This window comes from Rhodomicrobium sp. (assembly GCF_047605405.1).
GTDB lineage: Bacteria > Pseudomonadota > Alphaproteobacteria > Rhizobiales > Rhodomicrobiaceae > Rhodomicrobium > Rhodomicrobium lacus.
Map to the genome: position 1 here is coordinate 1 of NZ_JASGFR010000004.1, position 57,495 is coordinate 57,495.

Annotated in this window: 50 protein-coding genes (1 of these 50 only partly in view); 33 read left to right on the forward strand and 17 right to left on the reverse strand. The window is 64.3% G+C overall.

Features of this window, described 5'->3' with window-relative positions:
* A partial coding sequence (eno, locus tag QM659_RS02515) for a phosphopyruvate hydratase (protein WP_415187258.1) occupies positions 1–1,274 on the reverse strand: 1,274 nt, incomplete at its 3' end.
* Positions 1,275–1,381: 107 nt separating this feature from the next.
* Here eno and queC point away from each other — a divergent pair.
* A complete protein-coding gene (gene queC / locus QM659_RS02520) occupies positions 1,382–2,110 on the forward strand; it encodes a 7-cyano-7-deazaguanine synthase QueC (RefSeq protein ID WP_415187259.1) in 729 nt (242 codons plus the stop codon).
* Positions 2,111–2,116: 6 nt separating this feature from the next.
* Positions 2,117–2,758, forward strand: coding sequence for a 7-carboxy-7-deazaguanine synthase (queE, locus tag QM659_RS02525; protein ID WP_127076450.1), 642 nt, complete (start codon positions 2,117–2,119; stop codon positions 2,756–2,758).
* Between the two features lie 33 nt (positions 2,759–2,791).
* Here the strand turns inward: queE and QM659_RS02530 are convergent, their stop codons facing one another.
* On the reverse strand, positions 2,792–3,175 hold the full coding sequence (locus QM659_RS02530; protein WP_127076451.1) for an ArsR/SmtB family transcription factor: 384 nt from the start codon (positions 3,173–3,175) through the stop codon (positions 2,792–2,794).
* Positions 3,176–3,205: 30 nt separating this feature from the next.
* Complete coding sequence (locus QM659_RS02535) at positions 3,206–4,180, reverse strand: DUF817 domain-containing protein (protein ID WP_415187260.1); 975 nt, start codon at positions 4,178–4,180, stop codon at positions 3,206–3,208.
* Positions 4,181–4,383: 203 nt separating this feature from the next.
* Here QM659_RS02535 and QM659_RS02540 point away from each other — a divergent pair, with 203 nt between their 5' ends.
* From QM659_RS02540 to QM659_RS02555, 4 genes are all read left to right on the forward strand, one after another.
* On the forward strand, positions 4,384–5,973 hold the full coding sequence (locus QM659_RS02540) for a lysine--tRNA ligase (RefSeq protein ID WP_415187261.1): 1,590 nt from the start codon (positions 4,384–4,386) through the stop codon (positions 5,971–5,973).
* Between the two features lie 13 nt (positions 5,974–5,986).
* Positions 5,987–6,400, forward strand: coding sequence for a DUF952 domain-containing protein (locus QM659_RS02545; RefSeq protein ID WP_415187262.1), 414 nt, complete (start codon positions 5,987–5,989; stop codon positions 6,398–6,400).
* A complete protein-coding gene (locus QM659_RS02550; protein WP_415187263.1) occupies positions 6,397–7,452 on the forward strand; it encodes a quinone-dependent dihydroorotate dehydrogenase in 1,056 nt (351 codons plus the stop codon). Before QM659_RS02545 ends, QM659_RS02550 begins: the two co-directional genes overlap by 4 nt.
* A 557-nt stretch (positions 7,453–8,009) precedes the next feature.
* Positions 8,010–8,567 (forward strand): hypothetical protein, encoded by a 558-nt coding sequence (locus QM659_RS02555; RefSeq protein ID WP_245433946.1) that lies wholly within the window; start codon positions 8,010–8,012, stop codon positions 8,565–8,567.
* 43 nt (positions 8,568–8,610) lie between these two features.
* On the opposite strand, the gene QM659_RS02560 is transcribed toward QM659_RS02555, so the two are convergent.
* The 12 genes from QM659_RS02560 to QM659_RS02615 form a co-directional block, all read right to left on the reverse strand.
* Complete coding sequence (locus tag QM659_RS02560) at positions 8,611–9,147, reverse strand: bifunctional adenosylcobinamide kinase/adenosylcobinamide-phosphate guanylyltransferase (protein ID WP_415187264.1); 537 nt, start codon at positions 9,145–9,147, stop codon at positions 8,611–8,613.
* A 7-nt stretch (positions 9,148–9,154) separates the two neighbouring features.
* Complete coding sequence (bioD, locus tag QM659_RS02565) at positions 9,155–9,781, reverse strand: dethiobiotin synthase (protein ID WP_415187265.1); 627 nt, start codon at positions 9,779–9,781, stop codon at positions 9,155–9,157.
* A 156-nt stretch (positions 9,782–9,937) separates the two neighbouring features.
* Complete coding sequence (locus QM659_RS02570) at positions 9,938–10,351, reverse strand: Rieske (2Fe-2S) protein (protein WP_415187266.1); 414 nt, start codon at positions 10,349–10,351, stop codon at positions 9,938–9,940.
* Between the two features lie 19 nt (positions 10,352–10,370).
* Positions 10,371–12,188 carry a nif-specific transcriptional activator NifA gene (gene nifA, locus QM659_RS02575; RefSeq protein WP_415187267.1) on the reverse strand — a complete coding sequence of 606 codons (1,818 nt, stop codon included), beginning with the start codon at positions 12,186–12,188 and terminating at the stop codon, positions 10,371–10,373.
* Positions 12,189–12,528: 340 nt separating this feature from the next.
* Positions 12,529–13,026 carry a ferritin-like domain-containing protein gene (locus QM659_RS02580; RefSeq protein WP_415187268.1) on the reverse strand — a complete coding sequence of 166 codons (498 nt, stop codon included), beginning with the start codon at positions 13,024–13,026 and terminating at the stop codon, positions 12,529–12,531.
* Between the two features lie 200 nt (positions 13,027–13,226).
* A complete protein-coding gene (locus QM659_RS02585; protein ID WP_303481608.1) occupies positions 13,227–13,523 on the reverse strand; it encodes a ferredoxin family protein in 297 nt (98 codons plus the stop codon).
* 30 nt (positions 13,524–13,553) lie between these two features.
* Entirely contained in the window at positions 13,554–14,858 is a 1,305-nt protein-coding gene (locus QM659_RS02590) for an FAD-dependent oxidoreductase (protein ID WP_127076463.1), read from the reverse strand.
* A 30-nt stretch (positions 14,859–14,888) separates the two neighbouring features.
* Entirely contained in the window at positions 14,889–15,998 is a 1,110-nt protein-coding gene (locus QM659_RS02595; protein ID WP_127076464.1) for an electron transfer flavoprotein subunit alpha/FixB family protein, read from the reverse strand.
* Positions 15,999–16,025: 27 nt separating this feature from the next.
* Positions 16,026–16,877 carry an electron transfer flavoprotein subunit beta/FixA family protein gene (locus QM659_RS02600; RefSeq protein WP_127076465.1) on the reverse strand — a complete coding sequence of 284 codons (852 nt, stop codon included), beginning with the start codon at positions 16,875–16,877 and terminating at the stop codon, positions 16,026–16,028.
* Between the two features lie 24 nt (positions 16,878–16,901).
* Positions 16,902–17,243 (reverse strand): nitrogenase stabilizing/protective protein NifW, encoded by a 342-nt coding sequence (nifW, locus tag QM659_RS02605; RefSeq protein WP_127076466.1) that lies wholly within the window; start codon positions 17,241–17,243, stop codon positions 16,902–16,904.
* Between the two features lie 29 nt (positions 17,244–17,272).
* Positions 17,273–18,556 carry a homocitrate synthase gene (gene nifV, locus QM659_RS02610; RefSeq protein ID WP_415187269.1) on the reverse strand — a complete coding sequence of 428 codons (1,284 nt, stop codon included), beginning with the start codon at positions 18,554–18,556 and terminating at the stop codon, positions 17,273–17,275.
* A gap of 232 nt (positions 18,557–18,788) precedes the next feature.
* The gene (locus QM659_RS02615; protein WP_303481623.1) at positions 18,789–19,481 is read right to left on the reverse strand and encodes a site-2 protease family protein; all 693 of its coding nucleotides are present in this window, start codon (positions 19,479–19,481) and stop codon (positions 18,789–18,791) included.
* A 239-nt stretch (positions 19,482–19,720) separates the two neighbouring features.
* Between QM659_RS02615 and QM659_RS02620 the strand changes: the two genes are divergently transcribed.
* The 19 genes from QM659_RS02620 (at position 19,721) to QM659_RS02710 (ending at position 47,992) form a co-directional block, all read left to right on the forward strand.
* Positions 19,721–22,222 (forward strand): glycogen/starch/alpha-glucan phosphorylase, encoded by a 2,502-nt coding sequence (locus QM659_RS02620; RefSeq protein WP_415187270.1) that lies wholly within the window; start codon positions 19,721–19,723, stop codon positions 22,220–22,222.
* Between the two features lie 122 nt (positions 22,223–22,344).
* Complete coding sequence (gene glgB / locus QM659_RS02625; protein ID WP_415187271.1) at positions 22,345–24,540, forward strand: 1,4-alpha-glucan branching protein GlgB; 2,196 nt, start codon at positions 22,345–22,347, stop codon at positions 24,538–24,540.
* A gap of 200 nt (positions 24,541–24,740) precedes the next feature.
* Positions 24,741–26,003, forward strand: a complete 1,263-nt coding sequence (gene glgC / locus QM659_RS02630) for a glucose-1-phosphate adenylyltransferase (RefSeq protein WP_415187272.1) — start codon at positions 24,741–24,743, stop codon at positions 26,001–26,003.
* On the forward strand, positions 26,000–27,475 hold the full coding sequence (gene glgA, locus QM659_RS02635) for a glycogen synthase GlgA (RefSeq protein WP_415187273.1): 1,476 nt from the start codon (positions 26,000–26,002) through the stop codon (positions 27,473–27,475). Before glgC ends, glgA begins: the two co-directional genes overlap by 4 nt.
* Entirely contained in the window at positions 27,472–31,620 is a 4,149-nt protein-coding gene (gene glgX / locus QM659_RS02640; protein ID WP_415187274.1) for a glycogen debranching protein GlgX, read from the forward strand. Before glgA ends, glgX begins: the two co-directional genes overlap by 4 nt.
* Before the next feature lie 165 nt (positions 31,621–31,785).
* A complete protein-coding gene (locus tag QM659_RS02645; protein WP_415187275.1) occupies positions 31,786–33,396 on the forward strand; it encodes an oleate hydratase in 1,611 nt (536 codons plus the stop codon).
* A gap of 275 nt (positions 33,397–33,671) precedes the next feature.
* Complete coding sequence (locus QM659_RS02650; protein WP_415187276.1) at positions 33,672–34,226, forward strand: GNAT family N-acetyltransferase; 555 nt, start codon at positions 33,672–33,674, stop codon at positions 34,224–34,226.
* A 614-nt stretch (positions 34,227–34,840) separates the two neighbouring features.
* Positions 34,841–36,940: an NADH-quinone oxidoreductase subunit NuoG gene (nuoG, locus tag QM659_RS02655; protein ID WP_415187277.1), complete on the forward strand. Its 2,100-nt coding sequence runs from the start codon at positions 34,841–34,843 to the stop codon at positions 36,938–36,940.
* Positions 36,933–37,964 (forward strand): NADH-quinone oxidoreductase subunit NuoH, encoded by a 1,032-nt coding sequence (nuoH, locus tag QM659_RS02660; protein ID WP_127076476.1) that lies wholly within the window; start codon positions 36,933–36,935, stop codon positions 37,962–37,964. The genes nuoG and nuoH overlap by 8 nt, the downstream gene beginning before the upstream one ends.
* A 28-nt stretch (positions 37,965–37,992) precedes the next feature.
* On the forward strand, positions 37,993–38,484 hold the full coding sequence (nuoI, locus tag QM659_RS02665; RefSeq protein ID WP_127076477.1) for an NADH-quinone oxidoreductase subunit NuoI: 492 nt from the start codon (positions 37,993–37,995) through the stop codon (positions 38,482–38,484).
* A 450-nt stretch (positions 38,485–38,934) separates the two neighbouring features.
* Complete coding sequence (locus tag QM659_RS02670; RefSeq protein WP_303481652.1) at positions 38,935–39,537, forward strand: NADH-quinone oxidoreductase subunit J; 603 nt, start codon at positions 38,935–38,937, stop codon at positions 39,535–39,537.
* 4 nt (positions 39,538–39,541) lie between these two features.
* A complete protein-coding gene (gene nuoK, locus QM659_RS02675) occupies positions 39,542–39,883 on the forward strand; it encodes an NADH-quinone oxidoreductase subunit NuoK (protein ID WP_127076479.1) in 342 nt (113 codons plus the stop codon).
* A 7-nt stretch (positions 39,884–39,890) separates the two neighbouring features.
* Positions 39,891–41,825, forward strand: a complete 1,935-nt coding sequence (gene nuoL, locus QM659_RS02680; RefSeq protein WP_415187278.1) for an NADH-quinone oxidoreductase subunit L — start codon at positions 39,891–39,893, stop codon at positions 41,823–41,825.
* Positions 41,822–43,360: an NADH-quinone oxidoreductase subunit M gene (locus QM659_RS02685; protein WP_127076481.1), complete on the forward strand. Its 1,539-nt coding sequence runs from the start codon at positions 41,822–41,824 to the stop codon at positions 43,358–43,360. The genes nuoL and QM659_RS02685 overlap by 4 nt, the downstream gene beginning before the upstream one ends.
* 2 nt (positions 43,361–43,362) lie before the next feature.
* Positions 43,363–44,841: an NADH-quinone oxidoreductase subunit NuoN gene (gene nuoN / locus QM659_RS02690; protein ID WP_415187279.1), complete on the forward strand. Its 1,479-nt coding sequence runs from the start codon at positions 43,363–43,365 to the stop codon at positions 44,839–44,841.
* Between the two features lie 6 nt (positions 44,842–44,847).
* On the forward strand, positions 44,848–45,591 hold the full coding sequence (locus tag QM659_RS02695) for a biotin--[acetyl-CoA-carboxylase] ligase (protein ID WP_415187280.1): 744 nt from the start codon (positions 44,848–44,850) through the stop codon (positions 45,589–45,591).
* Positions 45,592–45,639: 48 nt separating this feature from the next.
* Entirely contained in the window at positions 45,640–47,328 is a 1,689-nt protein-coding gene (locus tag QM659_RS02700; protein WP_303481665.1) for a ribonuclease J, read from the forward strand.
* A gap of 25 nt (positions 47,329–47,353) precedes the next feature.
* Complete coding sequence (gene mce, locus QM659_RS02705) at positions 47,354–47,758, forward strand: methylmalonyl-CoA epimerase (RefSeq protein WP_415187281.1); 405 nt, start codon at positions 47,354–47,356, stop codon at positions 47,756–47,758.
* Positions 47,759–47,764: 6 nt separating this feature from the next.
* Entirely contained in the window at positions 47,765–47,992 is a 228-nt protein-coding gene (locus QM659_RS02710) for a hypothetical protein (protein WP_415187282.1), read from the forward strand.
* 390 nt (positions 47,993–48,382) lie between these two features.
* Here the strand turns inward: QM659_RS02710 and QM659_RS02715 are convergent, their stop codons facing one another.
* Positions 48,383–49,606, reverse strand: a complete 1,224-nt coding sequence (locus tag QM659_RS02715; RefSeq protein ID WP_415187283.1) for a threonine-phosphate decarboxylase — start codon at positions 49,604–49,606, stop codon at positions 48,383–48,385.
* Between the two features lie 29 nt (positions 49,607–49,635).
* On the opposite strand from QM659_RS02715, the gene cbiB reads away from it, so the two are divergent.
* From cbiB to cobJ, 4 genes are all read left to right on the forward strand, one after another.
* On the forward strand, positions 49,636–50,610 hold the full coding sequence (cbiB, locus tag QM659_RS02720; protein WP_415187284.1) for an adenosylcobinamide-phosphate synthase CbiB: 975 nt from the start codon (positions 49,636–49,638) through the stop codon (positions 50,608–50,610).
* Positions 50,611–50,828: 218 nt separating this feature from the next.
* Positions 50,829–51,494, forward strand: a complete 666-nt coding sequence (locus QM659_RS02725; protein ID WP_415187285.1) for a precorrin-8X methylmutase — start codon at positions 50,829–50,831, stop codon at positions 51,492–51,494.
* On the forward strand, positions 51,491–52,249 hold the full coding sequence (locus tag QM659_RS02730; protein ID WP_415187286.1) for a precorrin-2 C(20)-methyltransferase: 759 nt from the start codon (positions 51,491–51,493) through the stop codon (positions 52,247–52,249). The genes QM659_RS02725 and QM659_RS02730 overlap by 4 nt, the downstream gene beginning before the upstream one ends.
* Positions 52,246–53,010: a precorrin-3B C(17)-methyltransferase gene (gene cobJ, locus QM659_RS02735; RefSeq protein ID WP_415187287.1), complete on the forward strand. Its 765-nt coding sequence runs from the start codon at positions 52,246–52,248 to the stop codon at positions 53,008–53,010. Before QM659_RS02730 ends, cobJ begins: the two co-directional genes overlap by 4 nt.
* On the opposite strand, the gene QM659_RS02740 is transcribed toward cobJ, so the two are convergent.
* Complete coding sequence (locus QM659_RS02740; protein ID WP_415187288.1) at positions 52,977–53,756, reverse strand: cobalt-precorrin-6A reductase; 780 nt, start codon at positions 53,754–53,756, stop codon at positions 52,977–52,979. The two genes, cobJ and QM659_RS02740, sit on opposite strands and share 34 nt — an antisense overlap.
* A gap of 41 nt (positions 53,757–53,797) precedes the next feature.
* Between QM659_RS02740 and cbiE the strand changes: the two genes are divergently transcribed.
* The 4 genes in view from cbiE to QM659_RS02760 are tightly spaced (each overlapping or abutting the next) and all read left to right on the forward strand, a layout consistent with a single transcriptional unit that may run on beyond the window.
* Positions 53,798–55,033, forward strand: coding sequence for a precorrin-6y C5,15-methyltransferase (decarboxylating) subunit CbiE (gene cbiE, locus QM659_RS02745; RefSeq protein WP_415187289.1), 1,236 nt, complete (start codon positions 53,798–53,800; stop codon positions 55,031–55,033).
* Positions 55,030–55,449, forward strand: a complete 420-nt coding sequence (locus tag QM659_RS02750; RefSeq protein ID WP_415187290.1) for a cobalamin biosynthesis protein — start codon at positions 55,030–55,032, stop codon at positions 55,447–55,449. Before cbiE ends, QM659_RS02750 begins: the two co-directional genes overlap by 4 nt.
* Positions 55,446–56,210 (forward strand): precorrin-4 C(11)-methyltransferase, encoded by a 765-nt coding sequence (gene cobM / locus QM659_RS02755; RefSeq protein ID WP_415187291.1) that lies wholly within the window; start codon positions 55,446–55,448, stop codon positions 56,208–56,210. Before QM659_RS02750 ends, cobM begins: the two co-directional genes overlap by 4 nt.
* Positions 56,207–57,495 carry the 5' portion of a cobyrinate a,c-diamide synthase gene (locus QM659_RS02760; RefSeq protein ID WP_415187292.1) on the forward strand. It continues 52 nt past the right edge of the window, so only the first 1,289 of its 1,341 coding nucleotides appear in the window; its start codon is at positions 56,207–56,209; the stop codon falls past the right edge of the window. Before cobM ends, QM659_RS02760 begins: the two co-directional genes overlap by 4 nt.

Here is a 57,495-nt window from a genome sequence, read left to right on the forward strand (position 1 = left end):
GCGCCGCGCAGGATGCTCCGCCCCGCGAAAACAGCCGTATCGCCAAGCTCTTCCTCGATGCGGATGAGCTGGTTGTACTTCGCGATACGGTCCGAGCGCGACAGCGAGCCGGTCTTGATCTGGCCCGCGTTCGTGGCGACCGCGATGTCGGCGATGGTCGAATCTTCCGTCTCGCCCGAGCGATGCGAGATGACCGCCTTGAAGCCCGCGCGCTGAGCGATGTCGACGGCGTCGAGCGCCTCGGACAGCGTGCCGATCTGGTTCACTTTCACGAGAATCGCATTGCCCGCGCCCTTCGCGATCCCCTCGCGCAGACGCTTCGGGTTCGTCACGAACAGATCGTCGCCGACGAGGTTGACCTTGCCGCCGATCTCCGCCGTCAGCGCCTTCCAGCCCTCCCAGTCGTCCTCGGCCATGCCGTCCTCGATGGAGATGATCGGATAACGCGAAACGAGGTCGCGGTAGAGGGCGACGATCTGGCCCGAGTCGAGGCTCTTGCCTTCGCCCGCCAGCTCATACTTGCCGTTCTTGTAGAACTCGGTCGAGGCCGGATCGAGCGCGATGGCTATGTCGTCGCCCGGCTTGTAGCCCGCCTTCTCGATGGCGCGCACGACGAAGGTCAGCGCTTCATCCGCCGATTTGAGGTTCGGCGCGAAACCGCCTTCATCGCCGACGTTGGTGCTGTGACCGCCGTCCTTCAGCAGCTTCTTCAGCGTGTGGAAGACCTCGGCGCCCCAGCGCACGGCTTCGGCCAGCGTCGGCGCGCCGAGCGGCGAGATCATGAATTCCTGGAAGTCGATCGGGTTGTCGGCATGCGCGCCGCCATTGATGATGTTCATCATCGGCACCGGCAGCACGCGCGCGTTGACGCCGCCGAGATAGCGATACAAGGGCGCGTCCGCAGAGATGCTCGCCGCCTTTGCCGCCGCGAGCGACACGCCGAGGATGGCGTTTGCGCCGAGGCGGCTCTTGTTCTCGGTGCCGTCGAGGTCGATCAGCGTCTGATCGATACGGCGCTGGTCCTCGGCATCGAAGCCCTGAAGCGCGTCGAAAATCTCACCGTTCACGGCATCGACGGCCTGAAGCACGCCCTTGCCGAGATAACGGGCGCCTCCATCGCGCTTCTCGTTCGCCTCATGCGCGCCGGTCGACGCACCCGACGGCACGGCCGCGCGGCCGATGGCGCCGTCTTCGAGTATCACGTCCACCTCGACGGTCGGGTTGCCTCGGCTGTCGAGAATTTCGCGGCCGATGATGTCAGTAATGGCGGTCATGTGAACCTCGTGGAAACGGAAGCGTGAGCGGACTCGAGTCCGGCGGGACAAGTTGAGGGCTTCATAAAGGACTCGCGCGTGCTCTTAAAGCGGTTTAATCGGTTGGCATGGTTGCCACACAAGAAAGCGCGACGAAAAGTCTTGTTCTTCTCTCAGGCGGACAGGATTCCGCCGTTTGTCTTGCCTGGGCGTTGACGAATTACGCGCAAGTCGAAACGCTGGGCTTCTCCTACGGGCAGCGCCACAACGTCGAACTCGAATGCCGACCAAAGCTGCGCGAGACGATGGCAGCGCTCTCGCCGGAATGGGCGGCGCGGCTCGGTCCCGATCATGTGCTCGACCTTTCCGTGCTCGGTGCCGTCAGCGACACCGCGCTGACATCGGACGCTGAAATCGCGTTCGGCGCAAATGGCCTGCCCAACACCTTCGTGCCGGGCCGCAATCTCCTGTTTTTTACGCTTGCGGCGGCGCTCGGCTACCGGCGCGGCATCCGCGACCTCGTCGGCGGCATGTGCCAGACCGACTATTCCGGCTATCCGGATTGCCGCGACCAGACCTTGCAGACGCTCGCCAGCGCGATATGCCTCGGCACGGACGAGCAATTCCGCATCGTGACGCCCCTCATGTGGCGGACCAAGGCCGAGACCTGGACGATGGCGCACACGCTCGGCGGCAATCCACTAGTGGATATCGTTGCAGAATATTCACACACTTGTTACAAAGGCGATCGCGATCATCGGCACGAGTGGGGATATGGATGCGGGACGTGTCCAGCCTGTGATCTTCGCGCGAAGGGCTATTACGCTTGGCGCGACATGGTGGCTTCGCAACAATAAAAAGACATGTACACGGTCAAGGAAATCTTTCCCACGCTTCAGGGCGAAGGTGCGCAAGTGGGCCGCGCCGCCGTTTTCCTGCGCTTCGCGGGCTGTAATCTCTGGACGGGCCAGCACAAGGACAAGAGCAAGGCTTTCTGCCGGTTCTGCGACACGGATTTTGTCGGTTATGACGGGCCGAACGGCGGCAAGTTCGAGACGGCCGACGATCTCGCCGATGTCGTGTTCGGCATGTGGAATTCGCTGACGAAGGGCAAGACCGCGTCCCCCTATGTGGTCTGCACCGGGGGCGAACCCACCCTGCAGCTCGATACGCCGATGATCGACGCGCTGAAGAAGCGCGGGTTCACCGTGGCCATCGAGTCTAACGGCACGCGCCCCGCGCCGCGCGGTGTGGACTGGATCTGCATCAGCCCGAAGGCGGGCGTGCCGCTCGCCCAGCGCGAGGGCAATGAACTGAAGCTCGTCTATCCCCAGACCGGCGCTTTGCCGCAGCTTTTCGAGCGGCTGAAGTTCGACCACTTTTTCCTTCAGCCGATGGACGGCCCCCAGCATCGGAACAACATCGAGGCTGCGGTCCGGTACTGTTTGGCGAACCCGCCATGGCGGCTGTCCATGCAGATGCACAAGCTCGTCGGCATACGCTGAACGGAAAACGCATCTGGCGTCAGGCCATCCCCGTTAGCCGCAAGCGTCGCCTTCGGCCGGAGCGGAGCCGCATTGCTCCGCGTGAGACCTCGCGGCGGCGGAAGCGTCCATATTCCTCAGCACCGCGTCGAGAAGCCCCGGAAAGCGCGCGTCGAGTTCCCCGCGCCGCAGGGCCGTGATGAAGCACACGCCTTCCTTACGCTGAACGATGACGCCCGCCTCCCGCAGGACGCGGTAATGATGGGATTGCGTCGACTTCGCGATGTCGAGGCCCGTCACCGCCGCGTAACAGGCAAGTTCGCCGCGCTCCGCGAGGTTCCGCACGATGTGCAGCCGCACAGGATCGCTCAAGGCATAAAGCACCGCCTCAAGCCTCAGCGGCGCGCAGATTTCGCGGATGGGATCGTCCTCGGCCATGGCCTAGAGATGGCGCGCCGGCGGCCGAGTTCAACGCTTCGAAACCACACTTGCGCGATTGTCCGCACGACGCTTCCGAAGGGATGCCGCGACGTTCGGTGAGGTATTGGCGCGCTGCTCGGCTACGGCAGGGCGCACGCCCTGGACTCGCGCGACGAGCGCATAGGATATCAGCATCAGCAGAAACCAGGCGCCGAGTTTCTGCCACGAGACGAACGTCCACACTCCCGCCTGATGCGGGTAGATCCAGGCTCTGCTGAAGGTTCCTATGTTCTCGGCGATCCAGATGAATGTCGCCACGAGGGCGAGGCCCAAGAGCAGCGGCATCGACCTGTGACGCCGCCAAATGCGGTAATGAACCCATGTGCGTGCGAACAGGACCGCTGCCGCAGCAAACAGCAGCACTCGCACATCCTGCAAGTAATGATGCGCGAAGAAGTTGGCATAGATCGCCACAGCAAGGAGCGACACTGCCCAAACGGGCGGGTGCCGCGTGAAGCGGAAATCGAACAGCCGCCACACGCGAGCGAGATAGCTTCCAACGGCCGCATAGAGAAAGCCGGAGAACAAGGGCACGCCGCCGATGCGGAAGACGCTCGGCTCCGGGTAAATCCACGATCCAACCGAGGTCTTGAATATCTCCATCGCTGTCCCGACGACGTGAAACGCGAGAATGACTTTTGCCTCGTCCCATGTTTCGAGGCGAAAGGCGAGCATGCCCGCCTGAATTGCGAGCGCACCGAAAAACAGGAAGTCGTAGCGAGCGAGAGCCGCATCCTGCGGATAAAAAAGATGCGTGAGGAACAGCAGCGCGAGCATCAGGGCGCCGAAAAGACAGGCCCAGCCCTGCTTGATCACGAAGCGGGCGAACTCATAGACGGCAAGCGTCGCGCCGCCTTCGCGTGCGGCCCATGACGCCAGGCGCCGCTCGCCTGCCGCGAAACGCGCGAGTGGCGGCCAGAGAAGGATCGCGGACGGAAGGCGGCGGTGCGACGGCGAGGACATGCGCTTCTCCTTGGCGCAACGCTCCGGTCTTCTTCGGGCAAGAACGCGGCGAAAACGCGGGATAGCAGCAAACCGGTGCATGCAATTGCCTCGCGTTGTTGTGCGTTCGGCGCGATGGCGGTTGACGCAACAGGCGCGGCTTTCCATAGTCCGCCCGGCAAGAAATGCCTGAAATCATAACGTCACCACGAAATACGGACACCATGACCACCGCCGACACCCTCGCCGAACTTGCGCAAACCTCCAAGGCATGGCCCTTCGAAGAGGCGCGCAAGCTTCTGAAACGCCTCGAAAAGGCGGACCCGGCGCGCGAGGTGGTGTTCGAGACGGGTTACGGCCCGTCCGGCCTGCCGCATATCGGCACGTTCGGCGAGGTGGCGCGCACCTCCATGGTGCGGCACGCGCTCGAAGCGCTGAAGCCCGGCGTGAAAACGCGTCTCGTCTGCTTCTCCGACGACATGGACGGCCTGCGCAAGGTGCCGACCAACGTGCCCAATCAGGAGCTTCTGCAAGCCGCGCTCGAAAAGCCGCTGACCGCCGTGCCCGACCCGTTCGGCACGCATTCGAGCTTCGGCGCGCACAACAATGCGCGGCTGCGGAGCTTCCTCGACAGCTTCGGCTTCCAGTATGAATTCCTGTCGGCGACGGAGTGCTATCGCTCCGGCAGGTTCGACGAAACCCTGCTCAGGATGCTCGCCGTCTACGACGAGGTCATGGCCATCATCCTGCCGACGCTCGGCCCGGACCGCCGCGCGACCTATTCGCCGTTCCTGCCGATTTCGCCGACGAGCGGCAAGGTTCTGCAAGTACCGATCGAGGCGCGCGATGTTGAGGCGGGCACGATCGTCTACACCGATCCCGACACGGGCAAGCGCGTTGAAACGCTCGTCACGGGCGGACGCGTGAAGTGCCAGTGGAAGGCCGACTGGGCGATGCGCTGGGTCGCGCTCGGCGTCGATTACGAGATGGCGGGCAAGGATCTCATCGACAGCGTGACGCTCTCCTCCAAGGTCGCGCGCGCGCTCGGCGGACGCCCGCCCGAAGGCTTCAACTACGAACTGTTCCTCGACGATCAGGGCCAGAAGATTTCGAAGTCGAAGGGAAACGGCATCGCGGTGGAAGAATGGCTCGCCTACGCCACGCCCGAAAGCCTCGCGCTGTACATGTTCCAGAAGCCGAAGACGGCGAAGCGGCTTTACTTCGACGTCATTCCCAAGACGGTCGATGAATATTTCAGCCTGCTCGACGCCTTCCCGAAGGAAGAGCCGAAGAAGCAGATCGAGAACCCCGTGTGGCACATCCACGCCGGCGAGCCTCCCCGCCACGACGTGCCGCTGAGCTTCGGGCTGCTGCGCAACCTCGTAAGCGCCTCCAACGCCCACACGAAGGACATTCTCTGGCAGTTTGTGCGGAACTATGCGCCCGGCACAAGCGCGGAGAGCCACCCGGAACTCGACCGGCTCATCGGCTTCGCGATCCGCTATTTCGAGGAGCGGGAGAAGCCGTTCAAGGTTTATCGCGCGCCAAGCGATCTCGAACGCGCCGCGATGCTCGACCTTGACGAAAAACTCGGCCACGCCGACGCCTCTCTCGACGCGGAGGCCTTGCAGGGCATCGTCTACGAAGTCGGCAAGTCGCACCCGTTCGAAAATCTGCGCGACTGGTTCAAGGCGCTCTACGAGGTGCTGTTCGGCGAGAGCGCCGGGCCGCGCTTCGGCTCGTTCATCAAGGCTTACGGCATCGACAACACGCGCGCGCTGATCGCGGAACGGCTCGCAGCGGCACAGGCATAAGCGGGAGGCGGCGGTGAGCGACAGGCCGCGCATCATCTACAAGCTCGTGACGCGCGGCGAATGGGAAGCCGCGCGCTCGGTCGGCATTTTTGCGGGCTCGGAGGTGGATCGCCGCGACGGCTTCATCCATTTTTCAACCGCAGCGCAAGTGGCCGAAACGGCGCGGCGCTACTTCGTGGGCGTGCCGGACCTCGTGCTCGTCGCTGTGGACGCGAAAATGCTCGCCGCCCTGCCCTCGCTCGGTCTCGACGCGGCGAGCGCCAGGGATGCTGCTGTAACCGGCCAACTCCGCTTCGAGCCATCGCGCGGCGGCGCGTTGTTTCCCCATCTGTACGCGCCGCTGCCATTCGCGGCTGTCGTCGGCGAAACCGACATCGCGCCCGGGCCGGACGGCGCGCCGCTCATCCCCGAGGATCTCGCGTCGTGAGCCTCTGGCGGGCGGCGCAGGCGGGGCTTTTCCTCCTCGATCCCGAAACCGCGCACGAAGCGTCGCTGCGCGCTCTCGAAGCGGGCGTCCATCCGCGCCAGCAGCAGCCGGACGATCCGCGCCTTGCCGTCGAGCTTTTCGGACTTCGTTTTCCCAACCCCGTTGGCGTCGCGGCGGGGTACGACAAGGATGCGCGCGTTTACAATCCGCTGTTCGCCATGGGGTTCGGCTTCGTCGAGGCAGGCACGATCACGCCGAAGCCGCAGCCGGGCAATCCGCGCCCTCGCTCGTTTCGCCTCATCGCGGATCGCGGCGTCATCAACCGCTTCGGCTTCAACAGCGAGGGCCACGGCGCGGCGCTGAGGCGGCTCGCCTCGCATCCGCCGCGCGGCCTTCTCGGCGTGAACATCGGCGCGAACAAGACGAGTGACGACCGTATTGCGGACTATGTCGCGGGCGTCGCCGCCTTCGGGCCAATCGCCGCTTATCTCACGATCAACATATCCTCGCCGAACACACCCGGTTTGCGCGATTTGCAGGCACCGGACCAGCTTGCGGCGCTGCTCGATGCTGTGATGGGCGCGCGCGAGAAACTCGCCCGCGCGGTGCCCGTGCTCGTCAAGCTCGCGCCGGATCTCCACGAGGAGGACATCGCGCCAACGATGCGCTGCCTGCTCGACCACGCAGTCGACGGCGCGATCCTCACCAACACGACCCTGTCGCGCGACGGCCTGACCGACCGGCGGCGCGGCGAGGCGGGCGGACTGTCGGGACGGCCGCTGTTCGCGCGCTCCACGCGGTTTCTGGCGCGATGCTTCATCGAAACGGGCGGACGGCTGCCGCTGATCGGCGTCGGCGGCATCGATTCCGGCGAGACGGCAGTGGCGAAGATCCGCGCGGGCGCGTCGCTCGTGCAGCTCTACACCGGCCTCATCTATGAAGGAGCGGGCCTCTTGCCCGCCATCAAGGCCGCTCTCCTGACCGAAACAGGCGCCCTAGGCGGCTCGCTCGCCGCGCTCGTCGGGGCTGACTCGGAGAAATGGGCGGCTTAGTTCCTGCGTCATGTCGCTAATCGGACGCTGCTCGTCGCCGTAGATTTGTGCTGTCGATCAGACTGACTGCGTCAAATCGACGCTGTCTTGACGTGGGCGATCCAGCACGCGTTTCTCTCGATTGCGCCTCCTCACCATGGACATTTTGCGTCGAAAACGCCGCGCGCGCTTAGCTTCGCGCAAGCCTCGCGCGCAACTAATTACCTGCATGACAGCACGGGGAACAAAAACCGGGCGCGGCGCATAGTATGGTGCAATCAAAATCTCGACAGATTTCGGGTCATAAAATTGCGCAGCAGTATTGCGACGCCTCCGCATCGCACAGTGTAGATCAGGCTTTTGGACACCTCCCGTATACCTAGGATATACGGGTGATGACGGTGAATTTTAGCGCAAATTTGCAGCTAATATTCCATAGCCATATTCGAGGACTGTCTATGTACAATCTCAAACGCGGGTTTGCAATCGCGGTTCTTCTGGCTGCGCCTGCGTGCTATCTTGGCACCCATGACTCCGCTTACGCCTCTCATGATCCCCAAGCCGGGCAAGGCATCCCCATGAGCGATTTCAAGAAGACCATCACAACCGTCTTCTGGGTGGGTGAAGACGCGAATGACGACAACGGCCATATCCACAATCACGCCAGCTACTGGGATCCGGACTGGCTCAAGAGCTTCGGCGGAATCGACAGCCCGAAGCGCCGCAAGGGTTTCATGCCCGCCGGATTTACTCCGAAGGAAAATCCGTTCTACATCGCGCTGCCGTTTGCCGAGGTCGACCAGAACGGCAAGCTGAAGCCCGTCGCGAAGAAAATTCCGGGCTTTGGGGAGGGCAAGCCGCTCACGAGGAACCGCTGGGTCGAGGTGCGCTACAAGGGCAAGTCGGTCTATGCTCAATGGGCAGACGTTGGCCCCTTCGGCGAGGACGATTTCGACTGGGTGTTCGGAAACGCCAAGCAGCCGAAAAACCGCATGGGCGAGAAAGCAGGCCTCGATATCTCGCCCGCCGCCGCGTCCTATCTCGGCATGACCGAAAATGACAAGACCGAATGGCGTTTCGTGGAAGAAAGCGACGTGCCGGATGGTCCGTGGAAGGTCATCGTCACGCGCTCGTAAATCGCGCTTCGATCACGAGAAGGCGGCCAAGGGTCCGCCTTCTTCATTTCAGGCGCACGCCGCAGCCCGCCACCATGAGCCACGCCTCGCTCGCCGCAGCCGCCGTGCGCTGGCCGAGAAATCCCGCGAGGTCGCGGAAGCGGCGCAGATCGGCCTCCATCGGCACGAGGCTCCAGCCCACCTCGTCGCCGATGATCACCGTAGACCATGGCGCAGCGCGGAAGCCCTCAAGCTCGCGGGCCCAGGCCGCAAGGATCGCTTCGTCGCTCAGCCCCCCGCAACCGCCGAACCCGGTGCGGAAAGCGAGCCACGTCACGAGGCTGTCGATCAGCACGCAAGACGGGACCGGATCGAGCGCGGCGAGCGCCGCCGCAATGTCGTCCGGCGCTTCGAGCGTGCGCCATGTCGCGGGCCGCTCGGCCTGATGGCGACGCACGCGCTCGGCCATCTCCGCGTCGCCCGGATCGCGCGCATAGGTAGCGACGAACACCACGCGATCGCCGTAGCTTTCAGCGATGTCGACCGCGCGGCGGCTCTTGCCGCTCCGCACTGGCCCGGTCAGAAAAATGATGTCGCCCATGCCGTTTCTACCTGAACAACGCGAGATCGAAGCTTTCTCGGAATGCGCATGCCAGCACCGCCGCATCGAGAGGATCGACGCGCGGCAGGCGTCCGAGACGGCGCGCGCCGCTGAAGGCCGCCACCGCCGCCTCCTCTTCATCCGCCGGATCGCCGAGAAAGGCAACGCCGTGGATTGAGATGCCGCGCCGCGCCAGCGCTTCGAGCGAGAGCAGCGTGTGGTTTATGGTGCCGAGCGACGTCCTTGCGCAAAGGATAACGGGCAGTCCCATCCGCGCGAAAACGTCGATTGTCAGAAGCCCCGGCGCAAGCGGCACGAGCAGCCCGCCTGCGCCTTCCACGACGAGCGGCCCGTCGACATTCGGAAGGACGAGGCGCGCCGCTTCGATGGTAACGCCTTCGCGCGCCGCCGAGATATGCGGCGAAGCGGGAAGCGCCAGACGGTAGGCTTCCGATAGAATGCGCTCCGGCGGCAGGCCGGAAAGGCGGCGGACAGTGTCGCTGTCGGTTTCTTCCTCAAGGCCCGATTGCACCGGCTTCCAGTAAGACGCACCGAGCGCGCCCGCAAGCGCCGCGCTGAACACCGTCTTGCCGATGCCGGTGTCCGTACCCGTAACGATGAAGCCCGCGCGCATCTTTGCCTTTCAAGATTTCGCACTGGATGAAGGGGGGGAGGAAAGCGCTCTTCTGTAACGCCGACTCTTCAGGCGTTTGGAGCGCGGTGAAAATGACCCGCGCGAGGATAAGCCTCGCTCAAATCGGCGCAAGTCAATCCAGATCGATAGATCAGCTCAAGGCGACGCCGGCGCCCCGCGCGCGGGCTCGCTCTCGTCGTCGGGCAACTCGGCCAGCTCAACGCCGACGACACAGATGTCGCCGTCGAGCACGCACACCGGCACCGGTTCAAGGTCTTTTCCGAGACAGGGGCCGTCGATGCACCTGCCGGAGGCAAGCTCGAAAAGCGAGCCGTGCTTGCCGCAGACGATATTCTTGGTTCCCGGCTCGAAAAACTGGTTGGTCTCCCAGTCAAGATTGACGTTGTTGTGCGGGCAGCGGTTTACATAGGCGAAAACCTGCTTGTCCCATCGCACGACGAAAATGGGCCACGGCTTTTCCGCGCCATCGACGACGCGGACAAGCTCGAAGCCGCGTCCCCGCCGATTAGGAATGTCGGACACTGCGCAGATGGCATAGGCGACGGTCATCGAGTTTCCCTCCACTGCATCAGTAGCGTTTCATCTCGATGCCGTGCTTTTTGAGCGCATAGCCCACCTGACGCGGCGTAAGCCCCAGGATGCGAGCGGCTTTCGCCTGAACCCATCCCGTCTTTTCGAGTGCGTTGATCAGCGTGTCCCTGCTGAGTTGCGCATAGCCGCCGCCGTCGGCATCGTCATGCGCGGCGACGTCGCTGCCATTGGAGGCGCCATTGTGCGACGCGCCGTTTCCGTTTCCGTTGGCGGCTCCGTTCGCGTAACCGTTTCGGCCCTCCGTCGGCTCCGGCGCGGGCGGCGGGGTGTAAGGAGAGGATGCGGAGGCAGGCGGGTTTACGCGCGGCGGATTGGCGTTGTTCTCGGAAGCGCGATGGTGCTGAGGCTCGTTCGCCGACTCCCCGCTTGCCGGTCCCTTCCACAGCATCGACGACAGGCAATGCCCGTGCTGACAGGCGAAATCGGCCGCGTGGATCACGTCGCCGAGAGCCATTGCGGCGGTGCGGCGGATGCAGTTTTCCAGCTCGCGGATATTGCCGGGGAAGTAGCACTTGCAGAGCACTTCCATCGCGTCGGGGCCAAAGGAAAGCTGATAGCCGTTTTCTTCGGCGAAGCGGCTGAGGAAGTGCTGGGCGAGTTCGGGAATGTCGCCCTGGCGCTCGCGCAGCGGCGGCAGCATGAGCGGCACGACGTTGATGCGGTAGTAGAGGTCGGCTCGAAACTTGCCCTCGGCCACCATCTGTTCGAGAGCGCGGTTGGTGGCGCAGACGAGACGGAAATTGATCTTCAGCGTGTGCTGGCCGCCGACACGTTCAAACTCGCCCTCCTGCAGCACGCGCAAGAGCTTGGCCTGAAACGATGGGGAAATCTCGCCGATTTCGTCGAGAAAGATGGTGCCGCCGTCCGCAAGCTCGAACCGCCCCTTGCGAAGGCCGACCGCGCCGGTGAACGCGCCCTTCTCGTGCCCGAACAACTCCGACTCGATGACGCCTTCCGGCAGCGCCGCGCAATTCACCTTGACGAACGGCTTGCCCTTGCGGCGCGAAAGCTCGTGGATCGCTCGGGCGAAAAGCTCCTTGCCTGTGCCGGTTTCGCCGCGAATGAGAACCGGCGCGTTCGATTTCGCGACCTGTTCGATGCGTTCCGTAACCGCTCTGATGGCCCGGCTCTTGCCGAGAATGCCTGTAACTTTGGGCGGCGGAGCCTTCGCCTTGATGTTGGACAGTTCCTTGGCGAGACGATGCTGCTCGTGAATGAGGCGCTCGCGGTCCTCCGCGACGACGCGATGGAGTTTCAGCGCCTGGCCGACCAGGTTCGCAACCATGGTGAGGAAGCGGACGTCGTGATCGATGCGCACGTCCATGCTGCCCTGCCAGACACGTTCTATGGCGAGCGTTCCAACCACCTTTGCGTCGACGCGGATCGGCACGCCGATGAAGGTCTGCACGACATTGGGGCCGACGCGACCGAGGCGCTTCCACCCGGCGAACGAAGGATGAAGCGCACAATTCTGAACCACGAGCGGAGAGGCGGTTGCCACGATCTGATCGATGACGGCGAGCGGAAGATCCCCGTCCTCGCTCGGGTCGATGCTCGGCTCCGTCGAGGCCGACACCTTGATTTCGGGATCGCCCGCCTTGTCCAGCAGCATGAGTGTCGAAAGCCTCATGTCGAGGAACGAACTCATCACCGAGACGACATTATTCAGCATAACCCTGAGGCTTGAGGGCGAGGTCACGATCTTCGAGATCTCGTAGATGCCGCTCAGCGCTGTATCGCTGTATCTCACGCTTCCCGGAACCGTGACGGTGCCCGCCGGTGCGGAAGATGTCATAAATAACCTCATACGACAAACTCACGCCGGGCACGAAGGCCAACCGATGAGCTTGCTTGGTAGTTTCGCGTTTGAAGCTATTATAACAATGACGTGCGACAATGTCGCGTCCATAGAATAATCAATTCTCTGCCCGCCTTGTCGCTCGCAACGCGCAAAAACGCGAAAAAACGAAGCGAAAACAATGGCCAAGACGGAGATTGCCTGATAAGAAGGCAAAAATTTATTTTTTGATCAATTCCAGACTGCGCGGTCTGAGGGAAGGGCATCAGCCCTCCCGACATCGATGACACAAGTGCGCTTTCGCTTCATTGCCGTGGAGAGATTCGCCGGTGCGATCTCAATGCGGCGCCTTGAGATTGGTGTCCTGCGGGAGCGTTTCGCCCGCCTTGTGCAGCGCCATCCACCGCTTCAGTTCCGCGACGTGCTCTTCCTCTTCGGCGACGAACTCCTTGGCGAGAACCTTGATCTCGGGATCGGTCGTCGTGTCGTAGATATGCTTGTAGAACTGGTAGCCGCGAACCTCGGCGTCGAGGGCGATTTCAAGCGCCTGCTCGCGACCGATGAGCGGGTCGGTTCCCCAGATCGCCGCGGCTTCGGGGCTTTCGAGGTCCGGCCATTCGAAGTCGCCCGGTGCCTTCTTGGGAATCTCGCGATAACCGGCGCGCGCCATTGCATCGCCCATGTGAAGGCGCGAATATTCCGAAAGCTGGCGAAAAAGCTTTCCCACCTCACGATTGCCAGCACCGTCCATGGCGTCGGCGAGTTGCGCGAAACGAAGCGTGGCTTCCTGTTCGAGCTTGATGGAATAGGCGAGAAATTCCTCGACGGAATCCATGATCTGTCCCCTTGTGAGTCTGCAAAAAAGCGCCAATTCGACAGGCCTGAACTGCCGATGCGCTCAGCACGCGCCTATCATAATCTATTTTTCGGGCGCGTTCCCAAGTAATTCAACCGGTCGCGGACGAAAGCCGCCTCGAAAGCCAGCGGCCCGCCCCATCGGGGCGGCCCTCGAAGCAGCGTATTCGTGTCCCCGATTTAGCCGAACTTGAACAGGACGCCGTAGCCGCCGCGCGGATAGGTCCACGTCAGCGCGCCCGTGCCTTCTGCCAGCACGCGGCAGGTGCCGCATTCGAGACAGCCGTCCGGGCTCACTTCGACCTGCCCCTTGCCATTCACTTCATAGCAATGAGCGGGGCAGATCTTCGTGAGAAGGAGAAGCTCCTTCGACGGTTTCTCGTGCGGAGCGACGACGATATGCGGACGCCCGGCGTCCACGAGATAGCGATTCTGATAAAGCTTCTCTTCGACGCGCACCGTTGGTGTTTCAGCCATTCCAGTGTTCCTTTCCTGTTCCCGACCGACCTAGCGCCACGACCTTGCGAGCTTCCAAGCGTCGCTCGCGAGGCCTCTCACGCCGCGCGCCTTGACGAAGGAACGAACGATTTCCTTTTCCTTGCTCTTCTTGTCCTTCCCGTCCACGCGGAACCAGTTCTGCGCGGCCTTGGAAACGAGTTCGGGATAGCTGCCGAAGAGGCGATCGCGCGCGCCGTGCATGAAATCGGGCAGGCGCTTGTACTTCTTCAGATCCTTCATCACGAAGGACTGTTCGAGCATCTTCTGGTAGATGGACAGGTTCTCTGCCGAGAACTTATCCTTGCGGGACTTGATCTGGAAGATCGCTTCCGCCGCGATGCGGCCCGTCGTCATGGCGAGGTTCGAGCCTTCGCGGTGGACGGCGTTCACAAACTGGCCCGCGTCGCCGACGATCACCCAGCCTTCGCCGAAGAGCTGCGGCACGGCATTGTAGCCGCCCTCGGGAATGAGATGCGCCGCGTATTCCTTCACTTCCGCGCCCGCGATCAGCGGAGCCACCGCCGGGTGCTTCTTGAAGTCTTCCAGAAGCTCGTAGGGAGCCTTGCCGGTGTGCGCGAAGTCGGAGACGAGGCAGCCGATGCCGATCGAGATGCTTTCCTTGTTGGTGTAAAGGAAGCCCGTGCCGGTCATGCCCTTCGTGATCGTGCCCGCGGCTTCGATCACGACGCCTTCGTCGCCCGAGATGTTGAAGCGGCTCTCGATCACGTCCGAGGGGAGGAAGTGCATTTCCTTCACCGCGAGAGCAACCGTGTCCGGCTTCGGACGCGGACGAAGCCCCGCCTTGGTGCCGAGCACGCCGTTCACGCCTTCGGCCATCACGACCACGTCGGCGAGGATGGTGCCGCCCGCGCGGTCCGTCTTGACGCCGATCACCTTGCCGCCCGAGAAGCAGAGGTCGGTGACGGTCGTCTCAAGGATGAGAAGCGCGCCAGCCTGCTGGACCTTCTTCGAGAACCACTTGTCGAACTGCGCGCGGATGATGGTGTAGCGGTTCGGCGCTTCCTCGTTGAAGTCGTCGGAACGGTAATGGACGCCCGTATAGGAGGAGTCGTCCATATACCAAAGACGCTGCTCAATCAGGTGGCGCTCAAGCGGAGCGTCGTCCCGGAAATCCGGGATGATCTTCTCCAGCATGTTGGCGTACATGATCGCGCCCTGCACATTCTTCGAGCCCGGATATTCGCCGCGCTCGATCTGGAGCACTTTCAGGCCGCGCTTCGCCAGAGTGTAAGCACAGGAATTGCCGGCCGGTCCGGCCCCCACGACGATAACGTCGAATTTTTCTGCGGGCATGCGAGTTCTCCTTCGAAACCTTCCGCTCTATCAGCCGACAAGGCGCGAGCGCGTGTTGGGGGCGATCCGCTGACGGACTTCCTTCGCGAGCGCGGGGAGGAAGCGGACGGCGTCGGTAATGAGGCCGATATGGGCGAAGTCCATGATCGGCGCGTTCTTGTCCGTATTGATCGCAAGGATCAGGTCTGCGCCTTCGACGCCCACGCGATGCTGGATCGCGCCGGAGATGCCCGCGGCGATGTAGAGTTTCGGACGGATGGTCTTGCCCGTCTGGCCGATCTGGCGGTCGGCGGGGATCCAGCCGCGCTGCACGAGCGGACGCGAACCGCCCCATTCAGCGCCGAGAGCCTTCGCAAGGTCCTTCACGAGCTGATAGTTTTCAGCGCTGCCGAGACCGAGGCCGCCCGCGACCACGACGTCGGCGTAGGCGAGATTCGACTTGTTCGAGTCGCGGTCGGGAATGAACTGAAGAAGCTTCGTGACAATCTCGTCCTCGATCATCTTGAAGTCGTATTCGATGACCGGGCCGGACTTGCCGTCCTGGCGCTCGGGCAGCGAGAACACGCGCGGGCGAACCGTCGCCATCTGCGGGCGGAAGTTCAGCGTATAGATCGTGCAGAGGAGCGAACCGCCGAAGGTCGGGCGCGTCGCGGCGAGCGAGCCGTCGGCGTCGACCGCGAGTTCCGTGCAGTCCGCCGTGAGGCCGGTCGCCAGCGTCGTAGCAACCGAGCCCGCGAGGTCGCGGCCGAGCGTGGTTGCGCCGAGAAGCAGGATTTCCGGCTGGAACTTGTTAACCAGTTCCGTCATGCATCGGGTATAGGGCTCGTTGCGGTAGTCCGCCAGAACCGGGCTTTCCACGAGATAGGCCACGTCGGCGCCGTAGGCGTAGCATTCCTGAACGGCGTTGCGGGTGTCTTCGCCGGCACCGCCGAGAACCACGCCGGCGAGCTGCACGCCGAGCTTGTCAGCGAGCTTGCGGCCTTCGCCCATGAGTTCCCACGAGACGGGATGCACGTGACCGCGCTCAAGCTCGATGAAAACCCAGACGTGCTTGTAGGACTTGAACTTCTCGGGAAGCTCTTTCTTCATTCCGGCGCGGCCGCCGGCGGCGGCGGGCTTCGGGGCGGGTGTCGTCGTCATAACCAAATCTCCGTATTGCGCGCTGGCTTAGCTTTGGGCCATGGCCGTCAGTTCTTTTTCGATGGTCGGCAGACGCCCGAAGATCTCGTCCAGCGTCTTCGCCGCGACCGCGTCCGGCGTGAGCCCGCCGATGTCGATGATCTTGGCCTTCTCGGCGCGCGGCGACGGCGCGAACACGCGCTTCACCACGGTCGGCGAGCCCTTGAGGCCGCACTTGCCCATTTCGGCGACGCCAGCCGCTGCGGCGCTCCACGTCACGATCTCTGCGCGGGCGGCGGCCAGCGCCACATCGATGGAGCCGCGACGAATTTCGTTGGTGCCTTCGAGCATCGTGATGAGGCACGGCAGGTTCGACTTCAGCACCTGCACGCCGCCCTCGGCGCGACGCTCGACGGTGATCGTCTTGCCTTCGAGGTTCACTTCGTTGATGCCGGACACATAGGTAAGCTGGTGCAGGTCGAGGCGCTTGGCGATGCCGGGACCGACCTGCGCCGTGTCGCCGTCGATGGTCTGCTTGCCGGTGAACACGATGTCGACCGGCTCGTAGGTCTGGCCGATCTTGATGATGGCCTGGGAAAGGGCGTAGCTCGTCGCCAGCGTGTCGGAACCGGCGAAGGCACGATCGGTAAGAAGCACGGCGCGATCGACGCCGTAGGTCAGCGCGCGGCGCAGGCTGTCTTCCGCCATCGGCGGACCCATCGTGAGCACAGTCACCTTGCCGCCATGCTTGTCGCGCAGACGAAGCGCCGCCTCGATGGCGAACAGATCATACGGGTTGATGATGGTGGGCACGCCCTGCCGCATGATGGTGTTCGTCACCGGATGCACGCGAATTTGCGCGCTGTCCGGAACCTGTTTGATGCAAACGACGATATGCATGTATCAACCCTTCCTGCGTGCCGCTCAGCGGCCAATGATGGTTAGAGACTCGAGGGGCACGAAAGCCTTGGGCGCTTCTTCCTTCGGCTGATCGGGGTGGTGCTCCTGCAAAACCTTGAAGACGCGCTCCTGAAGGGGCGTTGACTTCAGAAAATCGTCATAGGCGTGAGCCAGCGTTTCGCGCGTGGCGACATAAACCTCTTCATCGGTCGCGCCCGTGAAATCCTTCTGCGCGAGATACTGCCCCATGCGTTTAAGGATATGCAGACGGGCCACACTCAGGCGCGCGGGATCATAGTCGACCTTAAGATACGCGAAGAAATCTTCCGCCGATGGAAGTTTTTCGAGATCCGACAAAACGCTCATTGATGCCACCCTTTCGTTTCCACCGCGCCTCACGATACCGCCTTCAGACGAGACGACGGGGCCGACCGCTTGATGGGACAAACGCCCGCGTTGCCGTCGGACCGCTCGTCCACAAGGGCGGCGGCGAGCCTCAGCAGGGTGAAAGACGGAATGCAGGCTTTGTGCTTTTCCGCATAGCCCCTGACAGCGGCAAGAAGACGGCGCTCCTCGTCTTCGGTGAGTTGCAGGCCGAGATAAGACAACTCGTGACGCAATCCCGCAAGCCCGGAATGCTTGCCGACGACGAAGCGGTGATTCCGGCCGAGACGCCGCGGCGACAGCGCCTCATAGCAATCCTTGCTCTTGAGGATGCCGTCAACGTGAATGCCGGACTCATGGGTAAACACGTCCTTGCCGACGATCGGCGCCGCGCGTGCGATTTCGCGTCCGCTGCACCGGGCCACGAGTTCGCTCAGGTGACCGAGAGCCGGCAGATGGATGCGCGTGGCCTGCCCGAAGAGCGAATCGAGCGCAACGGCGATCTGTTCGAGGGGGGCGTTGCCCGCCCGCTCGCCCAGACCGTTGACGGTCACGCTGGCCGCGCTCGCTCCTGCTTCCAACGCGGCCAGCGTGTTGGCTGTGGCCAGACCGAGGTCGTCATGGCCATGAAATTCGATGGGAAGATCCGTGAGGTGCCTGACGGCTCCGATGGCGGCACGGACGGAAATCGGGTCGAGCACGCCGAGCGTGTCGGCGAAGCGATAGCGAACCGCTCCGGCTTTGGCTGCCGCTTCTAGAATGGGTTCGAGCGTGTCTCGCGTTGCGCGCGACGAATCCTCGCCGCCGAAAGCGACTTCGAGGCCGTTCGCGCGGGCATAGCCGATGACATCGGTGACGGCTGCCAGGACGCGCGGCAGCGAACCGCCGAATTTTGCGGCAATCTGGAAGCGTGAAACGGGCGCCGAAAGGTTCACGATGGAGACGCCGGAAGCGATTGCGTCGTCCACGTCGCCGCGGCGCATGCGACACCAAGCGATGACGCGCACCGGCAGGCCGGCCTTCGCGATCCGGCGGATTGCCTCCTGCTCGTCGCGGCCCATGGCGGGCGTGCCTGCCTCGATCTCGTCGATGCCGACATCGGAAAGCGCGGCCGCGATCTGCAGCTTCTCGGCGGCCGTGAAGGCGACGCCCGGCGTCTGCTCGCCATCCCGAAGCGTCGTATCGTTGATTGCGACGCGCCCGGGAAGAGCGCGGCGGACGAACAGCGCGTTATCGCCGCCCGCAGGCCCTTCGCCGTCGTTCGTTCCGTTGAGACCGTTTGAAAGGTCGCGCATCCTGCATTCCGCCTGGTAAGATCGCCGCGTAGATCCGCAGCGCGAACGTCTTAAAGCAGGAGCCGTGCCAAACGGCTAAGCGGCTGAAATGTGCGGAATAGTTTTAAATCGAGGGCGGTGTCGAAAGTCCGACATGTGTCGACTTTACTACATAGCGGAAAATGGCGTGCGAAAGAGGTAAAATCCACGCGAGCGGTAAAGCCGAGCTTCCGGTTGCCAAAGCCTCGGCCGACTACCTGATGCCGGTTACGGAGAGGACCGCGCTAACCACGCCGCCCGATGCCCAGATCAGATATCGCGAGAAGAAATCGAGGTCGAGGCCCGCGCTGCGCCCTGCGTAAGGGAGCAGGAAAACCAGTGTCAGGATCAGCAGCAGCCCGTAAGGTTCGAGCCCCTCGAAACGATAGGCGAGACGGCGGGGCAGAAGCCCTGTCACCACGCGGCCGCCGTCCAGCGGCGGAATGGGCAGCATGTTGAACACGGCGAGGATCGCGTTGATCAGAATACTGTTCACGAGGTTTTGAGCGACCCACGCGTTCGCGGGCGAAGGCAACTCCCGCGCCACATAGAAAAGCAGGGCCGAGACGAGGGCGAGAAAGATGTTCGCTCCGGGACCCGCGAGCGCCACGAGGATCATGTCGCGGCGCGGATTGTTCAGATTGCGGAAATTCACGGGCACGGGCTTCGCCCAGCCGAACAGGAAGGGCGCACGCAGCAGAAGCAGCATGGCGGGTATAAGCACGGTGCCGACCGGATCGACATGCTTGAACGGATTTAGCGTGACACGACCGAGCATCCATGCGGTGTTGTCGCCGAGGCGGCGGGCAGCGAAGCCGTGCGCCGCCTCGTGAAATGTGATCGCGAGCAAAAGCGGAATGACCCAGGTGGAGACCGTATACAGGATCGCGTTCAAATCTCCGCCCATTCCGATGCCTCCCGCTGCGCTTTCGCCTGCCGCCACTCTCGGGTTAAAGTGTTTATACGGCGTGTCCGGCACAAGCCGTTCTTTTTATTGTTCGCGTCGGCGTCGCCTGCGCACTTTACGGGAGCGGTCGCGATGCCGGGCGTTCTTGTCTGTTATCCGGCCGCAGAAGTTCTCGGCTTCACAGCCGTGTCAAGACGGCGCCGCATCGTCAGCCGATGCGGACCGGGGGAAAAGGAACCATGACCGAAACGAAATCGCAGCCAGAGTTGAGAGTCCGCGCAGCCGAAAACGGCGGACGCGATAGCGAGGAAGACCGGATCGTGGAGCTTCGCGAACAGATCCTCGCCCATCTCATTTCAAAGACGGGCCGTGATCGCTCGTCTGCAAGTACGCGGGACTGGTTCCTCGCAACCGCCCTGACGGTGCGCGACCGCATCGTGGAGCGGTGGATCGCCTCGAAGCAGGAAAGCTTCGAGAAGGGACAGCGCCGGGTCTACTATCTTTCGCTCGAATTTCTCATCGGCCGCCTGCTGATGGATTCCCTCAACAATCTGGGGCTCACGGCCTCCGTTCGCGAGGCGCTGGCAGGGCTCGATGTCGACCTTGAAGAACTGCGCGTGATCGAGCCGGACGCGGCGCTCGGCAATGGCGGCCTCGGTCGCCTCGCCGCGTGCTTCATGGAAAGCATGGCGACGCTCTCGGTCGCGGCCTACGGCTACGGCATCCGCTACGATCACGGCCTGTTCCGGCAGGCGATCAAGGACGGCTGGCAGCATGAATATCCCGAAGACTGGCTCGCCTTCGGCAATCCATGGGAGTTTCCGCGGCCCGAAATCGAGTATGAGATCGGCTTCGGCGGATCGGTCGAAGCGCAGGCGGACGGCCGCGCCGCGCAGATCTGGAAGCCGAATGAAATCGTCGAGGCCGTCGCCTACGACACACCCGTCGTGGGATGGCGCGGCGCATCGGTCAACTCGCTTCGGCTGTGGCGTTCTCGCGCCCCCGATCCTTTGCGCCTCGACGTGTTCAACGCGGGCGACTACGTGGCCGCGCAGGCCGATCAGGTGCGCGCGGAAAGCATCTCGAAAGTGCTTTACCCGAGCGACTCGACCCCCGCCGGTCTGGAACTCAGGCTCCGGCAGGAATATTTCTTCGCGGCAGCCTCGCTGAAAGACCTGATCCGCCGCCATCTCGCCCAGCACGGCGACATCGCGACACTGGCCGAGAAAAACGCGATCCAGCTCAACGATACGCATCCGGCCATCGCGGTCGCCGAAATGATGCGCCTGCTCGTCGATGTCTACGCGCTCGAATGGGACGACGCGTGGCGCATCACGCAGGCAACCTTTTCCTACACCAATCACACGCTGCTGCCCGAAGCGCTCGAAAGCTGGCCCGTGCCGCTGATGGAGCGGCTGCTGCCGCGCCACATGCAGATCATCTACCTGATCAACGCGCTGCATCTCGACCGCCTGCGCGAGGAGGGCGAGCACGATCAGGGGCTGCTTTCAAGCGTGTCGCTGATCGACGAGCATTCCGGGCGGCGCGTCCGCATGGGACACCTCGCCTTTCTCGGATCGCACAAGATCAACGGCGTTTCGCAGCTCCACACCGACCTCATGAAGGAAACGGTGTTCCACGATCTGCACCGGCTCTATCCCGACCGCATCGTCAACAAGACGAACGGCATCACCTTCCGCCGCTGGCTGTTCGAGGCCAATCCCGGGCTGACGCGCCTCATCTCCGAAACCATAGGCACCGCTTTCCTCGACACTCCCGAAGCGCTGCGGAAGCTCGAAGCTGTCGCCGCCGACAAGGAGTTTCAGGCGCGCGCGCTCGGCGTGAAGCAGAAGAACAAGGAGGCGCTCGCCAAGCTCATCACCGACCGGCTCCTCATCAAGGTGGACCCGGACGCGCTGTTCGACGTGCACGTGAAGCGCATTCATGAATACAAGCGCCAGCTTCTGAACGTGCTTGAGACCATCGCCTGTTACAACGACATCCGCGCGCATCCCACCAAGGATTTCGTGCCGCGCGTGAAGATCTTCGCGGGCAAGGCGGCGGCGAGCTACCATCAGGCGAAACTCATCATCAAGCTGATCCACGATGTCGGCCGCGTCATCAACAACGACCCATCCGTGCGCGGATTGCTCAAGGTGGTGTTCCTGCCGAATTTCTGCGTGAGCCTCGCCGAGCGGATCATTCCGGCGGCCGACCTGTCGGAGCAGATCTCGACGGCCGGCATGGAGGCGTCCGGCACCGGCAACATGAAGTTCGCGCTGAACGGCGCGCTCACCATCGGCACGCTCGACGGCGCGAATGTCGAAATCCGCGAGCGCGTGGGCGAAGAAAACATCTTCATCTTCGGCCTGACGGCGGAAGAGGTGCAGGCCGGACGGTCGAAAGGCATTGACGCGCGCGAAACCATCGCCGCGTCGACGGTGCTGAAGGATGTGCTCGACGCCATCGCATCGGGTGTCTTCTCGCACGACGACAAGGACCGGTACAAACAACTGGTGGATATCCTCACCTACCACGATCATTTCATGGTGACCGCGGATTTCGACGCCTATTGTCAGGCCCAGCGCTTGGCGGATATCCGCTGGCGCGACAAGAAATCGTGGTGGCGCGGGAGCATTCTCAACACCGCGCGCGTGGGTTGGTTCTCCTCCGACCGGACCATCGCAGAATATGCGGAAGACATCTGGCGGGTTCCCGTCCGTACCGTCAATGCAAGCTAAAAGCCGTGTCCGATCGGGCTCAATCAGCCTGATCGGCGATTCCGTTCTGAACTTCAAAGAAGAGGGCAATAACCGGCCGGATTTGCGATGCAACCGGTCGGCGGGGCTCCAAGGGTGATATCGTGACCGAGGCCAACTGGCGAGCGCGGGAAGAGGACGTTTCGAGGATCGCGTCCGCCACGCATGGCGACCCTTTCGCTGTGCTCGGAATCCATCGCGTCGATGGCGGCACGGCGATCCGCGCATTCGTGCCGGGCGTCGCGTCGCTCAACGCCGTCAACGGCGGCGCCACGATCCCGCTCGAACGGCGCGGCTTCGGCGACTTCTTCGAGACATTCCTGCCCGGCGTGACCGGAAGCTTCCGCTATCGCCTGCGCGCCGAAAACGACGGCCGCGTCTGGGAATTCGACGATCCCTACACCTTTGGCCCCGTGCTCGGGCCGCTCGACGATTACCTTCTTGTCGAAGGCACGCACAAGCGCCTGTATGAGCGGCTGGGTTCGCACCCCATCCGCCATGAAGGCGTTGACGGCGTGCTGTTCGCCGTCTGGGCGCCGCACGCCCGACGCGTATCGGTCGTCGGCGACTTCAACCAGTGGGACGGCCGCCGCCACACGATGCGCAAGCGCATCGACAGCGGCATATGGGAGCTGTTCGCGCCGGGCCTCGGCGAGGGAACCGTCTACAAATACGAGATCGTCGGCGTGAATGGCGATCTTCAGCCGCTCAAGGCCGATCCGTTCGGCTTCTCCGGCGAGATGCGCCCCTCGACGGCCTCCGTCGTCGCGCGGACCGACCGCCACGAATGGGGCGACGAGGCGCATATGGCCTGGCGACCGACGGTCGAAGCCCGTCGCGGACCGATGTCCATCCTTGAAGTGCATGCGAGTTCGTGGCGGCGCAAATGGGACGGCGGCTTCCTCTCGTATGACGAGCTTGCGGACCAGCTCATTCCCTATGCCGTGGACATGGGCTTCACACATATCGAGCTGATGCCGATTTCCGAGCATCCGCTCGACGCCTCATGGGGCTATCAGCCCATAGGGCTGTTCGCGCCGACGCGCCGCTTCGGCGATCCGGCCGGCTTTCAACGCTTCGTCGACGGCGCACACCGCGTCGGTCTCGGCGTCATCCTCGACTGGGTGCCCGCGCATTTCCCGACCGACGAGCACGGGCTCGCGAAGTTCGACGGCACGGCGCTTTACGAGCATTCAGATCCGCGCCGAGGCTTTCATCCCGACTGGAACACGGCGATCTACGATTTCGGCCGCCGCGAGGTGGCGAGCACGCTCATCTCCAACGCGATCTACTGGCTCGACCGCTACCATATCGACGGCCTGCGGGTCGATGCGGTCGCGTCCATGCTCTATCTCGACTATTCGCGGAAAGCCGGCGAATGGCTGCCGAACCCGGACGGCGGCAACCAGAACCATGACGCCGTGCGCTTCCTGCAAGATGCGAATGCCAGCGTCTACGGCGCCTATCCCGGCATCGCGACCATCGCGGAAGAGTCGACCTCATGGCCCGGCGTGTCGCAACCGACGAGCGCGGGCGGTCTCGGCTTCGGCTTCAAATGGAACATGGGCTGGATGAACGACACGCTCTCGTACATCGCGCTCGATCCGATCTACCGGAAATATCACCACAACAAGCTCACATTCGGCCTGCTCTACGCCTTTTCCGAAAATTTCATCCTGCCGATCAGCCATGACGAGGTTGTGCACGGCAAGGGCTCGCTGCTCAGCAAGATGCCCGGCGACGATTGGCAAAAATTTGCCAATGTTCGCGGTTATTACGGGTTCATGTGGGGCTATCCGGGCAAAAAACTCCTCTTCATGGGCCAGGAATTCGCGCAGCGGGCCGAGTGGAATTTCGATGCGGAACTCGACTGGTGGTCGCTCGACCATGCGTCGCATCGCGGCGTGCAATCGCTCGTTCGCGACCTGAACCGCCTGCATCGCGAGAAGCCCGCGCTTCACGCACGCGACTGCGAGCCGGAAGGGTTCCAGTGGATCGTCGTCAACGACGAGGCGCAGTCTGTCTTCGCGTGGGTGCGCTACGGCGGTCCCGGCGCGAAGCCGGTGGTCGTCGCCTGCAACTTCACGCCGGAGCCGCGCTACAATTATCGCATCGGGCTGCCTTTCGCCGGGCGCTGGCGCGAGATTCTCAATACGGATGCACCCGAATATGGCGGCGCGGGCATTGGCAATCTGGGCGAAGTCCACGCGTCATTGAACGAAAGTCACGGTCTGCCGGCATCGGCGGAAATCACCCTTCCCCCGCTCGCTACTGTTTATTTCGAGCATGACTCAGGTTAGACCAAGATTGTGTGCATCTTTCAAAAAGCTGTGATGGTTCTCCTTCACTCTCGCAGGGATCATTAAGCGCCGCTTCGCACTGTTTCGAGAACGGTTAGGCAACTTCCCCGGCGCTCGCGTCGACGCGTCGGCAGCAATAAAGCGCGTGCTTTTCGCGCCGCCTGAAGGGCGGCAGACGGAAGCTCGCCTCGGAGGACACGATGAGACCGGTTGGAAGTTCCCCTCTCGCGCGTAACACGATGGCCTATGTCCTTGCAGGTGGACGCGGCAGCCGACTGCTGGAACTCACCGACCGACGCGCGAAACCCGCCGTCTACTTTGCCGGCAAGTCGCGCATCGTGGATTTCGCGCTGTCCAACGCCTACAATTCCGGCATCCGGCACATGGCGGTAGCCACACAGTACAAGGCGCACAGCCTTATCCGCCATCTGCAACGCGGCTGGAATTTCCTGCGCCCGATCCGCAACGAAAGCTTCGACATCCTCCCCGCCAGCCAGCGCGTCTCGGAGTCGCTCTGGTATCTCGGCACCGCGGACGCCGTTTATCAGAACATCGACATCATCGAAGACTACGGCACCAAATATATCGTCATCCTCGCCGGCGACCATGTCTACAAGATGGACTATGAGTTCATGCTTCAGCAGCATGTCGATCAGCGCGCCGACGTGACGGTGGGCTGCATCGAGGTTCCCGTCGCCGAGGCCAGCGGCTTCGGCGTGATGCATGTCGACGAGACGGACCGGATCATATCGTTCGTCGAGAAGCCCGCAGATCCGCCGACCATGCCCGGCAAGCCGGACACCTCGCTCGCCAGTATGGGCATCTACGTTTTCGAGACGCAATTCCTGTTCGATCAGCTCCGCCGCGACGCCGCCGATCCGAATTCGAGCCACGATTTCGGCAAGGATCTCATTCCGTACATCGTGAAGCACGGCAAGGCATCGGCACACAGCTTCGAGCGCTCCTGCGTAAGGGCTGAGTCTGAAGCCGGAGCTTACTGGCGCGATGTCGGCACCGTAGACGCCTACTGGCAAGCCAACATCGATCTGACGCACGTCGTTCCCGACCTCGATCTCTACGATCAGAACTGGCCGATCTGGACCTATAACGAGGTAACGCCGCCCGCCAAATTCGTGCATGACGAGGACGGACGGCGCGGCTCCGCTATCGCATCGCTCATCTCAGGCGGCTGCATCGTGTCCGGCGCCAAGATCCGAAACACGCTTTTGTCGACCGGCTCACGCGTCAATTCCTTCTCCGAAGTGGAAAACGCGGTGATCCTGCCTTATGTGCAGGTCGGCCGCTCCTGTCGCCTTCGCAACGTTGTCATCGACGCGAATGTAAAAATTCCCGAAGGGCTTGTCGTTGGCGAAGATCCGGAAGAAGACGCTTTGCGCTTTCGCCGGACCGAGCGCGGCATCTGCCTCATCACGCAGCGCATGATCGACGGGTTGGAAAAGTGAGCCGTCTCAAAGTCCTGTCCGCCGCTTCCGAACTTTATCCGCTCGTGAAAACGGGCGGCCTGGCGGATGTCACGGGTGCCCTGCCCGGCGCGCTGTCCGGCCTCGAAATCGATGTGCGCTCGCTCGTTCCCGGCTACCCGCAGGTTATAGGAGCGCTGGAAGGGGGCGAAACGGTCCTTTCGATCCCGGATCTGTTTGGCGGCCCTGCGCGCGTGCTTGCGGCCACGGCTGGCGCGCTCGACCTTTTCGTGCTCGATGCGCCGCATCTCTACGACCGCTCCGGCAATCCCTATACGCAGCCGGACGGCAAGGACTGGCCAGACAACGCGTTTCGCTTCGCCGCGCTCGCGAGGACGGCAGCGCTGATCGCCGAAGGCGCGATCCCCGCGTTCCAGCCCGACATCCTGCACGTTCATGACTGGCAGGCGGCGCTTGCTCCCGCCTATCTGCGATATGGCGGAAAGGGCGGCGCGGCCACCGTCGTCACCGTCCACAACCTTGCCTTTCAGGGCCAGTTTCCGGCCGAGTTGCTTGGACCTCTCGGCCTTCCGCCCGAATCCTTCTCCATCGGCGGGGTCGAGCATTACGGCGCGGTCGGCTTCCTGAAGGCGGGCTTGCGTCTCGCCGACCGCATCACCACCGTCTCGCCGTCCTATGCGCTGGAAATCCAGCAACCGGAAACGGGAATGGGTCTCGACGGCCTCTTGCGCGAACGATCCGCGCGGCTGTCAGGGATCCTGAACGGCATCGATACCGACGTCTGGAACCCGGCGACGGACCCGCGCATCGCGGCAACGTACAGCGCCGAAAACTTCGACGTGCGTGCGAACAACAAGGCGACGCTTCAGGACATCTTCGGCCTTGAACCCGAGCCGGGCGCGCTCGTCGTCGGTGTCGTCAGCCGCCTGTCCTGGCAGAAGGGGCTCGACATCCTCGCCGAGGCGCTGCCGGTGCTTCTTGGCGAAGGCATGCAGCTTGCGCTTCTCGGCGCCGGAGACGCGGACCTCGAAGCCCGCTTTCGGGCGGCGGCGGAGGCTAATCCCGGCCGCGTCGGCGTCCGCATCGGCTATGACGAAGCGGTCGCGCATCGCATTCAGGCGGGATCGGACGCTCTCGCCGTGCCGTCGCGCTTCGAGCCGTGCGGGCTGACGCAGCTTTGCGCGTTGCGCTACGGCGCCGTTCCGCTGGTGGCGCGCGTCGGCGGCCTCGCTGACACGATCATCGACGCGAACGAAATGGCCCTTGCGGCGGGCGTGGCAACGGGCATCAAATTCCAGCCCGGCCAACGCGAAAGCCTTGAGCTTGCGCTGCGCAAGGCAGCGGCCCTGTTCCGCGACCGCGGCACATGGCGGCGGCTTCAGCTCAACGGCCTGGCCACGGACGTATCCTGGCGCGCACCCGCAAGACGTTACGCGCAGCTTTATCGCGAGCTTGTCGCGGAGCGCTCGACGGTTTCGGGCGCGACCGCGTGACGGCGATCCGCGTCGGCGAAGGCTCTCCCGAGCCGCTTGGCCTGACGCTCGACAGGCGTGGCGCGAACTTTGCCGTGTTCTCCGCACACGCGACCGCAATCGAGCTTTGCCTGTTCGATGCGACGGGGGAACGCGAAGTGGAGCGTATCCGCCTTCCCGCCCGCACAGGCGATGTGTGGCATTGCCATATCGAGGGGATCGGCGCTGGCACGCGCTACGGGCTTCGCGCACACGGCCCTTATGATCCCGCGAGCGGCCATCGCTTCAATTCGGCGAAGTTGCTCGTCGACCCCTATGCGCTCGCGCTCGACCGACCGTTCGAGCTTCATCGCTCCATGTTCGGTTATCGGCCGGGCACCGATGACCTAACGCGCGACGACACCGACAGCGCCGCCGCCATGCCGAAGGCAATCGCGGTCGACCTCCTACAAATCCCGTCGCCAACGCGCGCCCACGCGACGAACGGCGCGCCCGCGATCCTCTACGAACTGCACGTGAAGGGCTACACGAAGCGTCACCCGCTCGTGCCGGAACCCGTGCGCGGCACCTTCGCGGGCCTCGCCGACCCCGCCGCCATCGCGCACCTCGCGAAGCTCGGCGTGACGGCGGTTGAACTTCTGCCCTCCGCGGCCTGGATCGACGAGCGCCATCTCGCGGCGGCGGGCCTGACGAATTACTGGGGCTATAACCCCATAGCCTTCATGACACCGGACCCGCGTCTTGCGCCCGGCGGCTGGGCCGAAGTGCGCGCCGCCACCGATGCCTTGCACGCTGCGGACATCGAAGTGATCGTGGATGTCGTCTTCAATCATACGGGCGAAGGCGACGAACTCGGCCCGACGGTCAGCTTTCGCGGCCTCGACAACGCCACCTATTACCGCCTTCGCGCCGACGACCCGCGCTTCTATGTGAACGACGCGGGCTGCGGCAACATTCTCGCCGCCGACCGCCCCGCCGTGCTGCGCCTCATCATGGACAGCCTTCGCGCGTGGGCGACGCTCGGGGGCGTGGACGGCTTCCGCTTCGATCTCGCGACGACGCTCGCCCGCCGCGAAACGGGGTTCGACCCGCACGCGCCGCTCATCGCGGCCATCGCGCAAGACCCGCTCCTGCGCCGCCTGCGGCTCATCGCAGAGCCCTGGGACATCGGTCCGGGCGGCTATCGGGTGGGTGCTTTCCCCGCGAATTGGGGCGAGTGGAACGACAAGTTCCGCGACGGCGCGCGCCGCTTCTGGCGCGGCGACAGTGGGCTTGCGTCGGAGATAGCGACGCGGTTTTCCGGTTCGCAAGACATATTCGCAAAGCGCCGTCCATCCGCCAGCGTGAACTTTGTCGTTGCGCATGACGGTTTCACTCTTGCCGATCTCGTCGCCCACGAACACAAGCACAACCATGCCAACGGCGAAGACAACCGCGACGGCACGAACGACAACATCTCCTGGAACAACGGCGTCGAGGGCGCGACCGGCGACGCGGCCATCCTCGCGGCGCGGCGGCGCGACGAACGCGCGCTTATCGCAACGCTCCTGTTCGCGCGCGGCACGCCGATGCTCGTCATGGGCGCGGAAACCGGTCAGACGCAGTTCGGCAACAACAACGCCTATGCGCAGGACAATGAAACCGCCTGGCTCGACTGGGCGAGCGCCGACGCGGCGCTGACGGCGTTCACCGCGCGCGCGATCGCGCTGCGCAAGGCGCATCCGGCGCTGTGGCGCGACCGCTTCCTTTCCGGCGAACCGCAAGACGCAAGCGGCGTCCCGGACGTGCAATGGCTATCGCCGACCGGCGCGCCGATGCGGGCGGAAGACTGGACGCGCGGAAACCTTCACACCGTGATCGCTGCGCTTTACACGCCCGAGGCGGGCGGCCGCGCGGCGGATCGCGTGCTGGTGGCGCTTCATGCGGGGCGAGACCCGGCAAGGATTGCGCTGCCGGAGCCTCGCGAGGGCTTCGCGTGGCGCGCAGTGCTCGATAGCTCGGACGAAACCGGCGAGCCGCGAAGCGCTTCAGCGGATGGGGACGCCGAAATCGCGCCGCGCTCGGTTATAATCCTGACAGAGGAACGCGAAGCGGGCGAGCGGGCCAAGCGCCGCAGCCCCGAGCCGGAGCTTCTCGACCGCCTCGCGCAGGTGGCGGACATCGCGCCGGATTGGTGCGACATCACCGGCAAGCGCCATGTTGTACCGGACGAAACGAAGCGTGCGCTCCTCTTCGACATGGGCCTTCCCGCCGAAACAGGCGGCGAAGCGCGGGTGAGCCTTGGCCAAATCGTCGATGAACGCTACCGGCGCAGGCTGCCATTTTCGTTCGTCGCGCGCGAGGGGGAGACCGCGGGTCTTCGCATCGCCTCCGATGACCGGCGGGCGCCTCGCTGGCTCGTCGTCGAGCGCGAGGATGGCGGCGAGGACGCCGTCGCGCTTGAAGAACCCGTGTCCGAAACGATCACCGCACCGGACGGGCGTCGCGTCGACACGATCCGCGCGCCTCTGCCCCCGCTCGCGCCCGGCCGCTATACGCTTCGCCTCGAAACCCATCCCGACGCCGCCTGCCGCCTCACGGTCGCGCCGCGCCGCTGCTATCTCCCCGATCAGCTTCGCGACGGCGGAAAGGCGACCGGCCTTGCCGCACAGCTCTATACGCTCCGGCGCGCTGGCGATCAGGGCATCGGCGATTTCACGACGCTGGGCCGGATCGCCGAAGACACGGCGCGCGCGGGCTACGCCACGCTCGGGCTGAACCCCTTGCACGCGCTGTTTCCAGGCGACCGCGACCGTGCCAGCCCTTATTATCCCTCCGACCGGCGCTTCCTCGATCCGCTGTATATCGACGTTTCGGCCCTCGAAGGCCCGCGCACGCGCGCCGCAGCCGCAGAGCACACAGCCGCGTTTGCAGCGCTTTCAGCCAAGCCGAATGTGGATTACGCAGGCGTCTGGGCCGCCAAGCGCGCCGTTCTGGAAGCAGCGTTCGCGGATTTCGAGGCGACAGGCGACAAGGCACGCTTCAACGCCTTCGTCGCGGCGGGTGGAGCAGCGCTTGCAGGCTTCGCGCTGTTCGAGGCCATCGGCGAGACCCACCCCGGCGAGCCATGGCCCGCATGGCCGGATGCGCTTCGCAACCGCCATCCGTCGGCGCTCGCGTCCTTCGCGGCGGAACATGCGCCACGGCTTCGCTTTCATCAATGGCTGCAATGGATTGCCGAAACGCAGCTCGACGAAGCGGCACGGCGCGGCGCGGACGCCGGGCTGTGGCTCGGCTTCTATCGCGATCTTGCCGTGGGCGCGGCTCCCGACGGCGCGGAAGCCTGGACGAATGCCGACCAGATGCTCACGCACGCAGCCATCGGCGCGCCGCCCGACCCGCTGGCCGAAGGCGGCCAGAACTGGGGGCTTCGGCCGCCGAACCCGCTCGCCTGGTCGCGCAACGGCTATGACGTGTTTCGCGGGGTCATCGCGGCGAACATGCGCCACGCAGGCGCCCTTCGCATCGACCACGCGATGGGCCTCGCGCGGCTGTTCGTGATCCCCGAGGGCGCAAGCGGGCGCGACGGCGCCTACATCGGCTTCCCCGTCGACGATCTCATCGGCGAGCTGGCACTCGAAAGCCGGCGCGCGCGCTGCGCCGTCATCGGGGAAGATCTCGGCACCGTACCGTGGGGCTTCCGCGAGACGATGGAAGCCGCAGACGTGTTGAGCTATCGCGTGTTCTGGTTCGAGCGCCACGGCGAAGACTTCGCTCCGCCCCGCACTTACCCGGCGAAGTCCATCGCGTGCCTCTCGACTCACGACTTGCCGACGCTCAAAGGCTGGTGGGAGGGCGAGGACATCCGCGAGAAGGAAGCGCTGGGCCTCATCGCACCGGACGAGGCGGCTGCGGCTCGCGAGCGCCGGGCCACCGACAAGGCTGCGCTCATCGCGCTTCTTGCGGCAGAGGGTATTGAAGCGGCAGCAGCGCCGGATACGCCTTTCGATCCGGCGCTGACGGATGCCGCACATCGCCTGCTTGGCACCGCGTCTTCGCTCATCGCCATCGAGCAGATCGACGACCTCGCGGGCGAGACGACCGCCGTCAACCTGCCCGGCACGGACCGCGAGCGTCCGAACTGGCGGCGCAAGCTCGCGGCGATGCCCTCGCTCTCGAAGCGATAGCTCTGCGATCGTGACAGAGACGTGACGCGGCTGCTTTCGCCGCCGGAGACTTTGCGGTGACTTTTGCGTTATCGCGACACCCGAACCGATTGCTTCAAGCCGACAGCAAGAATAGTTTGCTTCATTCGCAATCGACGCGCGATTTGCGACCCATGGAGCCCGGCCTTGAGCATAGAACCGCAAACGGAAAAGTCCGACTTTCCCAATCCTCACGAGGCCCGTTTTCATCTCATCGGCGCAGGCATCTCGTCCCTCGCGGCCGCCGCTTTCCTCATCCGCGACGGCAAGATCGCCGGACGGAACATCACCATCTACGGCGACCAGCCGAGGCCCGGCGGCAGCCTCGATCAGGCGGGCTCCGTCGAAACGGGTTATGTGGCGCGCGGCAGCCGCGTGCTCGAACCCCATTATGTCTGCACGTTCGATCTGTTCTCGACCATTCCTTCGCTCGACGGCTCGCGTTCGGTCACGCAGGAGATTTTCGCCTGCAACGAGGCGCTGAAGACGAACGCGCATGCGCGCATCGTGCGCGGCGGCGAGAAGGTCGAATCGCCCGCATTCGGCCTCAGCGAAGAGCATCGCCTCGCCATCATCAACATCGCGCTGAGCCCCGAAAGCGTGCTCGGTTCCAGCGCGGTCAGGGATCACTTCGACGAGGCGTTCTTTTCGACCGGCTTCTGGACGCTCTGGGCCACGACCTTCGCCTTCCAGCCATGGCACAGCGCGGTGGAGATGAAGCGCTATCTGATGCGCTTCGTCCACATGATGCCGGGCTTCAGCCGCCTTCAGGGCTTCATGCGCACGCCCTATAACCAGTATGACACCATGGTGCGGCCGCTCGCGCGCTGGCTCGATCAGCGCGGCGTCCGCTACAAGACGGGGGCCGCCGTCACCGACATCCGCTTCGAGCGCATCGAGGACGCGCAACGCCCCTCTGCTCTCATTCTGGAAAGGGACGGCGCGACCGAGGAAGTCAAGCTCGACTCGAACGATTACACCATCATCACGCTCGGCTCGATGATCGACTCGGCATCCACCGGCGCCATGGACAAGCCCGCGCCATTCGAGCCGGGCCGGCGCGGCGCGGCATGGCGGCTGTGGGAAAAGATCGCCGAAGGACGTCCGGAGTTCGGCAAACCGGCGGCGTTCGACAACCGCGTCGATCAGTCCAAATGGGTGTCTTTCACGGGCACGATGCGCGATCCGGCGTTCTTCCAGCTCGTGAAAAGCTTCACCGGCAACGTGCCGGGCGAAGGCGGTCTGATCACCTTCGCCGACTCGGGCTGGCTCCTTTCCATCACGCTACCCCAGCAGCCGCATTTCATCGGCCAGCCTTATGGCGTCGAAGTCTTCTGGGGCTACGGGCTCAGCGTCGACCGCCCCGGCAATTTCGTGAAGAAACCCATGGCGGAGTGTACCGGCCGCGAGATCATGATGGAGGTGCTGGGCCACCTCAACGCGGAGGACAAGGCCGCCCGGGTCCTCGATAACGCCATCGTCATTCCGCGCGCGATGCCCTACATCATGTCGGAGTTCCTGACGCGCGCGCCGGGCGACCGGCCGCATGTGATGCCGAAGGGCTGGTGGAACCTCGCCTTTGCCGGGCAGTTTTGCGAGCTTTCCGACGATACCGTGTTCACGGTCGAATATTCCGTGCGCTCGGCACAAACGGCGGTTTACTCGCTGCTCCAGCTCGATAAGGCACCGCCGCCGGTTTACAAGGGGCACCACAACCCGGTCGTGCTGTACAAGGCATTCATGTCGCTTACGAGTTGAAAGACCGGATTTTCGGGACGGAGAGCATCCGGTGAACTTTGCCTCGTCCGGCGCCGGATTCCGGAACGCCGAGCCTGCCCGCGGAAGCATTCAACCGGCGCTGCTGTTTACGCGCGCGCGTGATCGTGTTATGGGCAGGCGCATGACCGAACCGGACGCACATCCCCTGTCAACCTTCGAAAGCCGACGACGATCGCGCCTTGCGTGAGGCTGCGCGTGCAAAAACGCCGCAAGCCGCCGCCGTCCTCCCCGGTCTTTCTGAGAACAGGTTCGCGATGACGATGCCGTCCGCCACGATCCGGCTGCAAACGCCTGACGATCAACAAGCTCTTCTATACCTGAACGAATGCGCCTTCGGGCCGGGTCGTTTCGCCCGCACCGCCTATCGCGTCCGCGAGCGGGCGGCGCGCGATCCGCTGCTGAATTTCTGCATGGAGCTCGACGGCGAAATCGTCGGCGCGCTGGACCTGACGCCGATCTCGGTCGGCGACGTGCCGGGCGCTCTGCTGCTCGGCCCGCTGATCGTATCGGGCGATCATCAGAGCAACGGTCTCGGCCTTCGGCTGATGCTGTACGGGCTCAAACAGGCGAAAGACCTCGGCTATCGGCTGGTTATCCTCGTGGGCGACCTGCCCTATTACGTGCGCGCCGGGTTTCGCCCCATACCGCTCGGCCGCATGGAGCTTCCGGGGCCGGTCGATCCGGCCCGGCTGCTTTACGCCGAACTCGTTCCCGGCGCGCTGGAAGAGTACAGCGGCCCTATTCGCGGCATGCGCGAGTTGAGCGACCTTGGCCAGAGCGCGCCAGCGCTCGCCGAGGACGCGGCGTAGCGGCTCAAGATCTGACATTTCGACCCAGATCGGCTCGTTTCCTCCGAGAGCCTGACCAGAAATCGCTGCCACCGCGCGGGCGGTGGCGGTCCGCAAACCGATGCGAAGGTGATTTCCAGAGCGGCTCATGGGCTTGAATGCGACCGACGCCGCCGCCCCGATGCGCGGGCCGCGATAAAAGTCGGCATTTCAGGGTTCCATGCACGAAATCATTGGAATGGCGACGCCCATCTAGGATAAAGATTGTTACCGAGAGCTGTGCCGCATTCGCAAGAAACGGCATCGCGCTCGAAGGGGGGTGTGGCTGAGGCTCGGGACGCGGCAGCGGCTCGCGAATCTCCCGACTCGCGTCTCACCGATACGTGACAAGGGTTGATGGGCGACCGGCTTGCTCTTTGCCGTGCCTGCGATAAGAGCAATCGCGGCACGTCTCTTAGGCATATCGTCCGTCAAATAATCATTGCGAAAGGGTGCGCTTTTAGGTCGCGCGACGACTTGTTCTAAAAACAGCTCGTGGAGGCACTCTGTTTGCAATTTCTCTTAGTTAACCGTTGCCGCGCGCGGCCCCTTGATGACATAAAGGCGTCCGGGGGTTGGGCCAACAAAGGACAAAAATGCCGAAGCTGAACATCAACGGCAATGAAGTCGAGGTCGAAGACGGCATAACGCTTCTGCAGGCATGCGAGCTGGCCGGCGCGGAGATCCCGCGCTTCTGCTATCACGAGCGGCTGTCCATCGCGGGCAACTGCCGGATGTGCCTTGTGGAAGTCGCGGGCATGCCGAAGCCGATGGCGTCTTGCGCGATGAATGTCAGCGATTTGAGGCCGAACCGTGACGGCACGCCGCCCACGATTTTCACCGATTCCCCGATGGTGAAGAAGGCGCGCGAAGGCGTGATGGAGTTCCTGCTGATCAACCATCCGCTCGATTGCCCGATCTGCGATCAGGGCGGCGAATGCGATCTTCAGGATCAGGCGATGTATTACGGCAGCGAAGGCAGCCGCTATCGCGAGAACAAGCGCGCCGTCGAAGAAAAATATCTCGGGCCGCTCATCAAGACCTTCATGACGCGCTGCATCCAGTGCACCCGCTGCGTCCGCTTCATGTCCGAAGTCGCGGGTGTGCCGGAGCTTGGCGCCATAGGCCGCGGCGAGGACATGGAGATCACCACCTATCTCGAACGCGGACTTCACTCGGAACTCAGCGGTAACGTCGTCGACTTGTGCCCCGTCGGCGCTCTGACGTCGAAACCCTATTCATTCCAGGCGCGGCCCTGGGAATTGCGCAAGACCGAATCCATCGACGTGATGGACGGGCTCGGCTCGAATATCCGCATCGACAGCCGCGGCCGCGAGGTGTTGCGCATCCTGCCGCGCAACCACGACGGCGTGAACGAGGAATGGCTGTCCGACAAGTCACGCGCGCTCGTCGACGGTCTCAAGAAAAAGCGGCTCGACCGACCCTACATGCGCCGCGACGGCGTGCTTGAGGAAGTGTCGTGGTACGAGGCGTTCACCGAGATCGCCGCGCAGATCGAGAAGGCCGGCGCGCGGAAAGTCGGCGCGATCGCGGGCGACCTTGCCTCCGTCGAGGACATGTTCGCACTGAAGACGCTGCTGGAGCTTCTCGGTTCGCCGAACATGGATTGCCGCCAGCACAGCCAGAAACTCCACCCGAAGCATGGGCGTGGGAGCTACCTGTTCAACGCGACGATCGCCGGCGTCTCGAAAGCCGACGTCATCCTTCTCGTGGGGACGAACCCGCGCAAGGAAGCTGCCGTGCTCAACGCGCGTATTCGCGGCGCCTATTTGCACAATCACGCCCGTATCGGCCTGATCGGCCCCGAGGTCGACCTGACCTACCCTTACGAGTGGCTCGGCAATTCGCTGGCGGTGCTCGACGAGATCGCAAAGCCGGAAAACGCGGTGATGAAGGCGCTCTCCGAAGCGACGCATCCGCTCATCATCGTCGGGCAGGAAGCGCTTTCGGATGACGCCGGTTTTGCCGTGCTGGCGAAGGCCGCGGAGATCGCGGCAGCGGCGATCAAGGGACGTGAGGAAACGGGCTGGAACCCGCTCTCGATCCTCCACACGAGCGCCGCGCTCGTCGGCGGCCTCGACATCGGCTTCTTGCCCGGAGAAGGCGGTCTCGACACGGCAGGCATTCTCGAAGGCACCCAAAGCGGCGACATCGAAGTCCTTTATCTCCTCGGCGCAGACGAGTTCGACGTGAGCCGCACCGGCGACGCCTTCGTGATCTATCAGGGGTCGCACGGCGACTCGGGCGCGCGCATCGCGGACATCATCCTGCCAGGCGCCGCATACACCGAGAAGAACGGGACGTACGTCAACACCGAAGGCCGTGTGCAGCTTGGCGAGCGCGCGATCTTCCCGCCTGGCGATGCCCGCGAGGACTGGACCATTCTCCGCGCGCTTTCGGAACATCTCGGCGCGAAGCTTCCTTTCGACTGTTTCGGCTCGTTGCGCAGGGCGCTTTACAAGGCGCATCCCCATCTCGCCGCCATCGACACCGTGGAGCCTGGCCCGCTTGAGCTGAAGCTCGGCGAGGTGCCGCCGCTGCCGGATGCGCCGCTTGGCGTTTTCATCGAAGATTTCTACCAGACGAACCCGATAGCGCGATCTTCGGCGGTGCTCGCCGAGCTTTCCGCGCTGCATCAGGAATACGAGCAGGGACTTGCTGGCGCCGATGGCTGACTGGAGCACACTCTGGAGTAACTACGGCTTTCCGACCGCGCTTATCCTCGGTCAGAGCCTTCTTACGCTCGTCGCGTTGCTCCTGTTCATCGCGTATCTGCTGCTCGCAGACCGCAAGATCTGGGCCGCCGTGCAGCTTCGGCGCGGCCCGAACGTCGTCGGTGCCTACGGGCTTCTGCAATCCTTCGCGGACTTCCTGAAATTCGTCGTGAAGGAGCCGGTCATCCCGGCGGGAGCCGACAAGACGCTGTTCCTGCTGGCGCCGCTCGCCACCACCGTGCTCGCGCTCGCGGGCTGGGCCGTGATCCCCGTGGCGGACGGCTGGGTGGTGTCCGACCTGAATGTCGGCATTCTCTATCTCTTCGCGATTTCGTCGCTCGGCGTGTACGGCATCATCATCGGCGGCTGGGCCTCGAACTCGAAATACCCGTTCCTCGGCGCGTTGCGCTCGGCCGCACAGATGGTTTCGTACGAGGTGTCCATCGGCTTCATACTGGTGACGGTGCTCCTTTGCGCGGGCACGATGAACCTGTCCGGCATTGTCGAGGCGCAACGCAGCGACTACGGCCTGTTCGGCTGGTACTGGCTGCCGCTGTTCCCGATGTTCGTCGTGTTCTTCATATCGGCACTGGCAGAGACGAACCGCCCGCCCTTCGATCTTCCCGAAGCGGAATCGGAACTCGTCGCCGGCTTCATGGTCGAATACTCGTCGACGCCCTATCTTCTCTTCATGCTCGGCGAATACGTCGCGATCACCGTGATGTGCGCGCTGGCCACGATCCTCTTCATGGGCGGATGGCTGCCGCCGTTCGAGGTGGCACCCTTCACCTGGGTGCCGGGCATTATCTGGTTCGTGCTGAAATTCTGCTTCGTCTTCTTCCTGTTCGCGATGGTGAAGGCGATCGTGCCCCGCTACCGCTACGATCAGCTGATGCGGCTCGGCTGGAAGATCTTCCTGCCCACGTCGCTCGCGATGGTGGTGGTTGTGGCGGCGGTTCTGCAATTCGGAGGTCTCGCGCGCTAGCGCGGGCTTTTCCCAAGGGAGTACCTGCATGGGCGGCTTCGGCCAGTCTTTGAGATCAGCGGTTCTCGGCGAGTTTCTCGTCGCGACATGGCTTGCCATGAAGTATTTCTTCGCGCCGAAAGCGACGATCAACTATCCGTTCGAGAAAAACCCGCTCTCGCCCCGCTTTCGTGGCGAACACGCGCTGCGCCGCTATCCGAACGGCATGGAACGCTGCATCGCCTGCAAGCTGTGCGAAGCCATCTGCCCGGCGCAGGCCATCACCATCGAGGCGGGGCCGCGCCGCAACGACGGCACGCGCCGCACGACGCGCTACGACATCGACATGGTGAAATGCATCTATTGCGGCTTCTGCCAGGAAGCCTGCCCGGTGGATGCCATCGTCGAAGGACCGAATTTCGAGTTTGCCACAGAAACGCGAGAGGAACTGTTGTACGACAAGGAAAAACTGCTTGCGAATGGGGACAGATGGGAGCGCGTTCTAGCAAAAAACATTGAACTCGATGCGCCCTACCGTTAACCGTTACTAACAGTATCATCCGAATGTCTCCACTTACAGGCTCGCGCGTTTAGCGCCTGACGCGGCGAAAAAGACGCGCAATCGAATTGCTCTCCTTCGACGAGGGGCGGGGGAGCGTGGTCTGCCATGAGCGATGTTTCTTCTTCCCCTCGCCGCAGGAACGCCGCCGTCCGGCAAAAAGGCAAGAGCCGGATGGGGACACAAGGGGGTTCACACGAGATCGATCTGCCGTCAGGCCGAAATGCCTCGGCGCAGACGCGATCGGCAGAAACAGGGATGCCTCGAAGTCGGCAAAGACGAAGGGTGTTCCGAAAGATCGATTTGCGAGGCGGATCACCGGCCCGCGGTCGAGCTTGAACGAAGGGACGGGTTGCGTCGCCTGGCGGCGTGATCCAGAGCACGAACAATGTCTTCCACGGCTAACGCCGCACATTTCGAGATCGGCCGCGCATGACAATCGCTGGATACTTCTTCTATCTGTTTTCCATCGTGCTCATCTCATCGGGCGCGATGGTCATTTCCGCGCGAAATCCGGTCCATTCCGTGCTGTTCCTCATCCTCGCCTTCCTGAACGCGGCGGGGCTTTTCGTTCTGCTCGGCGCCGAGTTCCTCGCGATGATCCTCGTCATCGTCTATGTGGGCGCGGTCGCGGTCCTGTTCCTGTTCGTCGTGATGACGCTCGACATCGACTTCGTTCAATTGCGGAAGGGCATGAGCCGATATCTGCCGATCGGCATTCTGGTCGGGCTCGTGCTTGTGACCGAACTCATCCTCGTGGTGGGGGGCTTCTCGGTCGCGCCGGGTGCGTTCCGGCCGGTTACAGGCGAACACGTCACCAATACCGAGGCGATCGGACGCGTCCTCTACACCGATTACCTCTATTTCTTCCAGCTTTCCGGGCTCGTGCTTCTCGTCGCAATGATCGGGGCAATCGTGCTGACCCTCCGTCACCGCTCCGACTCGAAACGGCAGAACATCGCACGCCAGGTCGGACGCAGACGCGAGGATGCCATCGAAGTGGTTAAAGTCGAAACCGGGAAGGGGATCTCCTGAGGCCATGCTGAACACGATCTCACCCGTCGAGGCCGCGACCGGCATCGCACTCCAGCAGTATCTCACCGTCGCCGCCATCCTGTTCACGCTCGGTGCGTTCGGCATCTTCCTGAACCGGAAGAACGTCATCATCATCCTGATGTCCGTCGAGCTGATGCTCCTGGCCGTAAACGTGAACCTCGTCGCGTTCTCGGCCTATCTGAACGATCTCACGGGCCAGATCTTCGCGCTGATGGTGCTGACCGTCGCGGCGGCCGAAGCCGCGATCGGGCTCGCCATCATCGTCATCTACAACCGGAACCGCGGCTCCATCGCCGTTGACGACATCAACTCGATGAAAGGCTGAGGCGGGCATGTATCAGGCCATCGTCCTACTTCCGCTGATCGGTGCGCTCAGTGCCGGCTTTTTCGGGCGCACGCTCGGCGACAAGAACTCCGGTTTTCTGACAAGCGCTCTCGTGCTCGTCTCGGCGGCGCTTTCGTGGTTGGCCCTTTATCAGGTCGGCGTGCTCGGACAGGAGGCGCGCGTCACGCTGTTCCCGTGGATCGGCGTCGGCGATCTGCAAACATCGTGGTCGCTGCGGATCGACACGCTGACCGCCGTGATGCTCGTGGTGGTCAACACCGTCTCGGCGCTCGTTCATATCTACTCCGTCGGCTACATGTCCGACGACGACCGTCAGCCGCTGTTCTTCTCCTATCTGTCGCTGTTCACCTTCGCGATGCTGTCGCTTGTGACCGCCGACAACCTCGTGCAGCTATTCTTCGGCTGGGAGGGCGTGGGCCTCGCGTCCTATCTGCTGATCGGCTTCTGGTACCATCGCGAAAGCGCGAATGCGGCGGCGATCAAGGCGTTCGTCGTCAACCGCGTGGGCGACTTCGGCTTCGCGATCGGCATCTTCGCGATCTGGTTCATTTTCCGCGACGTGAACTTCGACACGATTTTCGCCGCCGCGAAGGAGCATCAGGCCACGACCATTCCGTTCTTCGGCTATCAGGTGCCCGCGCTCGATTTTATCTGCCTTTTCCTGTTCATGGGCGCGATGGGCAAGTCGGCGCAATTCCTGCTGCACACGTGGTTGCCCGATGCGATGGAAGGCCCGACGCCGGTTTCCGCCCTCATCCACGCCGCCACCATGGTAACGGCGGGCGTGTTCATGGTTGCGCGGCTTTCTCCGCTGTTCGAACTGTCGCCGATTGCGCTGCTCGTTGTGACCTGCGTCGGCGCGATCACCGCATTCTTCGCGGCCACCGTCGGCGTGGCGCAGAACGACATCAAGCGCGTCGTCGCCTATTCCACCTGCTCGCAGCTCGGTTACATGTTCGTGGCGCTCGGGCTTTCGGCCTACGGCGCGGGGGTGTTTCACCTTTTCACGCACGCCTTTTTCAAGGCGCTGCTCTTCCTCGGCGCCGGTTCGGTGATCCACGCGCTTCACGGCGAGCAGGATCTTCGCAAGATGGGCGGCATGCGCAAGGCGATCCCGTTCACCTTCGGCATGATGGTGATCGGCACGCTGGCGCTCACGGGCTTTCCCTTCACGGCGGGCTACTTCTCGAAGGACATGATCATCGAGGTGGCGGAAGTCTCGCATTCCTCGGTCGGTCACATCGTCTACTGGATGCTGATCTTCGCCGCCTTCCTCACGTCGTTCTACTCATGGCGGCTGATCTTCATGGCGTTCTACGGCGAGCCGAAGGACCATCACGCCTTCGAGCACGCGCACGAATCGCCGCCCGTGATGACGGGACCGCTTCTGATCCTCGCCGCCGGCGCGCTGTTCGCGGGGCTCATCTTCGCACCGTACTTCGTCGGCGCGGACTACGCGCAGTTCTGGCGCGGATCGCTGTTCTTCCTGCACGGCTGGCACGAGCCGCATGTGGCCGACGCCTTCATGAAGTGGCTGCCGACCATCGTGATGGCTGCGGGCTTCGGCGTCGCCTACTGGGCCTATATCGCCTCGCCCGGCATTCCGGCCTGGACCGTCAAGACCTTCAAGCCGGTCCACGCCTTCCTCTACAACAAGTGGTACTTCGACGAGCTTTATGACTGGATCTTCGTGCGGCCCACGCGCTGGATCGCCCGCGTCCTTTGGAAATACGGCGACGGCGCGCTCATCGACGGGCTCGGCCCCGACGGCGTCGCCGCCAGCGTGGTCGCGACCACGAAACGCGTCGTCCGCATCCAGACCGGCTTCGTCTACACCTACGCCTTCGTCATGCTCATCGGCGTGACGGTCCTCATCACCTGGTTCGCCTACCTTTACCGCGGGGCTTTGTTCACCCTATGAAAGAATGGCCCATTCTGACGACGCTCATGCTGCTGCCGGTCATCGGCGCGCTTCTGCTCGCCGTCCTCCGTGGCACGGATGAAGCCGCGCTGAAGAATGCGCGCTGGATCGCGCTGTGGACGACCGTCGTCACCTTCGCGCTGTCGCTCATCCTTCTGACCGACTTCGACTATGCCAATCCGGGCTTCCAGTTCGTGGAGCACCGGCCGTGGCTTTCGAACACGATCACCTATTACGTCGGCGTCGACGGGCTTTCGCTGCCCTTCGTGATCCTGACGACCTTCCTGATGCCGCTGACGATCCTCGCGAGCTGGAAGTCGATCACGGTGCGCGTGAAGGAATACATGATCGCGTTCCTGATCCTCGAAGCGCTGATGATCGGGGTCTTCTGCGCGCTCGACCTCGTGCTGTTCTACCTGTTCTTCGAGGGCGGGCTCATCCCGATGTTCATCATCATCGGCGTGTGGGGCGGGCCGCGCCGCGTCTATGCGAGCTTCAAGTTCTTCCTGTACACGCTGCTCGGCTCGCTGTTCATGCTGATCGCGATCCTCGTCATGTACGGCATGGCGGGGACGACCGAAATCCCGGCGCTCCTGAAATACGATTTCCCCGTCAATGTGCAGGCGTGGCTCTGGTTCGCCTTCCTCGCCTCGTTCGCGGTGAAGCTGCCCATGTGGCCGGTTCACACCTGGTTGCCGGACGCGCACGTCGAAGCGCCGACGGCGGGCTCCGTTGTGCTGGCGGCGATCCTTCTGAAGATGGGCGGCTATGGTTTCATCCGCTTCTCGCTGCCGATGTTCCCGGATGCGTCGGTGCAGTTCGCGCCGCTGATGTTCACGCTCGGCGCCGCCGCGATCATCTACACATCCCTCGTGGCCTTCGCGCAGAAGGACATGAAGAAGCTCATCGCCTATTCGTCGGTCGCGCATATGGGCTTCGTCACCATCGGCGTGTTTTCCGGCACCGAGCAGGGCGTGCAGGGCGCGGTGTTCCAGATGATCAGCCATGGCATCGTGTCCGGCGCGCTGTTCCTTGCAGTTGGCGTCGTTTATGACCGCATGCACACCCGCGAAATTGCAGCCTATGGCGGGCTCGCCGACCGCATGCCGATCTACGCCTTTTTCTTCATGGTCTTCACCATGGCGAATGTCGGGCTGCCCGGCACGAGCGGCTTCATCGGCGAGTTCCTGACGCTGATGGGTACTTTCGAGGCGAACACGGTCGCCGCGTTCTTCGCCTGCTTCGGCCTCATCCTCTCGGCTGTCTACGCGCTGACGCTCTATCGCAAGATGATCTTCGGCAAGCTCGAAAAGCCGTCGCTCGCCACGATCAAGGACATGGGGCCGCGCGAAATCGGCATCATGGCTCCGCTCCTGATCCTCACGATCGTGCTCGGCTTCTATCCGAAACCGGTGCTCGACATGACGAGCGGATCGGTCAAGGCGATGATCCAGCCGTATCAGAAAGAACTTCAGGCAAAAGCCGACACGGGCGCTGTGGCGAAGTCGTTCGCCGAACTTGAGAACAGGCGGTGACGATGCTGTCCGACGCTTTCACCAGAGCTTCCACCATGCTTTCCAGCTACGCGCCGATCTACCCGGAGCTGTTCGTGGTACTGGCGGCCTTCGTGCTCCTCCTGTGGGGCGTGTACAATCGATACCCGGCGGGGCTTTCGATCAGCATTGTCGCTGTCGGCGTGCTCCTCGGCGCGATCGTGCTCGTCGCGCGTCAGCCGTCGCTCGCGCAGGAACTTTTCAACGGCGCGTTCGTGGATGACGGCTTCGCCCGCTTCATGAAGATCCTGACGCTCGCAGGCGCGGCGCTCGCGATCCTGCTCTCGCTCGATTATCTCCGCCGCGAGCGCATCCTGCGCTTCGAATATCCGGTTCTGATCCTGCTTGCGACAGCAGGCATGATGCTGACCATCTCGGCGAACGACCTGATTTCGCTCTATCTCGCGCTCGAATTCCAGAGCCTTGCGCTTTACGTGCTCGCCGCCTTTCATCGCGATCATCTGCGCTCGACCGAAGCGGGCCTGAAATATTTCATCCTCGGCATCCTCTCGTCCGGCCTGCTGCTCTATGGCTCGTCGCTCGTCTACGGCTATACGGGCGCGACGAACTTCGCGCGCATCGCCGAAGCGGTGCATGCGAGCGGCGCATCGGTGGGCCTCGTCTTCGGCCTCGTCTTCATTCTCGCCGGGCTTGCCTTCAAGCTCGCGGCGGTGCCGTTCCACATGTGGACGCCCGACGTGTACGAAGGAGCGCCGACGCCCGTCACCGCCTTCTTCGCCACCGCGGCGAAGATGTCGGCGATGGCCATGCTCATTCGCGTGGTGCTGACCGCCTTCCCCGACGCGACGCAGCAATGGCAGCAGATCGTCATCGCGATTTCGGTCGCGTCCATGGCGCTCGGCGCTTTCGCCGCCATCGGACAGAAGAACATCAAGCGCCTGCTCGGCTATTCGTCCATCGGACACGTCGGCTATGCGCTTGTCGGCCTTGCCGCAGCCGTTCCGGGCGGCGCCGCCGCCGAGGGCGTGTCGAGCGTGCTGATCTATCTTGCGATCTACCTCGCAATGACCGCCGGCGCCTTCGCCTGCGTGCTCGGAATGCGCAGCGGCCGAACAGCATACAGTGAAAACATCTCCGATCTCGCGGGCATGTCCAAAGATCAGCCGCTGTTCGCCTTCCTGTTCGCGATGCTGCTGTTTTCGCTCGCGGGCATTCCCCCCCTCGCCGGTTTCTTCGCCAAGCTGTACGTGTTCAATGCAGCCGTTCAGGCGCAGCTTTACTGGCTCGCCATCGTCGGCGTGGTGCTTTCCGTGATCAGCGCCTACTATTATCTGAGGGTTGTGAAGGTGATGTATTTCGACGAAAAGGGTGAAACCTTCGAGCCGATTGCGCCATCCGTGAAAATCACGCTCGGCCTCACCGCCGCGTTCACGCTTCTCTTCTTCCTCTATCCGAGCCCGCTCAAGCTTGCAGCCGACGCAGCCTCGCGCACGTTCTTCTGAGGCTCGATGACGCCAAGCGATACACCGGTCTTACGCTTCGAAAGCATCGATTCCACGAATGAGGAGGCGCTGCGGCGGCTTGCTTCCGGCCTGATAGCGCCATTCTGGATCGTGTCCGAGGTGCAGACCCGTGGGCGCGGCCGCGCGGGGCGGCAGTGGAAGTCGCCCGGAGGGAACCTCTACGCGACGCTTGCCGTCACGCTGAAGGTCAGCGCGGCAACCGCGACCCAGCTTTCCTTCGTGGCGGGTCTCGCCGCGCACGATGCCGCCTCGGCCTTTCTTTCGCAGGACAAGGCTTCGCGCCTGCGTCTCAAATGGCCGAACGACCTGATGCTCGACGGCGCGAAACTGGCTGGTCTTCTGCTTGAGAGCGTTACCGTTGCGGATGGCCTCGCCGTCATCCTCGGTATCGGAATCAATGTTGCGGCTCCGCCTGCCGACACAGGCCGCTCTGTCGCCTCGCTCGCGCTTTCGCCGTCATCCGTCGAGGATGTTTTCGAATCGCTCGCGGATGCGCTCGAACGCCGGATCGCGGAGTGGAATGAGGGGCGCGGCTTTCCGGCAATCCGGGAAGCGTGGCTTGCTCGCGCGCTGGCGCTCAATGAGACAATCAGCGTAAATTTGAACAGTTCTATTATTCGCGGTAGATTTTCCGGCGTCGACGATAACGGCGCATTGAAGCTTACGACCGAGGCGGGGGTTGTCATGACCGTCACCGCGGGCGACATTTATCCAGATGCGCTTCGCTGACCGACAGGGCCAGCGACATAACTCCCTTTGTTGGAAACCATAAAAAGAATGACAGTGACAGGAACGCCTGCCAATTCCGAACTCGTATTTTTACCCCTCGGCGGCATCGGTGAAATTGGCCTCAACGTCTACCTTTACGGACTGGGAACCGAGGAAGACCGCCAGTGGCTGATGATCGACTGCGGCATCACCTTCCCCGACGATTCGGAGCCTGGGGTGGATGTGGTTCTGCCCGATCTGCGGTTCATCGAAAACGATCGACAGAACCTCGCGGGCATCCTCATCACCCACGCGCATGAAGACCATATCGGCGCGGTCGCGGAGATGTGGCCGAAGCTGCGCGCGCCCGTCTACGTGACGAAATTCGCCGCCCATCTCCTGCGCTCGAAACTTCAGGAGCACAGCCACGGCTCGGAAGTGCCGATCGTCGAGATGGCGCAGGGGTCGCGCTTCAATATCGGACGCTTCGACATCGACCTCGTCACGATGGCGCACTCCATCCCCGAGTGCAATTCGGTGTTCCTGCGCACGCCGGCTGGCAATGTGCTCCACACAGGCGACTGGAAATTCGACGACACTCCCGCCTATGGCGATCCGAGCGACGAGGCGAAGCTTGCACGGCTCGGCGACGAGGGCGTGCGCGCGCTGATCTGCGACAGTACGAACGCGCTCGTCGAGGGCATCAGCGTCACGGAAGAAGTGGTCGCGAACAATCTGAAGCTCGTCATCGGCCGCCAGAAGGGCCGCGTCGCGCTCACCACCTTCGCGTCGAACGTCAACCGGCTGATTTCGATCTCGGAAGCCGCGCGCGCCGCCGGCCGCGAGGTCGTGCTGGTCGGCCGCGCCATGCATCGGATCGTGGAGGCCGCGCGCGATTCCGGTCTCTGGCCGGAGCATCTGACCTATTCTGATCAGGATGCGTTCCCGTCGATTCCGCGCGACAAGGTTCTCGCGCTCGTCACCGGCAGTCAGGGCGAGGGGCAAGCGGCTCTGGCGCGGATCGCGAAGGGCGAACATCCTTTCGTGAAATTCGATCAGGGCGACAGCGTCATCTTCTCCTCGCGCACGATTCCCGGCAACGAAGACTCGGTGATCCGCATCCAGAACCAGCTCGCGGATCGCGGCATCTCGATCATCACGGAAGCGCACGAGGGACCGATCCACGCATCCGGCCACCCGCGCCGCGGCGAACTCACGCGCATGTACCGGCTCACACGGCCGCAATACGTCATCCCCATGCATGGCGAACCGCGCCACCTCGAGGCCCACGCCACCTTCGCCGAAGGCCACGGCCTCATGACGCTTCGCGGCGTGCGCGACGGAAAGCTCGTGCATGTCGGGCCGCAGCATCCGCACATCGCAGACAGCGGCGTGCCGGTCGGGCGGCTTTACCGCGATGGCAATCTCGTGCTCGACGCGGACGACCCTTGCGTAACCGAACGCAGGCGGCTTTCGTGGAACGGCTATGTGGCGGTGTCAGTGGTCATTTCGCGCAGCGGCGATCTCGCGGCGGACCCCGTCGTCAGCATGGCAGGGCTTCCCGCGCGCGACGGCAAAGGCTCGCCGATAAGCGAGCGCGCCCTGTCCGCCGTCTACAACGCGGTGGAGAGCATCCCGCGCCCGAGGCGGAAGGACCCCGCCTTGATTCGAGACGCGGTGACGCGCTCGGTGCGCGCCGAGATGCGCCTCGTTTGGGGCAAGAAGCCGCTTTGCTCGGTGCTCGTTTCCGTGCTTTAACCGCGCAAAACATGAGGACCGTCGCATGATCGGACGCTTGAACCACGTTGCGATTGCCGTGAAGAATCTGGATTCTGCCGCGGCCGTCTATCGCGAGACACTCGGCGCGGAGGTTTCCGAAACCGTGCCACAGCCGGACCACGGCGTGTCCACGATCTTCATCACGCTGCCGAATACCAAGATCGAGCTTCTGGAGCCGCTGGGCGAGGGTTCGCCGCTGGCGAAGTTCCTTGAAAAGAACCCCGACGGCGGCATCCACCACATTTGCTACGAGGTGGACGACATCCTGACCGCGCGCGACAGGCTTGTGGCGACGGGCGCGCGCGTGCTCGGCAATGGCGAGCCGAAGATCGGCGCACATGGCAAGCCGGTGCTTTTCCTTCACCCGAAGGATTTCTGCGGCACGCTCGTTGAACTTGAGCAGAGGTAAGGCGCCATGAACATCCTGCTGGCGATTGCATTCTTTCTCACGTGCTGGTGGGTTGTGTTCCTTTTCAGCATTCCCCGAAAGATCGCTGTCCATGGCGATATTCCGGCGCGGGGCAAATATCTGATCGGCCCCATCGTGCTGGCGACCGTCGTTGCGACGCTGTTCGTCGTGGCGCTGCATGAGGCGATTTCGCTCGGCATCATCGGCACCGGCACCTTCCTCGCCGGGCAATAAAAAAAGGCAGCAAGGAAACTTGCTGCCTTAGGCACTGCTGCTGGCTTTTATGTTTTTTAAGCAGCCCGCGCCCTTGGGGACAGCGCAAGCCGTTTTCCTCCCTAGACCTGGGCGCCGCGCCTCGTTCTGTGCTCAGCCATCCGATTCCCATGTCAAATTGTTATGGCAGACTAGCAAAAAACGCAGAGGTTGTCACTTCTACTATTGGGCAACACGGCGAAAAAATACGCAAATGGCCTGCCGAGGCGTTAAATCGTTCCCTCTTGCTTGGTAATGGCGTACTTCGCATGCCTACAGGATGTGCTTTCGCGTTCGTGCCTTTTTCAATGGGAGCAACCTCAGCCACACACAACGCTTACGACACCTGAGCCCGGAGCGCTCGCCTGCAGATCAGGTGCAGAGCGCGTTTTCGAGGCGTTGCCAGGCTTCCTCACTGCCCGGAATGCCGAAACGGAGCCACGAGCGCTCATAGGCAAAGCGGCGCACCAGAATGCCGTGCTCGCCAAGACGATTCGCGAGCGCCAATGCGGTGTCGGTCTCAGCGTTCGCTCTGCCTTGCGCCGGGATCGTCTCATTCGTCCTCGACGGAACGCTTTCACATTGGGGGCGATCCGGCGCCCATACGGCAAGGCGGTAAAGGGGCGTGCCGCCGGCAATCACGCATCCAGCGCGCACCAGAAGCGCGTCGAGCCGCGCGGCATCGGCGGCGAGGCGCGCACGGGCCGCTTCAAGCCACGCGCTGTCGTCGAGAGCCGCCGTTCCGATGGCGAGCGCGGGGCCGGACACGGCCCACGGGCCGAGCATGCCGACAAGCCGCGCGGCAAGCGCGGGTTCCGCGATCGCGAAACCGAGGCGCACACCGGCGAGACCATACATCTTGCCGAACGAGCGCAGCACGATGGTCGACGGCGGCAGCCTCCTGACAAGGCTTGCGTTTGTATCCACCACATCCGCGAAGGCTTCATCGACCACGAGCAGGCCGCCGCGCCTGGCGAGCGATGTCGCCCATTCCGCAAGCGTGTCGGATGCGATCAGCCGCCCGGTCGGATTGTTGGGGTTGACGATGATGACGGCGGCGGCCCCCTGAGCCTCCGCCAGCGACGTCACCTCGCGCACGTCGTGGCCTTCGCGCCGCCACGCCGCCGCGTGCTCGGCATAGGTTGGAGAAAGCACGGCCACCCATGACCGAGCGCCTGAAGGATCTGCGATGTCGGTCTCCCCGGCGCCTTGCGGCGGCTGCCGAGACGACGCGACGAGCCTCGGCAGGATCTGGATCAATGCTTGCGTGCCGGGAGCCGCGACAACATTGTCGGCGCTCATCGCGCCGTAACGCGCCGCAGCCGCCTGCCGCAGCGCGCGTTCCTCAGAGGCCAGCGGCAGGCGCGTCCAGGCGCCCGCGCCGATCGCGGGCAAAGGATAGGCGACGGGATTGATGCCGGTCGAAAGATCGATCCACGGTTGCGGCGCGTTCGGCCAGCGGCGCTCCGCCTCGTCGAGCGCGCCGCCGTGGGGAATGACGCCATGCGCCGGAGCATCGCCTTGCGCCAGAGCGAAGCGTCGCTCGTGCGCCTTTCCCGCAGTCGCGGCTTCATCTATAGGAGCGTTACTCTTCATCGCGCGTCCGCGCTTTCGCCTTTCGGATCATGTTCGTCACGCTCGCCCTCATCGCGCTCCTGGTTGAAGCCGCAGCAGGATATCCGCCCGCGCTGTTCCGCGCCGTGGGGCATCCGGTGACATGGATCGGCGCACTCTTATCATGGTGCGACCGCAACTTGAACCGCCCCGCGTGGTCGTTCGGCAAGCGTCGAGCGGGGGGCGTTGTCACCCTCGCGCTGGTGCTCGGTGCGACGGTCGCGGTCAGCGCCGGTTTATGGGCCGCGCTCGAAAGCGCCCTGCCTCCGCTTGCGGCCGCTGTCGTCGGCGGAATTTTCGCGAGTTCCCTTCTCGCGCAGCGAAGTCTGGCGGAGCACGCGGAAGCCGTCGCCGACCGGCTTGAGGCGGACGGTCTCGACGGCGGGCGCGAGGCTGTAACGTTCCTTGTCGGCCGCGACGTGTCCGCGCTCGACGAGGCGGGCGTCTGCCGCGCCACCGTGGAAAGCCTCGCCGAAAATTTCTCAGACGGCGTCGTCGCGCCGCTGTTCTGGCTCGCAATGGGCGGCCTTCCCGGCGCGGCTCTCTACAAGGCGACGAACACCGCCGACAGCATGATCGGCCACAAATCCGAGCGCTACCATGCCTTCGGCTGGGCGTCCGCGCGGCTCGACGATCTCCTGAACCTGCCCGGATCGCGGCTTGCGGCGCTGTGGCTTACGCTTGCCGCGCTGCTTCAGCCTTCCGCCTCCGCCGTGGATGCCGCGCGCGCGGTGTTCCGGGACGCACGCCGCCATCGCTCGCCGAACGCGGGCTGGCCGGAAGCCGCCATGGCTGGCGCGCTCGGCTTCAAGCTCGGCGGCCCGCGCATCTATGGCGGCACGCCAGTCGATGACGCGTGGATGGGCGACGGACGTGCCGCGCTCACGGCGGACGACATCCGCGCGGCCTTGCGTCTCTATCGCACCGCCTGCCTCATTCAGGCGAATGCGCTCGCGGCAACGGTCGTCGCGTTCACGGCGCTTTGACGAAATCAGAAGCACGCTTCAGGCTTCTGTTAGAGCATGATCCTGTCGCAAACCCCGCAGCTCCTTTTGCAGATCGTTTCGCGGCCGCGCATCGACGCTGTGGCATTCCACCCGCCCCGATTGCGTTTGACAGCCCGCGCGCGCATTGGCTAACTGCATTTTTTGACGGAGCGCCACGCCGATCCCTTGAGCCGATCCGACTGAGCCGAGCCCTGTCCATGTCCGCCCCGAAATCGATGACTGACGACCAGAAGCCCGCTCCGCGGGACTATATCCGCGACGGAGCCGAGATCTATCGCCGCTCCTTCTCGATCATCCGCAGCGAGGCCGACCTCTCGCGCTTCGACGAGCTTGAAGCGAAGGTCGCGGTGCGCATCATCCATGCCTGCGGGATGGTCGATGTGGTGAACGACCTCGACATGTCGCCGGGCTTCGCCGCCGCCGCGCGCGAGGCGCTGCTCAAGGGCGCGCCGATCCTCTGCGACGCGAACATGGTAGCCTTCGGCGTCACGCGCGCGCGCCTTCCCGCCGACAACGCCGTGATCTGCACGCTTGCGGACGAGAGCGTGCCCGAGCTTGCGAAGACCATCGGCAACACGCGCTCCGCCGCCGCGATGGAGCTTTGGCGGCCGCATCTCGAAGGCGCTGTGGTCGCCATCGGCAACGCGCCGTCAGCGCTGTTCCGGCTCCTTGAAATGCTGGACGAAGGCGCGCCCGCGCCTGCCGCCATCATCGGCACGCCGGTCGGCTTTGTCGGCGCGGCGGAGTCGAAGGACGCGCTCGCCGCCGACGGCCGCGTGCCGTATCTCGTGGTGAAGGGAAGACGGGGCGGAAGCGCGATGGCCGCCGCCGCCGTCAACGCGCTCGCGAGCGAGAAGGAATGAGCGCGCTCGATGCGATCATGGGCGACGCGGTTGGCGGCACGCTCTACGGCATCGGCGTCGGGCCGGGCGACGTGCGCTATCTCACGCTGCGCGCGGCGGGGCTGATCCGCTCTGTCGATGTGCTCGCGTGCTTCGCCAAAGAGGGCCGCAACAGCTGCGCCCGCACCGTCGCCGCGCCACTGATCGAGGCCGGCCGCGAGGAACTGACACTGTATTACCCGGTCACGACCGAAGCGCCGGTCGGCGACGGCGCCTATGACGAACCCATGCGCGATTTCTACGAGGCGTCGGCGGAAAAGCTCGCGGGTCTGCTTCGCGCGGGCAAATCGGTCGGGCTGATGGGCGAAGGCGACCCGTTCTTCTACGGCTCGTTCATGCATATGTGGCGCAGGCTGGAGCGCGATTTCCCGGTGGAGATCGTGCCGGGCGTCATCGGCATTTCAGGCTGCGCGGCCAAGGCCAACACGCCGCTCACCTGGGGCGACGACGTGCTGACGGTGCTGCCCGGCACGCTCGACGAGGCGGCGCTCGCGCGCCGTCTTGCCGACACGGACGCCGCCGCCATCATGAAGGTCGGCCGTAACCTCGCAAAGGTACGCCGCGCAATCGCCGCCGCCGGTGTCCTCGACCGCGCGATTTACGTAGAGCGCGGCACCATGCCGGGCGAGCGCATCCTGCCGCTGGCCGAGATACAGGCGGAAACGGCTCCCTATTTCACCATCATCCTCATCCCCGGTAACGGGAGGCGGATATGACGGGATCGCTCGTCATCGTCGGCGTCGGGCCGGGAGACGCGGCCTATACCACGCCTGCCGCCAGCCTCGCGCTGGCCGAGGCGACCGACCTCATCGGCTACGGCCTCTATCTCGACCGGGTGCCGCAGCGCGAGGGGCAGACGCGCCACGCGTCCGGCAACCGCGTGGAGATCGACCGCGCGCGCCACGCGCTGGAACTTGCGGCACTGGGGCACCGCGTTGCCGTCGTCTCCGGCGGCGATGCGGGCGTGTTCGCCATGGCGGCGGCGATCTTCGAGGCGGTGGACGCGGGCGATCCCGCCTGGCGCGCGCTCGATATCCGCGTCGAGCCGGGCGTGACCGCGATGCTGGCGGTGGCCGCAGCAGTCGGCGCACCGCTCGGCGGCGATTTCTGCGCAATCTCGCTCTCGGACAATCTCAAAAGCTGGGCCACGGTGGAGCGCCGTCTTCGCGCGGCGGCTGAGGCCGATTTCGTCATTTCGCTCTACAATGCGAAGTCGCTCGCGCGGCCGCATCAGTTGGGCCACGCATTCGACATTCTGCGCGACGTGAAGGCGGGCGAAACGGTCGTGCTCTTCGTGCGCGCGGCTGGCACGGCGGACGCACGCGTGACAGTGACGACGCTGGGCGAGGCAGATCCGTCCATCGTAGACATGCGAACGCTCGTCATGATCGGCGCGAGCACGACAAGGCTCATCGAACGCGATGGCGGCGCGCGGCCCTGGGTCTACACGCCGCGGTCGGAGCGCGCCCCGGAATGATCGCGCGCGGCGAGCAGCGTTTCGAGCCATGCCACCGCTTCTGTGGCGGAGCCGAGCACATGGCCCGCGGGCTTGTCGGGCCGCTCGATCATCACAACGGGCAGGCCGAGCGCGCGGGCGGCCTCGATCTTGCCGCAGGTGGCCGCGCCGCCCGAGTTCTTCGACACGATCACATCGAATCCGCCTTGGCGCATCAGGCGCAACTCGGCTTCGGTGTCGTAGGGCCCCCGCGCCTCGATAAAGGCGAGGTCCGGCGGCAATGGCACGCCCTCGGGCCGGTCGATCACGCGCGCCACATAACGATGCTGAGGCGCGGCAGCGAAAGCCGGGAGTTCGAGCCGCCCCACGGTGAGGAACACGGTGCGCGGTGCGTCGCCGAGAGCAGCGGCAGCGGCTTCGGGCGAGGGAACGGAAATCCAGCGGTCGCCCTCCTGCCGCGCCCATGCGGGACGCAAGAGACTTGCGAGTGGAACACGAGCCGCCTGCGCCGCCTTCACGGCATTGGCGGAGATGCGCGCGGCAAAGGGATGGGTAGCGTCGATCATGGCGTCGACACGCTCGTCGCGAAGATACGTCGCGAGGCCCTCCGCTCCGCCGAAGCCGCCGATTCGGAACGGGATGGGAGGCGTTACGGGCGAAACGGTGCGCCCCGCGAGCGACAGCGTTGGCTCGAAGCGCAGATCGCCCGCGAGCAATTTCGCGAGCGCGGAAGCGTCGGCCGTACCGCCGAGGATGAGAAGTCGCATCGTGAACTCTCACGGAATGTCGCAAAGGCGCGACGGGCCTCATGATGGAAACGCTTCGACCAAACACGCTTCTGCGCTGGCTGTCCATCGTCGGCATCGGCGAGGACGGCATCGACGGGTTGACGGCGCATGCGCGCGCGCTCGTTTCGGGCGCCGAACTGGTGGTCGGCGGCGCGCGCCATCTGGCGCTCGCGGCGCCCCTGATCCGGTGTGAGACTCTCCAATGGCCGAACCCGCTTTCCGACGCCTTCCCGTTGATCGCCGGGCGGCGCGGGTGTCCCGTGTGCGTGCTGGCGAGCGGCGACCCGTTTCATTATGGCGTCGGCAAACAGATCGCCCAATTCGCCAGCGCAGATGAAATCCTTTGCCTGCCGCAGCCGTCGTCATTTAGCCTCGCGGCGTCGCGCCTTGCGTGGGCGCTGCAGGACGTTGCGACGATCACGCTGCACGGGCGCGCGCTGGAAGGGCTGACCCGGCATCTGTTTCCCGGCGCCCGCATACTCGCGCTGTCCTGGGACGGTTCGACGCCCGCAAAGGCCGCGCGGCTGCTGACGGATCTCGGCTTCGGCGCGTCCACGCTCACGGTTCTGGAAGAGATGGGCGGGCCGAAAGAACGCATCCGTTGCGCGCCGGCAGAAAGTTTCGCGCTCGAAAACATCCCCGCGCTGAATGTGCTCGCCATCGAAGTTGCAGGGGAAGCGGGCGCGCGCATCGTGCCGCTGACGCCCGGCCTCGACGATTCGCTGTTCGAGAGCGACGGCCAACTGACAAAGCGCGAGGTGCGCTCCGTCACGCTGGCGGCGCTGGCGCCCCGGCCGGGCGAACTCCTGTGGGACATCGGCCTCGGCTCCGGCTCCATCGCCATCGAATGGATGCTGCGGCATCCGTCGATGCGTGCCGTCGGCATCGAGGAGAACGCGGAGCGGGCCGCGCGGGCGATGCGCAATGCGATGGCACTTGGCGCGCCGGATCTTCGCGTGGTCGAAGGCAGCGCGCCCGATGCGCTGGCGGGCCTGACTTCACCGGACGCGGTGTTCATCGGGGGCGGGCTGACGGACGCAGGCGTTTTCGACGCCGCGTGGGCCGCGCTGAAGCCCGGCGGCCGTATCGTCGCCAATGCCGTCACCCTCGAAAGCGAGGCGTTGCTGGTCGATGCGTTCAAACGGCGCGGCGGCGAGCTGACCCGCATCGAGATTTCACGCGCGACCGCGCTCGGCAGCTTCACCGGCTGGCGTGCGGCAATGCCAGTGACGCAGTGGCGCGCGGTGAAGGCATGAGGGGCACGACGACCATCGTCGCGGGGCTCGGCTTCCGCAAGAACGCGGGCGCGGACGCGATCGGCGGCGCTGTCGCTGCGGCGCTAGAAGCGGCAGGCGTCGAGGCAAGCTCGCTCGACGCGCTCGCCACGCTCGCGGACAAGGCCGCCGAGCCGGGATTTCTGAAAGCAGCGCAGCGTCTTCGCCTGCGCGTCGCGCTCGTGAGCGCGGCGGATATGACCGAAGCGTCGGAGGGCGGGCTGACCGTCTCCGAACGCGTCCTCGCTGAAAAAGGCGTCCCCTCCGTCGCTGAGGCAACGGCGCTTGCGGCGGCGGGTCCGGGGGCGCGGCTCCTCTGCGCGCGCGTCACCAACCGCGAAGCGGCCTGCGCCATCGCCATCGGTAAAGCGGCCGCCGCTACGGGAGAGACCGAATGACCGTTCATTTCATCGGCGCCGGGCCGGGCGCGCCAGACCTCTTGACTCTTCGCGGCCGCGACCTCATCGCGGCCTGCCCCGTTTGCCTCTATGCGGGCTCGCTCGTGCCGCAGGCGATCCTCGGCCACTGCCCGCCCGGCGCGCGCATCGTCAACACCGCGCCCATGTCGCTTGACGAAATCATCGCCGAGATCGTGGACGCGACGTCGGCGGGCCATGACGTGGCGCGGCTTCATTCCGGCGACCTGTCGGTTTGGAGCGCGCTTGGCGAGCAGACGCGCCGCCTCGACGCCCTCGGCATTCCGTATACCGTGACGCCCGGCGTCCCGTCGTTCGCGGCGGCAGCGGCGGCGCTCGGCCGGGAATTGACGCTGCCGGAGGTGGCGCAATCGGTCGTGCTGACGCGAACATCGGGCCGCGCCTCGGCCATGCCCGAGACAGAAACGCTCGCCGCATTCGCCGCGACGCGCGCCACGCTCGCGGTGCATCTTTCGATCCACGCGCTCGAAACGGTGGTGGGCGAACTTCTCCCGTTCTACGGCCCGGACTGCCCGGCGGCGGTTGTCTATCGCGCGAGCTGGCCGGAAGAAACGATCATCCGCGCGCCGCTCGGCGAGCTGGCCGCGAAGGTGGCGGAAGCGGGCACCATCGACCGCACAGCACTGATCCTCGTGGGCCGCTCTCTCGGCGCGACCGACTTCCGCGAAAGCTCGCTCTACGATCCCGGCTATCAGCGGCGCTATCGAGGCCGCGGCGAATGAGCGGCCCGGTCGCTCCCTCCGAAGCGCGCGGCCTCATCATTTCCGCCGTGCGATCCGGCGCGGGCAAGACCACGCTCTCGCTCGGCCTGATGCGCGCCTTGACGCGGCGCGGGCTCGCGGTGCAGCCGTTCAAGTCCGGGCCGGACTACATCGACCCCGCGTTTCACGAAGCGGCCTGCGGGCGCCCGAGCTTCAACCTCGATAGCTGGGCGATGCCGCGCGGTCTGATCGGCGCGCTTATCGCGCGAGCGGGCGCGTCGGCTGACATGACCATCGCGGAAGGCGTGATGGGCCTGTTCGACGGCGTGGCGGCGGAAGGGCGGACGGCGCGCGGCGCGACGGCCGACCTTGCCGCTCTCACGGGCTGGCCGGTGGTGCTCGTTCTCGACGTGTCCGCGCAGTCGGAAACGGCGGCAGCGGTGGCGCTGGGATGCAAGCTCTATCGCGACGATGTTCGCGTGGCGGGCGTAATCCTGAACCGCGTGGCGAGCGAGGGGCATGAGCGGCCCATCCGCGACGCGCTGGAGCGGATCGGTATACCGGTGCTCGGCGCGATGCGGCGGCGCGCCGCCATCGCGCTGCCGGACCGGCATCTGGGGCTGGTGCAGGCGGGCGAGCATGCGGATCTCGACGGCTGGCTCGATACGCTGGCGGATGAGGTCGCCTCGCAGGTTTCGCTCGACGCCATCGAGGCGAGCGCCGCGCCGTGCATGCTTGCGGCCGAGCCATCCGCGCCGCCGCTGCCGCCACCGGGCCAGCGGATCGCGGTGGCGAGGGACCGCGCCTTTTCCTTCCTCTATCCGCACATGCTGCAAGGTTGGCGCGACGCGGGCGCGGAAATCCTGTTCTTTTCGCCGCTCGCCGACGAAGCGCCCGACGCGTCAGCGGACGCGGTCTGGCTGCCGGGCGGCTACCCGGAGCTTCACGCCGGGCGCCTCGCCGCCGCCTCGCGCTTTCTCGGCGGACTTCACGAAGCCGTCATGCGGGGCGCGCGCATTCATGGCGAGTGCGGCGGCTATATGGTGCTCGGTGCGGGGCTGGAAGACGCGGACGGCGTGCGGCACACGATGGCGGGCCTGCTCGGTCTCGAAACGAGCTTCGCCAGGCGCAAGCTGCATCTCGGCTATCGTCGCGCGCGGCTCTTGGCGGACAGCGCGCTCGGAAGCACCGGCGGCACTCTCTGGGGCCACGAGTTTCATTATGCGTCCACACTTTCGGTAGCCGACGCGCCGCTGCTCGACGCGCTGGACGCGCGCGGCGAGCCCTGCGCCGAGAGGGGCGCGCG

What these genes read in the sequence shown, in the direction of transcription:
- cobM (WP_415187291.1), top strand. Translation starts at nt 55,446, where the DNA reads ATGACCGTTCATTTCATCGGCGCCGGGCCGGGCGCGCCAGACCTCTTG.
- QM659_RS02600 (WP_127076465.1), bottom strand. Translation starts at nt 16,877, where the DNA reads ATGCATATCGTCGTTTGCATCAAACAGGTTCCGGACAGCGCGCAAATT.
- QM659_RS02740 (WP_415187288.1), bottom strand. Translation starts at nt 53,756, where the DNA reads ATGCGACTTCTCATCCTCGGCGGTACGGCCGACGCTTCCGCGCTCGCG.
- nifW (WP_127076466.1), bottom strand. Translation starts at nt 17,243, where the DNA reads ATGAGCGTTTTGTCGGATCTCGAAAAACTTCCATCGGCGGAAGATTTC.
- QM659_RS02555 (WP_245433946.1), top strand. Translation starts at nt 8,010, where the DNA reads ATGAGCGATTTCAAGAAGACCATCACAACCGTCTTCTGGGTGGGTGAA.
- QM659_RS02580 (WP_415187268.1), bottom strand. Translation starts at nt 13,026, where the DNA reads ATGGATTCCGTCGAGGAATTTCTCGCCTATTCCATCAAGCTCGAACAG.
- cbiB (WP_415187284.1), top strand. Translation starts at nt 49,636, where the DNA reads ATGTTCGTCACGCTCGCCCTCATCGCGCTCCTGGTTGAAGCCGCAGCA.
- nifA (WP_415187267.1), bottom strand. Translation starts at nt 12,188, where the DNA reads ATGACATCTTCCGCACCGGCGGGCACCGTCACGGTTCCGGGAAGCGTG.
- mce (WP_415187281.1), top strand. Translation starts at nt 47,354, where the DNA reads ATGATCGGACGCTTGAACCACGTTGCGATTGCCGTGAAGAATCTGGAT.
- QM659_RS02570 (WP_415187266.1), bottom strand. Translation starts at nt 10,351, where the DNA reads ATGACCGTCGCCTATGCCATCTGCGCAGTGTCCGACATTCCTAATCGG.
- QM659_RS02650 (WP_415187276.1), top strand. Translation starts at nt 33,672, where the DNA reads ATGACGATGCCGTCCGCCACGATCCGGCTGCAAACGCCTGACGATCAA.
- queC (WP_415187259.1), top strand. Translation starts at nt 1,382, where the DNA reads ATGGTTGCCACACAAGAAAGCGCGACGAAAAGTCTTGTTCTTCTCTCA.
- bioD (WP_415187265.1), bottom strand. Translation starts at nt 9,781, where the DNA reads ATGCGCGCGGGCTTCATCGTTACGGGTACGGACACCGGCATCGGCAAG.
- QM659_RS02725 (WP_415187285.1), top strand. Translation starts at nt 50,829, where the DNA reads ATGTCCGCCCCGAAATCGATGACTGACGACCAGAAGCCCGCTCCGCGG.
- QM659_RS02535 (WP_415187260.1), bottom strand. Translation starts at nt 4,180, where the DNA reads ATGTCCTCGCCGTCGCACCGCCGCCTTCCGTCCGCGATCCTTCTCTGG.
- QM659_RS02540 (WP_415187261.1), top strand. Translation starts at nt 4,384, where the DNA reads ATGACCACCGCCGACACCCTCGCCGAACTTGCGCAAACCTCCAAGGCA.
- QM659_RS02685 (WP_127076481.1), top strand. Translation starts at nt 41,822, where the DNA reads ATGAAAGAATGGCCCATTCTGACGACGCTCATGCTGCTGCCGGTCATC.
- nuoH (WP_127076476.1), top strand. Translation starts at nt 36,933, where the DNA reads ATGGCTGACTGGAGCACACTCTGGAGTAACTACGGCTTTCCGACCGCG.
- nuoL (WP_415187278.1), top strand. Translation starts at nt 39,891, where the DNA reads ATGTATCAGGCCATCGTCCTACTTCCGCTGATCGGTGCGCTCAGTGCC.
- QM659_RS02615 (WP_303481623.1), bottom strand. Translation starts at nt 19,481, where the DNA reads ATGGGCGGAGATTTGAACGCGATCCTGTATACGGTCTCCACCTGGGTC.
- nuoG (WP_415187277.1), top strand. Translation starts at nt 34,841, where the DNA reads ATGCCGAAGCTGAACATCAACGGCAATGAAGTCGAGGTCGAAGACGGC.
- QM659_RS02560 (WP_415187264.1), bottom strand. Translation starts at nt 9,147, where the DNA reads ATGGGCGACATCATTTTTCTGACCGGGCCAGTGCGGAGCGGCAAGAGC.
- cbiE (WP_415187289.1), top strand. Translation starts at nt 53,798, where the DNA reads ATGATGGAAACGCTTCGACCAAACACGCTTCTGCGCTGGCTGTCCATC.
- QM659_RS02590 (WP_127076463.1), bottom strand. Translation starts at nt 14,858, where the DNA reads ATGCCCGCAGAAAAATTCGACGTTATCGTCGTGGGGGCCGGACCGGCC.
- QM659_RS02695 (WP_415187280.1), top strand. Translation starts at nt 44,848, where the DNA reads ATGACGCCAAGCGATACACCGGTCTTACGCTTCGAAAGCATCGATTCC.
- QM659_RS02595 (WP_127076464.1), bottom strand. Translation starts at nt 15,998, where the DNA reads ATGACGACGACACCCGCCCCGAAGCCCGCCGCCGCCGGCGGCCGCGCC.
- nifV (WP_415187269.1), bottom strand. Translation starts at nt 18,556, where the DNA reads ATGCGCGACCTTTCAAACGGTCTCAACGGAACGAACGACGGCGAAGGG.
- nuoN (WP_415187279.1), top strand. Translation starts at nt 43,363, where the DNA reads ATGCTGTCCGACGCTTTCACCAGAGCTTCCACCATGCTTTCCAGCTAC.
- QM659_RS02585 (WP_303481608.1), bottom strand. Translation starts at nt 13,523, where the DNA reads ATGGCTGAAACACCAACGGTGCGCGTCGAAGAGAAGCTTTATCAGAAT.
- cobJ (WP_415187287.1), top strand. Translation starts at nt 52,246, where the DNA reads ATGACGGGATCGCTCGTCATCGTCGGCGTCGGGCCGGGAGACGCGGCC.
- QM659_RS02670 (WP_303481652.1), top strand. Translation starts at nt 38,935, where the DNA reads ATGACAATCGCTGGATACTTCTTCTATCTGTTTTCCATCGTGCTCATC.
- QM659_RS02715 (WP_415187283.1), bottom strand. Translation starts at nt 49,606, where the DNA reads ATGAAGAGTAACGCTCCTATAGATGAAGCCGCGACTGCGGGAAAGGCG.
- QM659_RS02710 (WP_415187282.1), top strand. Translation starts at nt 47,765, where the DNA reads ATGAACATCCTGCTGGCGATTGCATTCTTTCTCACGTGCTGGTGGGTT.
- QM659_RS02700 (WP_303481665.1), top strand. Translation starts at nt 45,640, where the DNA reads ATGACAGTGACAGGAACGCCTGCCAATTCCGAACTCGTATTTTTACCC.
- queE (WP_127076450.1), top strand. Translation starts at nt 2,117, where the DNA reads ATGTACACGGTCAAGGAAATCTTTCCCACGCTTCAGGGCGAAGGTGCG.
- QM659_RS02620 (WP_415187270.1), top strand. Translation starts at nt 19,721, where the DNA reads ATGACCGAAACGAAATCGCAGCCAGAGTTGAGAGTCCGCGCAGCCGAA.
- QM659_RS02750 (WP_415187290.1), top strand. Translation starts at nt 55,030, where the DNA reads ATGAGGGGCACGACGACCATCGTCGCGGGGCTCGGCTTCCGCAAGAAC.
- nuoI (WP_127076477.1), top strand. Translation starts at nt 37,993, where the DNA reads ATGGGCGGCTTCGGCCAGTCTTTGAGATCAGCGGTTCTCGGCGAGTTT.
- nuoK (WP_127076479.1), top strand. Translation starts at nt 39,542, where the DNA reads ATGCTGAACACGATCTCACCCGTCGAGGCCGCGACCGGCATCGCACTC.
- QM659_RS02530 (WP_127076451.1), bottom strand. Translation starts at nt 3,175, where the DNA reads ATGGCCGAGGACGATCCCATCCGCGAAATCTGCGCGCCGCTGAGGCTT.
- QM659_RS02730 (WP_415187286.1), top strand. Translation starts at nt 51,491, where the DNA reads ATGAGCGCGCTCGATGCGATCATGGGCGACGCGGTTGGCGGCACGCTC.
- glgC (WP_415187272.1), top strand. Translation starts at nt 24,741, where the DNA reads ATGAGACCGGTTGGAAGTTCCCCTCTCGCGCGTAACACGATGGCCTAT.